Genomic DNA, 56438 nt, shown 5'->3' with positions numbered 1-56438 from the left:
ACCGTGTTCGACACGGGCGCCACGCTCGGCTCGTTCGAGACCGGCACGTCGGGCGAGCAGCGCGGGGAAGTCACCCCGGGCTCCGCCGTCACCATCACCGTTCCCGGCGTGATGTCCTTCACCAATGTCGCCGGCACCAGGCTGAACGAGAACGTCTATGTCTATGATCCCGCCCATGGCGGCACCCCGGGCTACAATTCCGGCGCCGGCGTGTTCCGCTATTATGTCGTCGCCTATGACGCGGTAAGCGGACGCATCGGCTTCGCGCCGCTGCAGAACGTGCTGCTCGGAACGATCTATGCCGACAGCGACGCCGCTCTCGGCGTACCGGGCGGCGGCGTGCTGCTGGCCGGCGAACTCGTCACCGCCCCCGGCTTCACCACCGACCGCAGCATCGCCTTTGGCACCAATGCCGGACTGTCCGTGTCCGGCGACGCAACCTTTGCCGGCACCCTGTCCGGCAGCGTCGCCATGGACGTCGCCATTGCGCCGGGCGGCATGCTCGCGCTATCGGGCACCAATCTCTATTCCGGCATCATGACTGTGTCCGGCGGCGGCCTCATCGTGAACGGCGTGCTGCCGGCAACGCTGCTGCTGGACGGCACACATCTGTCCGGCGCGGGCACCATCGGCGCCGTGGCGGCGGCCAGCGGCAGTACCGTGGCGCCGGGTAATTCCATCGGCACGCTCACCGTGCTGGGCAACGCCGTCTTCGCGCCGGGTGCGACCTATGCCGCCGAAATCGGCGCTTCCGGCAGCAGCGACCTCCTCGCCGTCGGCGGCACCGCCTCCCTCGCCGGCACGCTCGCGATCATGCCCTATGGGCCAGGCACGCCGGTGCTCGGTAGCCGTTACACGCTTCTGAGCGCGGCGGGCGGGCTCATTGGCCAGTTCCAGTCGGTTCAGGCGGCGGATTTCGGCGCGACCGGCACCGCCTTCCCTTTCCTCAGGCCGCAGCTGAGCTATTCCGCCACCACGGCGGAGCTGACAATGGGCCGCAGCGCGGTGAGCTTCACAAACGCCGCGCATACGCCGAACCAGTTCGCCATGGCGCGCGCCGCCGACAGCGCCAGCGCGGCGAGCGATGCCGTGGTCGCCCTCGCCGGGCTGAACACGATCACCGCGACGCCGGCGCTTCAGGCGCTGTCGGGTGAGATCTACGCGTCGACACAGAGCGTGATCCAGCAGCAATCCGCTTATCTGCGCGACGCCGTCGGTGCGCGCCTGCGCCAGGCCGCGGGCGAGCCCGCCGCCGTCGGCCCGACCACCGCCACGACCGCCGGGCTACCGCTGTCCTTCTGGGTGCAGGGCTTCGGCGGCTGGGGCGATACCTCCTCGAACGGCAATGCCGCCTCGGTGTCGAACTCCATCGGCGGCGCGGTGTTCGGCCTCGACACGGCGATCGGCGAGGACTGGCGCGCCGGCCTCGTCGGCGGCTACAGCCGCTCCTCCTTCTCGCAAGCCAACGGCTCGGGGAACAGCGACAATTACGATGTCGGCCTCTATGCCGGCGGCAGCCTCGGCGCCGCCCGCCTCGCCCTCGGCGCCGCCTATGGCTGGCACGATGTCGCGGTCAGCCGCAGCGTCGCCTTTTCCGGCTACGCCTCAGGCGCGGCGGGCGACTATGACGCCGACAGCTTCCAGGCGTTTGCCGAACTTAGCTCCGACCTCGTAATCGACCGGCTGACCCTGACGCCCTTCGCCGGCCTCGCCTATGTCGGTGTCGATGGCGCCGATCTCGCGGAGAGCGGCACCGGCGCGGCGCTCGATGTCGCCACCGCGGACATGGATACGCTCTACTCCGCGCTCGGCCTGCGCTTCAGCCTGCCCCTTGCCGTCAATGGCCACGACGTGTGGCTCGGCGGGACGCTGGGCTGGCAGCACGCCTTCGGCGACGTGACGCCGTCCACCACGGTCGCTTTCGCCACCGGCTCCAGTGCGGTCGCGCTGGGCGGCGTGCCCATTGCCGAGGATGCCGCGCTGCTCGGGCTGGAGCTGACCTATGCGCCGTCCGACACCACGCGGATGGCGCTGAAATATGCCGGCCAGATTGCCGGCAGCGCCAACCAGAACACCATCCTCGCCGAGCTGGTGGTGAAGTTCTGACGCCGCCCTCTCCCTGATCCCGCTCCGGCGACCCATCGGGAACCCCGACGCGCGACAAGCGGGCCGTGGGACCGCTCTTGAAAGGCGGCGGCGTCCGGCCAATAAGAGTGCAGGTCGTCTGAAGCCGGTGCCGCCATCTCATGAGCATGTCCCCATCTCCCGTCCCGCGACATGAAGAGCCGCCGGGCGACAAGAAGAGCCGGCGGCAGAACGAGGTGATGATGCTGCTCGAACAGGTCGGCTATGCCTCGGTGGAGCAGCTCGCCGAGCGCTTCGACATCACCACCCAGACCGTGCGGCGCGACATCGCGGAGCTTTCCGCCGCCGGAAAGCTGCGCCGCTATCATGGCGGCGCCGCCATCTCCATGGCCGCCATCGACGCCGTGACCTATCGCCAGCGCCGCGTCGAGCGCGTGGAGGCCAAGCGCCGCATCGCCGCGCGTGTCGCCGAGCTCATTCCCGACGGCGCCTCGGTCTTCCTCGACACCGGCACCACCTGCGAGACCGTGGCCGAGGCGCTGGTGGCGCGCTCCAACCTCAAGATCGTCACTTACGGCCTGCGCGGCGCGACGCTGCTGGCCGATCGCACCGACTTCACCATCGCCGTGCCCGGCGGCTTCGTCCGCAATGTCGACGGGTCGGTGTTCGGCGAGAGCTCGGTGGATTTCATCAGCCGCTTCCGCTTCGACGTTGCGATCATCGCCGTGTCCGGCGTCGAGGCGGACGGGCGGCTGTCCGATGACGACCACAACGAGGTCGCCGTGGTGCGCCGGGCGATGGACCGGGCGCGCTCGATCATTCTCGCGGCTGACAGCAGCAAGTTCGACCGGGCCGCGCTGGTGGAGCTGGGCAATCTGGCGGATGTCTCGGCCTTCGTAACAGATGCCGAGCCCGGCGCCGCGCTGCAGGCGCTCATCGACCGCAGCGGCGTGCAGTTGCACATCTCCTGAGCGTGGCCCGCCTCGAAGTTGGACTTTACAGTTCTGCCAAACAATTCTAGCCTCCAAAAATGTTGCAAAAGCGACATTTTGGTACGCGTTTGATCGAAATGGGACTTTTAGTGCTGAGCCAATAAAAACCGGAGCGGGACCATGCTGACGATGAAGGCCGTGCGTACGCTGCTGACGGCAGCCACTCTCACCCTGCTCGGAGGCGCCGCCTCCGCAGAGACCATCACGGTGTACACCTCCTATGAGGAGGACGAGGCCGCCGCCTTCCTCGCCGAAGCCAAGAAGGCGCTGCCCGACATCGACGTGAAGATGCTGCGCCTCTCCACCGGCGATCTCGCCGCGCGCATCATCGCTGAATCCGGAAATCCGCAGCACGACGTGCTCTGGGGCTTCGCAGTAACATCGATGGTCGATCCCCGCATCAGTTCGACGCTGGAGCCCTACCAGCCGAAGGGCGTCGAGGCCATCGCCGAGCGCTTCCGCGACAAGGACGGCAAATGGTTCGCCGTCACCGGCTACATGGCCGCCTTCTGCGTGAACAAGGACCGGCTCGCCGCCAAGGGCCTGCCCATGCCGACCTCATGGGCCGACCTCACCGACCCGAAGTTCAAGGGCGAGGTGGTGATGCCGAACCCCGCCAGCTCTGGCACCGGCTACATTCAGGTCGACGCGCTGCTCCAGATGATGGGCGAGGAGAAGGGCTGGGCCTTTCTCGAAAAGCTCGACAAGAACGTCGCGCAGTACATCAAGTCGGGTTCGAAGCCCTGCAACGCCGCCTCCGCCGGCGAGTATGCGGTGGGCGCCTCCTTCGAGCTGCGCGCGATCAAGAACATCGAGGAAGGCTACCCGATCGCCATGGTGATCGCCTCGGAAGGCGCCGGCAACGAGCTGGAAGCCAATGCGCTGGTCGCCACCTCCAAGCACAAGGACGCCGCCAAGCGCTTTCTCGACTGGACGGTGAGCAAGGACGCCGCGAACTCCTACTACAACTGGAAGGCCATCGTGACCGTGCCGGGCGGCACCATGCCGGAACGCTTCGTCAAGGCGGGCCTGCCGGCAGACGTCTCCAAGGTGCTGTTCCCGGTCGATTTCGCGGCTGCCGCGAGCGAGCGGCCGCGCATCATCGAGACCTGGCAGAAGAAGTTCGAACGCTGAGAACGGGTTTCGAGGAGACACGGCCATGAGCCTGGCGATCCGGGAGGTGTCGAAACGGTTCGCGGGCATCACAGCCCTCGACCGTGTCTCCCTCGACGTGCCGAACGGCACCTTCGTCTGCTTCCTCGGCCCCTCCGGCTGCGGCAAGACCACGCTTCTGCGGGTCATTGCCGGGCTGGAGACCGCCGATGAAGGCCAGATCCGGCTCAACGGGACGGATCTGATCCGCACCCCCGCCAAGGACAGGAACTTCGGCATCGTGTTCCAGTCCTACTCGCTGTTCCCGAACATGAGCGCGGCGCGCAACGTCGCCTATGGGCTCGAATGCCGCCGCTGGCCCAAGGCCGATATCGGCCCGCGCGTCGATGCCATGCTCAGGCTGGTGCATCTGGCCGAGCATGCGCAGAAATTCCCGGCACAGCTGTCCGGCGGCCAGCAGCAGCGCGTCGCGCTCGCCCGCGCCATGGCGCCCGATCCGGGGCTGCTGCTGCTCGACGAGCCGCTCTCGGCTCTCGACGCCAAGGTGCGCGAAGAGCTGCGGGTGGAAATCCGCGCCGTGCAGCGCCGCCTCGGCATCACCACCATCATGGTCACCCACGACCAGGAGGAGGCGCTCGCCATGGGCGACCTTGTGGTGGTGATGAGCCGCGGCGTGATCGAGCAGGCCGGCGCGCCGCGCGAACTCTACGACAACCCCGCCACCCCGTTCGTCGCCAGCTTCATCGGCGGCATGAATATTCTCGACGTGACACCCGGACCGGACGGCCGGCCGCTCTTCGCCGAGGTGCCGCTCGCGCTCGCCGGCGGCCCCTCCCCGAGCGCCGTCAGCCTCGGCCTGCGGCCCGAGCAGGTGGTGCTCGGCGGTCCGGACGAGCGCGGCGAGAACATCGTGCCGGGGCGGATCGCCGATGTGGCCTTCCTCGGCAATCTCACCCGCGTTTCCATCGTCACCGCCGCCGGCGGCGCGCCGCTGGTCGCCGAACTTCACGGCCGCTCGCGCGTGCCCGCCGCCGGCGAGGCGGTATCGCTGCATTTGCCCGCCGATGCATTGCGGGTGCTGGCATGACGGTGACCTCCGGCACCCACGCGGTCCCGGCCGCCCGTGCGCGGCTGTTGAGCGATGCACTGATCTCTCGCCTGCTCACCGCGCTGGTGGCGATCCCCCTCGTCCTGTTCTTCCTGCTGCCGCTGCTGGCGATCCTCGCCCGTAGCTTCGATACGGCGAGCGGCTTCGGCCTCGGCAATTTCACCGCGACCCTGTCGACGGCCCGGTTCTGGGAGCTGGTGCGCAACAGCGTCGCCATGTCGGCTCTGGCGACCGTGCTCTCGGTGTCGCTGGCCTATCTCTATGCCTATGGGCTGCAGCGCACCAATGTGTACGGCAAGAGCGTTTTGCGCCTCGTGGCGCTGATGCCGCTGTTCGCGCCCTCGCTGGTGCAGGCGCAGGGGATGATCCTGCTGCTCGGCCGCAACGGCGCGCTCAATCGCTTCTTCGATGCGGGAATCGAGATTTACGGCTTCTGGGGCACGGCGATCGCCAATCTGCTCTACGCCTTTCCCTATGCCTTCCTGATCCTCTCCGCCGCCCTCGCCATCGCCGATGGCCGGCTCTACGAGAGCGCGACGGTGATGGGGGCCGGGCCACTGCGCATCTTCCGCACCGTGACGCTGCCCTCGACACGCTTCGGCCTCGCCGCAGCAGGCTTCGTCGTATTCACGCTGGTGATGACCGACTTCGGCAACCCGATGGTGATCGGCGGCGATTTCAACGTGCTGGCCACCGAGATCTACAACCAGGTCATCGGGCAGGCGCAGTTCGGATTGGGCGCGGTGATCGGCGTGGTGCTGCTGGTGCCGGCGGTGATTGCCAAGGTGCTGGAAAAGCGCCTCACCCGCCGCCAGCACGCGCTGCTCACGGCTCAATCTGTCCCGCTGGTCATCCGTCCCAGCTGGCGGCGCGATGTCGGCTTCGGCGTCTACCTCTACATCGTCGCGGCGTTGATGATGTCGGTGGTTGGGGTGGTGATCTTCGCCAGCTTCGTGCGGCTGTGGCCCTACAACATGCAGCTCACGCTGAAGCACTACCAGTTCGACGTGCAGAACGGCATCGCGCCGCTGTGGAACAGCATCGGCGTGGCGCTGGCGACGGCCCTGCTCGGCGTCGTGCTGGCCGGCATGGCCGCCATCGTCGTCAACAAGTTCCGCAACTCCTTCACCGGCGCGCTGTCGCTGCTCGCCGTGCTGCCGTCGGCGGTGCCGGGCATGGTACTGGGGCTCGGCTATGTCCTCACCTTCAACCACCCGATGAACCCGCTCCATGTGCTCTATGGCGGCTTCTTCCTGATCATCGTCCTGAACGTCTATTACAATCACAGCCAGGCGTTTCTCATCAGCTCCACCAGCCTCTCGCAGATCGGCAGCAGCTTCGATGAAGCCTCGACCATGCTCGGCGCCGGGGTGCTGCGCACGCTGTGGAAGGTGACGCTGCCGCTGATCTGGCCGACGCTGCTCGGCATCGCGGTGTTCTATTTCATGCGCGCCATGGTCTCGCTCTCGGCGGTGATCTTCCTCATCACCCCGTCGACGCAGGTGGCGGCGGTGTCGGTGCTGCAACTCACCGATCGCGGCGCGGTGAACCAGGCGGCGGCCTTCTCGGTGTGCATCATGGCGACGGTGGTGGGCTGCCTGCTTCTGGTGCGGCTGGTGCTGGTGCTGGCGGGCGCGCGACACGTGACGCTGATCCGATGAACGAGGCGCGAGCCCTGCGGGCCATCCTGTTCGACAAGGACGGCACGCTGCTGGACTATGAGAAGACCTGGGGCGCGATCAACCGCGCCGCGGCCACCCTCGCCGGGGCGGGCGACGACGCGCTCGCCGCGCGGCTGCTCGAACTCGGCGGGGTGGACCCGGTAAGCGGGCGCACGCGGGCGGACAGCCTGCTCGCCGCCGGCAACACCCGCGAGATCGCGCGGGCCTGGGCCGACGCCGGCAGTCCCCTCGATGTGGAGAGCCTCACCCGGCAGCTCGACGAACTGTTCACGCAGTCCGCCGCCCATGCCGTGCCGGTCACCGACCTCGCGGCGCTGTTCGGCCGTCTCACCGCCCGCGGACTGGTGCTCGGTATCGCCAGCAGCGACAGCGAAGCCGCCATCCGCGTCACGCTGCGCACCTTCGGGCTGGCCGCGCATGTCCGCACGGTGATCGGCTATGACAGCGGCTTCGGCAGCAAGCCGGAGCCCGGCATGGTGCTGGCCTTCGCCGCCAGCACCGGCCTCTCGCCGGCGGAAATCGCGGTGGTGGGCGACAATCGCCACGATCTGGAAATGGCCCGCGCCGCTGGCGCCGGCTGGAAGATCGGTGTGCTCACCGGAACCGGCAGCCGCGAGACGCTGGCACCGCTGGCCGATCTCTGCCTGTCGAGCATCAGCGAGATGGAAGACGCCCTCTCGATGTCCCTCGGCCCGCCCGCCGGAAGCGCCGACTGAACACGCCGAGGCGGCCGGCAGCGTCGATTGTCGCCTCACGTCCCAACCGGCCGATCACGCACGATTCCTCTGCCGATAATCACCTGCAGGCGCGGTATACAATTTTACCGAAGACGATGGCGCGATGAGCCGCGGGAAAGCCAGGCACGACCTAAATTGGTCGGCGTCCTGGAGGAGCGGCCTGCGACCGCCTCTCGACACGCGACGGCCGATGCCGCGCTCATCCTTTTGCCGGGCATGATAGACGTCGAAGAAGAGCGAGGAGTGATTCCGAATGGACATTCGCGAGGACGATCTGAAAAGCGCTCAGACGCTTGACCTTCTGCGCATTCACTTGGCCGGGATGCACAGCAATTCCCCGCCGGGCCAGGTCTTCGCGCTGGACATCAGCGGCTTGAAGCGCCCTGACATCACCGTGTGGAGCGCCTGGGACGGTGACGCGATTTGCGGGATCGGCGCGCTCAGGCAGCTCGATGCGTCTCTGGGGGAAGTGAAGTCCATGCGGACCCATCCCGATCATCTGCGCAAGGGCGTGGGGCGCCTGCTGCTGGATCACATCATCGATGTCGCGCGGCACCGGGGCCTTCGCCGCTTGAGTTTGGAGACCGGGAGCGGCGAGGCCTTCGAGCCGGCGCTGCGGCTCTATCGCCAACGCGGCTTCGTCAACGGGGCGGCGTTCGGCGACTATGTCGGCAGCGACTTCAATCAGTTCCTGCATCTGGACATCGCTTAAGCGACTTCTCCGACGAAACGAAAGCCGGCCTCGCGGGGTTAGCGCTGCGAGGCGGCCGTAGGCGCCGCCGCTTAGGGAGCGCACGGCGATGGCACGCAAGACCAAGGGATCGGCCGGTTCGGCCGTACGAATTCACGACCAGACCCTGCTTCGGGGCGATGGCGGCGAACTCCACCAGATTGCCGATGGCGATACGCCGGTGTTGACCACCGCACAGGGTGGCCCGGTCGCGGACGACCAGAACACGCTGAAGGCCGGCGCTCGCGGCCCGAGCCTGATCGAGGATTTCCACTTCCGCGAGAAGATGTTCCACTTCGACCACGAGCGCATTCCCGAACGCGTGGTGCATGCGCGCGGCTATGGCGCGCACGGCTATTTCGAGACCTATGAATCGCTCGCCAAATATACCCGCGCCGACCTGTTCCAGCGCGCCGGCGAGAAGACCCCCGCCTTCGTGCGCTTCTCCACCGTCGCCGGGGCGAAAGGCTCCTTCGACCTCGCCCGCGACGTGCGCGGCTTTGCGGTGAAGATCTACACCAAGGAAGGCAACTGGGACCTCGTCGGCAACAACATTCCGGTGTTCTTCATCCAGGACGCCATCAAGTTTCCGGATGTCATCCACTCGGTGAAGCCGGAACCCGACCGCGCCTTCCCGCAGGCCCAGTCGGCCCATGACAATTTCTGGGACTTCATCTCGCTCACCCCGGAATCCATGCACATGATCATGTGGGTCATGTCCGACCGGGCGATCCCGCGCTCCTACCGCTTCATGGAGGGGTTCGGCGTCCACACCTTCCGCTTCCTGAACGCCAAGGATGAATCCACCTTCGTCAAGTTCATCTGGAAGCCGAAGCTCGGCCTGCAATCGGTGGTGTGGAACGAGGCGGTGAAGATCAACGGCGCCGACCCGGACTTCCACCGCCGCGACCTGTGGGACGCCATCCAGTCCGGCGACTTCCCGGAATGGGAATTGTGCGTGCAGCTATTCGATCAGGATTTCGCCGACAGCTTCGATTTCGACGTGCTCGACCCGACCAAGCTGATCCCCGAGGAAATCCTCAAGCCGATCCCGGTTGGCCGGCTGGTTCTCGATCGCATGCCGGACAATTTCTTCGCGGAGACCGAGCAGGTCGCCTTCATGACGCAGAACGTGCCGCCCGGCATCGATTTCTCGAACGATCCGCTGCTTCAGGGGCGCAACTTTTCCTATCTCGACACCCAGCTGAAGCGGCTCGGCAGCCCGAACTTCACCCATATCCCGATCAACGCACCGAAATGTCCGTTCGCGCATTTCCAGCAGGACGGCCACATGGCGATGCGCAACCCCGTGGGGCGCACCAATTACCAGCCCAACTCGCGCGGCGAAGGTCCGCGTGAGGATCCCGTCCGCGGCTTTCGTTCGTATCGCGAGGAGATCGACGCGCCCAAGGTGCGGTTGCGGCCGGAGAGCTTCGCCGATCACTACAGCCAGGCCCGGCAGTTCTTCAACAGCCAGACGGTGACGGAGCAGAAGCACATCGCCATGGCGCTGACCTTCGAGCTCAGCAAGGTCGAGGAGCCGGTGATCCGCGAGCGGATGGTGGCGCATCTGCTCAACATCGACGAGGCGCTCGCCGCCGCCGTGGCGGACAAGCTCGGCATGGAGGAAGTACCCAAGCCCGCCGACGCCGCGGTGACGCCGCGCGACGACCTGCCGGCCTCCCCTGCCCTCAGTATCATCCAGAATGGCCCGGCGAGCTTCAAGGGCCGCAAGGTCGGCGTGCTGGTGAGCAATGGCTGCGACGGCAAGCTGCTGAAGGCACTCCAGGCCGCCATCGAGAAGGAAGGCGCGGTGATGGAACTCGTGGCGCCCAAGGTCGGCGGCGTGGAGACCGCCGACGGGACCAAGGTCGTTGCCAAGCACATGATCGACGGCGGTCCCTCGGTGCTGTTCGACGCCGTGGCGCTGCTGCTTTCGCCGGAAGGCGCCGAGCGGCTGGTCGGCGAGGCGGCGGCGCGGGACTTCATCGCGGATGCCTTCGCCCACTGCAAGTTCATCGGCTTTACACCCGCCGCCGTGCCTCTCCTTGCCAAGGCCGGCGTCGTTCCCGATGCCGATGAAGGGCTCATTGCGCTCGATGGCAACGCATCGGTGGCAGGCTTCATCGAGACATGCCGCAAGCTGCGCCTGTGGGCACGCGAAGAGAACGTCAAACTCTGAGGAGGCTGGTAATGGCCGCCCGAGGGCTCGTCCACGGACCGCTCGGCGACAGCTGTCTGCATCTGTGTGTGGACATGCAGCGCCTGTTCGGTCCGGGATACCCTTGGGCGGTCCCGTGGCTGGAAAGGGTCGTGCCGGCGATCGACGCGCTCTGCCTCCATCGCCCGGCCCGCACCGTCTTTACCAGGTTCATCCCGGCGGCGCGGGCGGGCGAAGGTCACGGCGCCTGGGCGCGCTATTACCGCCGCTGGGCCTCTACCACGCTGGAGGAAGTTGGGATGGACGCCATCCGGCTGATACCAGCGCTGGAACGTTTCGTTCCACCGGCAGCCGTGGTCGACAAGCGCGTCTATTCACCCTGGATGGAGGGCCGGCTCGACGAACTGCTGGCGCCCACCGGTGTCGATACGATCGTCATCACTGGCGGGGAGACCGATGTCTGCGTCCTCGCCACCGCGCTCGGCGCCATTGACCGGGGCTTCCGGGTTATTCTCGTGGCGGATGCGCTCTGCAGTTCGTCCGATGAAACACACGACGCGCTGATGGAACTCTACCTCAGCCGCTTCAGCGAGCAGATCGAGGTGGCGCGCACGGAGCACGTGCTCGAATGCTGGCGCTAGCTTTGCAATCCTTGGCTTGATCAGCGGGGTCCGGACCACCGGTGCCATCAGGGCCCGGCCATTCACCGCGCGCCGATCACGTAGGAAGGGGCACCGGCCATCGCCGATGCCCCGTCGCCTCACGCGGCCTTCAGCGCCTTCTGGTTGGCCACCTGATCGGCGAGCTTCGACAACGTCTCGTCGGTCATCGATTCTTCCTTCAGCGTGGTGTCGAACAGCTTCACGGCGTCCTTCATGCCGAGCACCTGGGCCCAGCGCTTCAGCGTGCCGTAGCGGCTGATCTCGTAATGCTCCACCGCCTGCGCCGCCGCGGCGAGGCCGGCGTCGAGCGCCGGCTGCCCCTTGAACTCCTCCAGGATCTCTTCGCCTTCCTCAAGGATGCCGTCGATCGCCGGGCACGTCTTGCCCTGCGCACGCTTGCCGATCATCTCGAACACCTGCTGCAGGCGCTCGACATGAACTTCGGTCTCGTCGCGGTGCTTCTCGAAAGCGGCCTTGACCTCCGGCGACTGCGCGCCGCGCGCCATTTTCGGCAAGGCTTTCAGTATCTTGCGCTCAGCGTAATAGATGTCCTTGAGCGTCTCGTGGAACAAGGTATCGAGCGTCTTCTCAGCCATGTCCGTCTCCATGGGAATGTCCTCCCAAGCCCAAGCGAAGAACGTAAGCGGCGCCGCTTCGTTCCGTAGCGCGGCGTGCGCGCCGGTCGCTCGACGGCGCGGGCAAGACCGATCGCCGCTGCCGGCTCTCCACACCCAAGAGGTTCGATCCGACTTGACATCGACCGCTTTCTCCACCAGCGTGCCCTCGCGATAAAAAAATCAGCGTGTGAAAAATTTCTCACGCTCCTTTCGGGATCCCCGAAAGGCGACTTGGGGAGGAAGCGTGTCGCGTGGCGCCTGCGGGCTCCAGCTCCGCTTCCATGGAAAAAATGCGCCTGACGCGGCCTTGAGCTGCCACGGGTCTGCTTGCTCATGGAGATGCCTGATGAAGATGAAATGCGCCGTTCTTGCCGCGTCGCTCGTGCTGCCTTTGGCCGGCGGCTCGGCCTCTGCCGCCGACAAGCCGCAGTTCCGCTGCGAGCCGGGCGAGACCTACTACATGAACGTGATGGTCAGCGGCATCGAATACTGGCAGCCGGTGTTCGAGATGTTCAAGCAGGCAGCCGAGCAGCTTGGCTGCAAGGCCGAGTACTCGGGCACGCCGGAATATGACGTGACCAAGCAGCTCATGTCGTTCGAGCAGATCCTGCCGCGCCAGCCCAAGGGCATCCTGCTGCACCCGATGAACGCCGATCCGTTCATCGAGCCGATCCAGCGCGCCCATGAGGCCGGCATCCCGGTCGTTACCTTTGCCGCCGATAGCCCGAACTCCGCGCGCGTCGCCTACGTGACCTCCGACAATCACCGCGAAGGCGCGGCAGCGGCCGATGCCATCGCCAAGGCGATGGGCGGCAAGGGCGAATATGCGGTGCTGGAAAATCCCGGCCAGGACAACCACGACCGCCGCGTGACTGCCTTCGTCGAACGCATGAAGGCCGCCTATCCCGACATGAAGCTGGTGGGCCGCGCCGTGACCAACCAGGACGCCAACAAGGCCTATCAGTCGGTCCTCAGCCTCGCCCAGGCCAACCCGAACCTTGGCGCGGTGTTCATGCCGGAGGCCACTTCGGCGATCGGCGCGGCGCAGGCCGCCGTCGAGCTGAACAAGGGCATCAAGGTGATGACCGTCGACGTCAACGAGAAGGTGCTCGACCTGATCAAGGCCGGCGACATGTTCGGCGCCATCAACCCGAACCAGGGCGTGCAGGGCTATATGGGCTTCATGGCGCTGTTCCTCGCCGCGCATCCCGATCTCATCGATCCGATGAACGACTACAAGCGCACCGGCGCCAACCCGTTCACCATGCCGGTGATCGATAACGGCTTCGCCATCGTCACCAAGGAGAACGCCGACGACTTCCGCTGGCCGGCCTATCAGGCCCGTCGCAAGACCGCGCAGAACTGAGCCATGGCCGCGAGCATCCCGCATCGGTCCCACCCTTTCGGGATGCTCCCCCGCCATAGGCCATCCGCCGGCGCCAGGAGGACGCTCACATGGATATAGACGTACCGTCCGTGCCGCGGCTGCGGCTTGAGAACATCGTCAAGTCGTTCCGCCCGGTCCGGGCTCTCAAGAACGCCCAGTTCGACCTGCGCGCGGGTGAAATCCATGCGCTCGCGGGCGAGAACGGCGCCGGCAAGTCGACACTGATGAACATTGTCGACGGCATCCTCCAGCCGGATTCCGGCCGCATCATCGTCGACGGGCAGGAGGTGTCGATCCCCAGCCCGTCAGCGGCGCAATCGCTGGGCATCGGGTTGGTGCATCAGGAAATCGCACTCTGCCCCGACCTCTCCATCGCCGAGAACCTGTTCATGAGCGTGACCGCCACCCGCGGCAAGCTGTTCATGAACTTCAAGGATCTGCGCCGCCGCGCGCAGGAGGTGATGAACCGGCTTCAGCCGATCCCGGTCGATACGCGGGTCGGCGACCTCTCCATTTCCCAGCAGCAGCTGGTCGAGATCGCCAAGGCGCTCACGCTCGACTGCCGCGTGCTGATCTTCGACGAACCCACCGCCGCGCTCACCGAGCCGGAAGCGCAGCGCCTGTTCGGCATTCTGCGCGATCTGCGCGCCAAGGGCATGTCGCTGGTCTATATCAGCCACCGCATGGCGGAAATCTTCGCGCTATGCGACCGCATCACCGTGATGCGCGACGGCAATCATGTCAGCACCGACGCCATCGCCGACCTGACGCCGGAAGTGGTCGTCAACCGGCTGGTCGGGCGCGAACTGTCGCGGCTGTTCCCGCCCAAGGCGGAAGACCTGTCGGGCAAGCCCCCCGTGCTCACCGTCGGAGCACTGTCCGACGGCCACCGTTTCAACGACGTCGCCTTCGAGCTGCGCCATGGCGAGATTCTTGGCTTCGCCGGGCTGATCGGCGCCGGACGCACCGAAATCGCCGAGGCGGTGTGCGGCCTGCGCGCCCGCTCCAGCGGTGAGATCGCGCTCAATGGCGTGACGGTGCCCCAGCGCAGCTACGACCAGAGCATCCGCAACGGCATCGTCTATCTCTCGGAGGACCGCAAGGGCTCCGGCGTGTTCGTCGATCTGCCGATTTCGCAGAATGTGACGGCGCTGCGCCCCTCGCTCGTCTCGCGCCTCGGTCTGATCGACCAGTCGCGCGAGCGCGATTTCGCCGATGCACTCGGCCGCAAGGTGGGATTGAAGCGCGGCCGGATCACCGATCCGGTCTCCTCGCTCTCGGGCGGCAACCAGCAGAAGGTGGCGATCGCCAGGATGCTGTCGGTCAACCCGTCGGTGATCTTCCTCGACGAACCGACACGCGGCGTCGATGTCGGCGCCAAGGCCGAGATCTACGAAATCCTGCGCGGGCTCGCCTCCTCCGGCACCGGCATCGCCGTCATTTCCTCGGAACTGCCCGAGCTGATCGGCCTCTGCGACCGCATCCTCGTCGTCCACGAGGGGCGTATCGTCGGCGAGGTCACCGACGGCCCGCTGATGACCGAGGAGCACATCATAACCCTTGCCTCCGGCCTGCAACCCCAAGCCTGCGCAGCCGCCTGACGCCCTGAAGGATCGAGAGAACACCCATGGCCATCGGACATCACACCAGCGGCAGCGCCACCGAAACCGCCGGCGTCCCGGCGCGCTCGTTTCTCGTCTCGCTGACCGGACATCGCGAAGCCGGGCTGCTCGCCATCATCGTGATCCTGTTCACGGTGATGAGCTTTGCTTCGCCCTATTTCCTCACCGTCTCCAACATCAAGACCATGCTGCTCTCCTTCTCCATCGAGGGCATCGTCGTGGTCGGCATGACCATCCTGCTGATCGTCGGGGGGCTCGACCTGTCGGTAGGCGCAGTGGTCTGCCTGTCGATGGTGGTGGCCGGCCAGCTTTTCCTCGGCGGCATGGACCCGTGGATCGCCAGCCTCGGCGGCATCGCAGCGGCGGCGGCGGTGGGCGTCGGCATGGGCCTGTGCGTTACCCGCATCGGGCTCAGCCACTTCATCGCCTCGCTGGCGGCAATGGTGATCGTGCGCGGCCTGTGCATGGTCATCACCAATGGCTCGCCGCTGTCGCTGTTTTCCCTGCCGAAGGAATTCAAGTTCATCGGCCAGGGCAGCGTCTACGACATTCCCTTCGTGATCATCCTGTTCGTGGTGATCGCGCTGGTATTCGACTTCCTGCTGCGCAACGCCACTGCCTTCCGGCAGGTGTTCTATACCGGCAGCAACGAAAAGGCGGCGGCCTATTCCGGTGTGAAGGTCGACAAGGTCAAGTTCCTCGTCACCGTGCTGTGCTCGGTGCTGGCCGGTATCGCGGGCATCGTCTACATGGCCCGCCTCGGCTCGGCGACGCCCAATTTCGGCATCGGCATGGAGCTGAACGTCATCGCCGCGGCGGTGATCGGCGGCGCCAGCCTCAAGGGCGGCACCGGCTCGATCTTCGGCGCCGTGCTCGGAATCGCGCTGCTCTCCATCGTCAGCAGCTCGCTGATCCTGCTCAACGTTTCCGCATATTGGCAGGAGATGATCAAGGGCATCATCCTGCTGGGTGCCGTATCCTTCGATCATCTCCTCAACCGCTATCGCGCGAAATAAGGGATGAACGAGTGAGTACCCCCGACCGCGAAAGTTTCGATGCCGTGCGACGGATGCATCGTATTCTCACGATGCACTTCATCGAGGGCATGAAGCAGATCGACATCGCCACGAAGACCAACCTCTCCGTGGCGAGCGTCAATCGCATCATCAAGCAGGGCCGGGATCTCGGCATGGTCGAGATCTCGATCCGCAGCCCGTTTCAATCCGCCTTCGACGCGGCGGGCAGTCTGGTCCAGCGCACCGGGCTGAGCGAAGTCGTCGCCGCGCCCAGCGCGACGCTCGACGATCCCTCCCGGCTCAAGGCAGCGGGCAAGGCGGCTGCGTCTTTCCTGCTGGAGAATCTGCGCGACGGCCAGACCATCTGCGTCACCGGCGGCAAGGGCGTGAGTGCGCTGGTCGACGCGATGGAGACTGACCAGAAGTTCGACGTCAGCGTGGTGCCCGCGACCGGCGGCGTGCAGGGCAAGCACTATACCGACGTCAACCATCTCGCCTCGGAACTGGCGATGAAGCTGGGCGGCCGGGCCTACCAGATCCATGTGCCGATGTTCGCGGCCTCGCCGGCGGAACGCGACGCGCTGATGCAGATCCGTTCCTGCATCGAGGCGCTGGACCGCGCCCGCAATGCCGATATCGCCGTGGTCGGCGTCGGGTCGATCCATGCCGACGGGTCGAGCTATTTCGACCTGACGCCGGAGGCGTCGGGCGACATCGACGCCATTCGACAATCCCGCGCCGAAGCCGAGCTTCTGGCGCATCTGCTCGACGGTTCCGGCCAGCTCGCACCCTATGCACTGAACCGCCAGCTGGTCTGCATGACGCCGGACGAACTGACCCGCATCCCGCTGACGCTCGGCGTCGCGGCGGGCAGCGCCAAGGTGTCTCCCATCATCAGTGTCCTGCGCGGCAATTACCTCAAGGCGCTGGCCACGGACGAACACACAGCCGTCGAGATTCTGGATCGTCTCGACGAGAAGGACGGGCAATGACCGCATCGCAGGCCGCAAAGCCGGACAATCGCGCTTCCCGACTGGAGGCCCTCGCCCAGCGTGAGCGAACCCGCGTTCTCGTGGTCGGCGGCGGCATCAACGGCATCTCGGCGTTTCGCGAGCTCGCGCTCCAGGGGATCGACGTGGTGCTGGTCGAGCGGGGCGACTGGTGCGAGGCCGCGAGCGGCGCGCTGTCGCGGATGATCCATGGCGGCCTGCGCTACATGGAGACCGGCGAATTCAAGCTGGTCAGGGAATCCCTGCTGGAGCGCAACCGGCTGCTGGCGAATGCCCCGCATTTCGTCTCGCCACTGCCGACCACCGTTCCGTTGTTCGACTACACCTCGGGCATTACCAGCGCGCTTCAACGCTTCCTCGGGCTGACCGAGAAGAAGGCGCGGCGCGGCGGCGTGATCGTGAAGATCGGCCTGACGCTCTATGACATCTTCGCCGCGCCCTCCCCCATGCCGAAGCATCGCTTCAGCGCGCGCGCCGCCACCTTCCGGCGCTGGCCGGATTTCAATCCGAAGATCGCCTGCAGCGCGACCTATTACGACGGACAGATCAGCCAGCCCGAGCGCCTCGGTGTCGAGATGGTCCGCGATGCCCTGGCGGCCAATCCCAAGGCGCTGGCGCTGAACCATGTCCGCATGGCCGGGGTGAAGGATGGGCGCGTGCGGCTGGTGGACGCGATGACCGGCCGCTCGTTCACGCTGCGCCCCGATGTGGTGGTGAACGCGACCGGCGCCTGGATCGATTTCTCGAACGAGGCGCTGAGCCCGCCCACCAAGGCGCCGGAGCGCATGATCGGCGGCACCAAGGGCTCGCATCTGATCGTCGACAACCGCCGGCTCTACGACGCGCTCGGCGACGAGATGGTCTATTACGAGAACCAGGAAGGCCGTGTCTGCATCCTGTTCCGCTATTTCGACCGCGTGCTGATCGGCTCCACCGATATCCCGATCACCGACCCCGACGGCCTGCGCTGCGAGGATGACGAGGTCGACTATATCCTCCAGTCGGTGAAGCTGGTCTTCCCGGCTCTGTCGATCCGCCGCGACGAGATCGTCTACACCTTCGCCGGCACCCGCCCCCTGCCGGTCAGCGATGCCAGCGTCGCGGGCCGCATCTCGCGGGACCATTCCACCCCCGTCGTGCCAGCGACCGAGGAGCGTCCGTTCCCGATCTACTGCATGGTCGGCGGCAAATGGACCACGTTCCGGGCCTTTGGCGAACAGGTCGCCGACAAGGTGCTCGCCGCGCTGAAGCTTCCGCGCACCGCCTCGACCACCGATCTCGCCATCGGCGGCGGCAAGGACTATCCCGCGCCTGGCGAGGCTCGGGCCGCGTGGGTCGCCCGATGCGCCCGCGACAGCGCCCTGCCGGCGACGCGCATCGAGGCGCTGCTGACCCGTTACGGCACGCAGGCGCGAACCATCGCTCTGGAACTCGCACGCTCGGGCGATACGCCCCTGGCCGGGCTTCCCGACTACAGCCGTCAGGAACTCGCCGCTCTCGCCGTCTCCGAGGATGTCGAGACGCTGGCCGACCTGCTGCTGCGCCGGACCTCGATCGGTATCACCGGGCGTCTCAACATTACGGTCGCGGAGGAAGCGGCGGACATTCTGGCCGGTCTCAAGGGCTGGTCCGTGCCCGAGCGCGATCAGCACCTCGACAATTTCATCGCGCGGCTTGCCCGCGACCATGCCGTCTCGTTGCGACGGACGGCGCGCGACTTTCAAGATCAAAGGAGAGTGTCATGAGTGGTAGCTACAAGGTCCGTATGAACCGGCTGTTTCGCAACGGCGGCTGTCTCGACGTAGCGATCGACCACGGCATCGCCAATGAGCCGACCTTCTATCCCGGTCTCGAAAACATCGAGAAGGTGATGGCGGACCTCGTCAAGGCCGGTCCCGACGCGATCCAGGTCAATTACGGCCAGGCCGACCTGCTGCAGAACGTCGACGGCAAGGAGAAGCCGGCGCTGGTGATGCGCACCGACGTCGCCAACGGCTACAACACCGTCCGCCATCGCTACATGTGGGCGACGCTGCAGAACTCCGAGGAGCCGATCCTCGCCGCGCTGCAGATGGATGCGGCGGCCGTGGTGGTGAACATCTACATGTTCCCGGACGAGCCGGAGATGTTCAAGCAGTGCATCGAGAACGTCGCCCGCCTGCGGCGCGAGTGCGAGAAGTTCGCCATGCCGCTGATGATCGAGCCCCTGGCGCTGAAGGCGCCGAGCGCGGGCGGCGGCTATCTCGTTGACGGTGACACCACCAAGATCGTCAACCTCGTGCGTCTCGCGCAGGAAATCGGCGCCGACATCATCAAGGCCGATCCCACCGACGACCCGGAAGACTTCCACAAGGTCGTCGAGGCGGCGCGCGTGCCGGTGCTGGTGCGTGGCGGCGGCAAGGGCGAGATCAAGGCGGTGTTCGAGAAGTCGGCCGTGCTGATGAAGCAGGGCGCGGCGGGCATGGTCTATGGCCGCAACGTTTATCAGCACGCCAATCCGAGCCGCGTGGTCGCGGCGCTGATGGCGATGATTCATGACGGTGCCGATGCGGAGCGCGCCAACGCGATCTACGAAGCGGCCTGATCGGCAGACCAGCGACGAACAAGACGGACCGGCACGCATCGGTCCGTCACCTATGCTCTGGGAGGACGCATGAGCGACTATCTGCTCGGAATCGACGCCGGAAACACCATGGTCAAGGCCGTGCTGTTCGATAGCGACGGCAAGGAATTTGCGGTCGAGGAGCGCACGGGCACAACCTCCTATCCCGAACCGGGACAGGCCGAGCGCAGCATCGACGAAGTTCGCCGCTTCACCGTGGAAGCGATCCGGGGCTGTATCGCGAAATCCGGTATCGATCCCGCCCGCATCCGGGCGGTGGGGGCCGCCGGGCACGGCAATGGTGCCTATCTGCTCGACCGCGAGGGCAATGGACTGCTCGGAATCCAGTCCATCGACCGCCGCGCCGAAGCCATCGCGGCTCGGCTTGGCGAGAGGACCGAGACCATTCATCGCTGGTCACGCCAGCAGCCCTGGGCGGGGCAGACCCCGCTGCTGATGCGCTGGCTTGCAGAGCGCCGTCCCGAAATCATGTCGCGCACCCATGCGGTACTGCTGTGCAAGGACGTGATCTCGCATTTTCTTACCGGCCAACTGTCTGGCGACTATTCGGACGCCGCCGTCGCCGGCCTCGTCCGCTTTCCCCAGCGCCGCTATGATGGCGAGATGCTGGAAGCCTATGGCGTCGGCGATCTCGAACATCTGCTGCCGCCGCTGCGCGAAAGCTGCGACATCGTCGGCGGCGTGCGCGAGGACGTCGCGCGGGCGACCGGGCTTGCCGTCGGCACGCCGGTCGTGGCCGGCATGATCGACATCGTGGCGAGCGCGGTCGGCTCCGGAGTCTCCGCCACCGGGCAGGCGTCCATCGTCGCCGGCACCTGGAGCATCAATCAGGAAGTGGTCGACGATCCCGTCCTCGACGAACTGGTCTTCATGACCTCGATCATCGAGAAGAACCGCTATATGGCCGTGGAAGCGAGCGCGACCTCGGCGGCCAATCTGGAATGGTTCATCCGCGAATTCGGCAGCGGCATCGAGGTGGGCACCGGCACGGTCGCCTCGGCCTGCAGCGAGCTTGTGGCGAAGGTCTCGCCCTCCATGGACCTGCCGCTGTTTCACCCCTTCATTTATGGCAACTCCAGCAATGCCCGCGCGCGCGGCGGCTTTTACGGCATCGCCGGCTGGCACAATAAGGAGCATCTGCTCTACGCCTTGTTCGAAGGCGTGGTGTTCGGCCATCGCCAGCATGTCGAAAAGCTGAGGGCGGCCGGAGCGCGGTTCGAGAATGTGGTGCTGTCCGGTGGGGCGGCGCGCAGCCGGATCTGGCCGCAGATGTTCTCCGACATTCTCGGCATCCCGATCCGCACCAGCCTGTGCACCCAGACCGGCGCGCTCGGCGCAGCGATCGCGGCAGGCGTCGGCGTCGGCCTGTTTTCCGATCTCGGCCAGGGCGTCGACCGGATGGTGAAGACCGCGCAGAGCTTCACACCGTCCACCCACTACAAGGCCGTCCATGACAAGCGCTACCGGCTGTTCCAGCGATTGGCGCTGACGATGGCGCCCGTCTGGGACGAGATGCATCCCGACGCCGGGTAATCCGAAAACATGAGGGAGCGCTCGTCGCGTTTCCCTGTGCGCATCTGTGAAGCGGCGCGCGCCGCCATGGAGTGGCACCGGCGCGCCGATCTGGCGCGCCGGTGCGGGCTCTTTGACTACTTCGGCAGTGAACGGTCCATGTCCCAGAGGTTGTAGGCGTCCTCGCCGTACATCGGCTCGTCGAGACCTTCCATCTGGATCTCGTCGGCGACGCGCAGCACGCCGAGAGTATCCAGCACCTTGAGAAGGATGAGGGTTATCACCGAGGCATAGGCCGCGACGATGACGACGGCGAGAATCTGCACGCCCAGCTGGTGGACGCTCGCGGCGACCTCGTTGATGTGCGAGCTCGCCATGAAGCCGATCAGGATGGCGCCGGTCATGCCGCCGACACCATGTGCCCGCCAGACCTCAAGCGTGTCGTCGACCTTAAGCCAGCGCTGCACGTATTTGGCGTAATAGCAGGCGGTCGCGCCGATCGCGCCGATCGCCAGCGCGGCCATCGGCTCGACATAGCCCGCCGCCGGGGTGACGGTCGCAAGACCCGTCACCGCGCCGACCAGAACGCCGGAGAAAGAGGCGCGCCCGTTCTCCCGCCACTCCCAGAACATCCAAACCAGCATGGCGATGGAGCCGGCCAACATGGTGTTGGTGAAGGCATAGACGGCGAGCGCATCGGCGGCATAGGCCCCGCCGGCGTTAAAGCCGAACCAGCCGAACCACAGAAGGCCGGCGCCCAGAGCCACCAGCGGCAGGCTGGCCGGCTCGGATTCGCGCACACCGGCCGGGAGCTTGCGCTTGCCGAGATATTTCGCTGTCGCCAGAGCCGAGAAACCGGCCGCCGTGTGAATGACGATGCCGCCGGCAAAGTCCACCACGCCGAGCTTGGCGAGGAAGCCGCCGCCCCAGATCCAGTGTGCCGCCGGCAGGTAGACGATGATGGTCCACAGGGCGATGAAGCAGAGATAGGCGCCGAAGCGGAAGCGGCCGACGAAGGCGCCGGTCATGAGTGCCGGCGTGATGATGGCGAACATCATCTGGTAGGCAAACACCATGATGAAGGGCACGCTCGGGGCATATTCCGGGTTGGGATCTATGCCGACATGGTACATGCCGAAATAGGGGACGATGTTGCCGATCACGCCGCCAATGTCCGGGCCAAAGGCGAGGCTGAAGCCGCCGAACACCCAGATCAGACCGACCACCCCGATGCAGACGAAGTTCTGAATCATGATCGACAGCATGTCGCGCTGCTTGACGAGGCCGCCATAAAACAGCGCCAGCGCCGGGGTCATCATGCACACCAAAGCGGTGCACAGGAGAATGAAGGCGGTATCGCCCGCGTTGATAGCTTGCATCGCATCACCCTTTCAAAAATGCGCGCCGGGATAGTCCCATCCCGCTGCGCGCGGCGGCAACGTGAGACGGCGGCAAGCCGGCCGACGTCTCGATTCCAGCGGTCTTCACGACCTTCGCCTCAAGCTCACGCCGCCTTGGACGCGGGTGAGGCCGACTTGCGATGCTCGTGGCCGACGATATGGCCCGCGACCGGCTTGTGCGGATGCGGCACCAAGAGCTTCTTGGGGGCGATGAAGAGGTACATCGTCAGCACATAGGGCGCCGTGAACGAGGGAATGCCCGCAGGGGCCACCATCACGTCGAGCGCGCCCTGCACGAAAACCGTGGCGACGGTCGCGAGCACCGCATAGGCGATAACCTTCGGCGACGTTTCCAGGAAGATCACGCCGACGGCGAGCGCGGTCAGCACCGGGCTGAAGCCATAGAGCCCCTGGCTGACCACGGCCGGATCGGCGCCCATGCCGATCGATACCACCATGGCAATCACCGAGCCGGCGACGACGGCGATGCCGGCTCGGATCGAGGCGATGAAGATGCCAAGGAGAATGATCGCGCCGGAAACCTCGGCGCCCAGCAGATAGACCTGCCCGATGTTGCGGAAAAAGATCTGCACCAGCTCGATCGGCTGCGGAATCGACGAAAGCCCCTGCACATAGTCGGTCGCGAGCCTGGGAGCGTCGCCGGTGACGTGCAGGCCGCCGAAGGAATAGGCCCCCGCGACCATCAGCCAGCCGGTGAGCACGAACGGGCCCGTGGAGCCGGGAATGCCCCATTTGGCGGTAAGCGTCGCGCTGAAGGCGGCGGTCACCACAGTGCTCACCGCGGAACCGACTACCACATACACCCAGAGTTGCGGCGATGCGGCGATGAAGGTCGGCAGGGCGGCGCCGACAAGAACACCGTTGAACCCGAACAGACCCGAGGCGACCGACGCCTCGTCGCAGTCGAGCAGCCTTGCGGTGAGCGTCGCGACGACGACGCCGACCGCCGCGCCGATCGTGGTCGCCCAGACGCCGGAAACGTAGGAGGCATAAGCCATGGCCACGAAAAACAGGATGCCCGTGACAGAGTTTTCCATGAAGAAAACCTGACTGGTTCCCTTCAGGACGTCGGTGACGACATTGCTGTTCTGCTTGGCCATGGCTGCGGTCCTTCGGTCAGCGCCAGAGAAATTCCTGAGGAAGTGTCCGGCCGCGCGCCTCCTCGCGGACGATGCGCCAGAACCGGCGCACCTCGTTGCGCACGTCATAGGTTTCCACGCCCACCGCGCGCAGCATGAGGCCCGCATCATTGGGCAGGCGGCTGACCCCGGAAATCGCCCGCGGCGCCTCGCTCGGGAAGTGGGTCTCGAACCGTTCCTTGATGCGGGCGGCGACCGGCGGGGGCGTCAAGCACATGATGTTGGCGAAGGCGTCATAGCCCTGCATCACAGCGGGGTAATCGATCGACGTGTCGTCCTTCTCGATCAGGATCTTCTCGGCAAACAGCTTGCGGCCGCCCGGCCGGCGGACCGCCACCGCGACGGAGAGGAGATCGAGCCCAAACCGCTCGTCGGCATGATGATGCTTGCGGCCGGCCAGCATCATCTCGCCATAGAGCAGCGTGGCGTCCTCCGCGATCACGATGTCGGTCTGGTTGATGAAGCGGGAGTCGCGGTAGGGAATGGTGAAATCGGGCAGATACTCCAGATAGGAACCGGCTTCCAACGTCACCGTCTGGTGCTGGGACGCGTAGTTCGCGTCCATCCGGTGGACGCGGTTGGCGCTCTGCGTCGTGACGTGGGCGCAGGCCCCCTCGCCCACCGAGATGTCGATCTTGTACCGGTCGCCCTGCAGGATGCCGCCGCCGATCGAGATGATCGAGCAGATCGGCAGTTCCGGCATCGCCTCGTCCCAGTACAGCGCCTGCTGCACGAGCAGCGGCGCCACGCGATAGAGGTCGTGCAGGATCGAGCGCCCGTGGCGCAGCGAAAAGCCCAGACGCAACTCGCCGACCTTTCCCGGTCCCGCCGCCCGCATCTGGGCAGGCTCGGACTTGAAATCGCGGAGCTCGCGCGCCGCGTCGAGGCGGCCGAGTTGCTCGTGGAGCGTCATGTTCTAGGCATCCACCGTCGCGGGCGGCGTGACCTTCACGTCGAACAGCGCCATATCGAGGATGAGGCGGATGAGGTCGTCGATCCCCTCGCCCGTCTTGCAGTTGGTGAAGATGAACGGCTTCTTGCCGCGCATCAGCTTGGAATCCCGGTCCATCACCTCAAGGCTCGCGCCGACATAGGGGGCGAGGTCCTTCTTGTTGATCACAAGGATATCGGACTGGCAGACGCCAGCGCCGTTCTTGCGCGGGATCTTGTCGCCGGCGGCGACATCGATCACGTAGATGTAGAAATCCGCCAGCGCCGGGCTGAAGGTCAGGGTCAGGTTGTCGCCGCCGGATTCGATCAGGATCACGTCGCTGTCGGGGTACTTCTCTTCCAGTTCCTCGACCGCCGCGATGTTCATCGACGGGTCCTCGCGCACGGCGGTGTGCGGGCACGCCCCGGTTTCGACGCCGACGATCTTCTCCTCGACCAGAATGCCGTTCAGCGTGCGGCGCACCTGCTTGGCGTCCTCGGTCGTCACCACATCATTGGTGATGATCAGCGGCTTGATGCCGAGGTCGATCAGTCGCGGGGTGATGGTCTCGATGACGGCCGTCTTGCCCGAGCCGACCGGCCCGCCGATGCCGATGCGTGTGATCTTCTTCATGGACCGCTTCCTTTGCCGATACCGCGTTCAGTTCATGAACAGGCGGAGATGGGTGGTCGTATGGTGCGCGACGAGGACGTCGAACACGGGTGCGAACGAGGCCATCTCGTCGAGCGAAAAGTCGCGCACGGCGAGATAGTCGCCTTCGACGCGCCCCTGCGCGGTGAACAGGATGCGCTGCGTAACGAGATGGTCGATGCGCATGAGCCGCAGCGCAGCGCTCAGGATCATCGAAGCGATGCCGTATTGGTGCATGACGAAGGCCTCGACCTCGTCGACCCCCATATGGGCGAGCGCAAGCGCCTGGCCGATGGGAAGACAGCCCGGCGTCGCGTTCGCCTTGATGTCGCCGAGCCAGCGTTCGAGCGTCGGCGACGGCATGATCTTCAGCACCAGCTCGGCGAACTTCTTGCCGGTGCGGGTGAGCATAAGCTGCTGCTCCTCGCCGACGCGTCGGCAGAACAGCTCGCTGTCGGCCTCAAGGACGGCATCGTAATCCCCCGCCAGCGCCGCGCGATGGGCGTGTAGAAGGGCGATGCCGTCCATGCGCGCGGTCTGGCTGAGGATGAGGTCGACATATTTCAGCAGGCTTTCGGGATCGGAGACGACGCCGGTCTGCAACGCGGATTCGAGCCCGTTCGAGAACGCGAACGACCCGATCGGAAGCGTGGAATCCGAGAATTGCAGCAGGCGCGCCAGATGCACCATTCCGGCGGAACCGCCACGCTTGCCCACGCCGTCATCGGTCATCACTTCACCGGCGCGTGAGCGTGGCTGTGGGAATGCGAATGATCGTGGCCATGCGAATGCCCGTGCTCATGAGCGTGAGCGTGATCATGACGGTGGTCGCCGTGATCGTGGTCATGTGAATGGTCATGCGCGCCATGATGGTGGTGCGGCGTTGCGTCGGCCCCGGCGAAAAGCAGGCGCACCTCCCGGGCCTCCAGCTTCGCCGCGATTTCCGCGCCCGGCGCGAAATGCGTCTTCACATGCTCGAAAGCATGGGTGCGCATGACAGACGCCATGACCTTCTGATCGACGGAAAGCGGCACATAGACGGTGGTGTCCTTGATCACCGCCGGCCAGTGCTGGTTGCCAAGACCATGGCCCAGTTCGAAACAGGTGCGCAGGATCTCGGCCGGCGACAGCTTCTCGATGCCGTCGAGCTCGATGACCAGCACGTCCTTGAGCGCGATGCGGGCGGCGACGATGATGTTCGCCGCCTCATCGTAATGCAGCACATCGCCATCATGCAGGTGCTCGGAGCGCGGCAGCGAGATGGCGAGCTCGATCCCGCCTCCGCTCGCCTTGCGCAGCCGGCTCTTCGGCGCCTCCCATTGCTCCAGCACCAGCAGGTCGACCGTGCCGGACGCGGCCCGCTGCTGCCAGAGCGGATCGCTGAGATTGCCGAGCGTGCTCTCGACGAGAATCATATGTGCCTCCAAACAGACGTGGCCTCAGGCGCGACGCAGTTGCATCGCGGCCCGAAGGCCGAGCCAGGTCGCGCAGTAGCCGATGACGAGACTGGCAAGGATGTAGACGAGCGAAAGGCCCAGTTGGCCGGTCGTCATCTCCGAATAGGCTCCGAAGATGAAGGTCGAGAAGGTGGACATGCCGCCGCAAAAGCCGGTCGAGACCAGCAGTGTCACATTGTCCGAGGCGCGGCGTGCCTGATGAAGGCCGAAGACGAGCCCCAGCAGGAACGAGGCGAGGATATTCGCCGCGAAGATGTCGACCGGAAACGCCGCGCTGTAGCGGTCGAGCGTCAGCATGGACAGTTCGCGGGTGATCGCCCCGAGGCCTCCGCCCACGAAGACGATGATCGGTGGCAGCCACATCTTCCCTCTCCTATGCCCGTGCCAGCATCACGCCGGCCGCCGCGGCGAGAAGGCCCAGCCCGACCGACGTGACGAGATAGAGCATCGCCCGCACATGGCGCCGGGCCTCGGCCATCTCGACAGCGTCGAGCTGCATGGTGCTGAAGGTCGTGTAACCGCCCAGCACGCCGGTCAGCACCAACGACGCGATGACGCTGCCGAAGCGATCCTCCCAACCCATGGCCAGCAATGAGGAGATGTAGGCGATGACGAAGGCGCCGGAGACATTGATGAACAAGGTGCTGACCTTGAACGCGGCACCGGCCCACCGCTCGATGAGACGTCCCACCTGCCAGCGCAGCAGGGAGCCGACACCGCCTCCCAGACCCACCCACAGAATATCGATTACGTCCATCGGCTTCGTGCCATCGAGTTTATGTGGAGGGGGGCGCCCCTCCACAGGACGATGCGAGGCTCAGCTGAAGAAATGGAGCTGGCTGAGTGGGAGACGGGTCGCCGGCTCGATCGTGGCATGGGTGCCATCGACCGTCACGGCAAAGGTCTCCGGATTGACCTCGATCACCGGCAGCGTGTTGTTCCGCACCATCGAGCCCTTGGTGATGGTCCGCGTCCCATAAACCGGCACGACCTGTGATTTCAGCTCGTAGCGGTCCACGATCCCGTCTTCGATGGCGGCGTGCGACGTGAACGTGATGCGGGTCCGGGGCAGCGCCGAGCCCATCGCGCCGAACATCGGCCGGTAGATCACCGGCTGGGGTGTCGGCAGCGAAGCATTGGGATCGCCCATCAGCGCCCAGGAGATCATGCCGCCCTTGATGACCATCTTCGGCTTGGCGCCGAAGAAGGCCGGCTCCCAGAGCACCAGATCGGCCATCTTGCCGACCTCGACCGACCCGATCACATGGGCCACGCCCTGCGCGATGGCGGGGTTGATCGTGACCTTGGCGACGAAGCGCAGGACGCGCTCATTGTCGTTGCCCGAGGTGTCGCCCTTGTAGGCGCCCAGACGCTGCTTCATCAGATCGGCGGTCTGGATGGTGCGCGTCCAGTTCTCGCCGATCCGTCCCATCGCCTGGCTATCGCTGGAGAGGATCGAGATCGCCCCGAGATCGTGCAGCACGTTTTCAGCCGCGATGGTTTCGGCGCGCACCCGGCTCTCGGCGAACGCGACGTCGGTGGGGATCTTCGGGCTGAGATTGTGACAGATCATCGTCATGTCGAACAATTCGGCCTGGGAATTGATCCCGTAGGGCAGCGTCGGGTTGGTGGAACTGGGGATCACGTTCGAGAGCCCCGCCACCCGGATGATGTCCGGTGCGTGGCCGCCGCCGGCGCCTTCCGTGTGGTAGGTGTGGATCGTGCGTCCCTCGAAGGCGGCGATCGTGTTTTCCACGAAGCCGGCTTCGTTGAGCGTGTCGGTGTGGATGCAGACCTGAACGTCGTAATTATCGGCGACGGTCAGCGCGTTGCGGATCGCGGCGGGGGTCGAACCCCAGTCCTCGTGGATCTTGAAGCCCGCCGCGCCGGCGCGAAGCTGCTCTTCCAGCGGAACCGGCGCCGAACCATTGCCCTTGCCGAGCACGCCGGCATTTACCGGCCAGCCGTCGAACGAGCGGAGCATCATCTCGATGTTCCAGGTGCCGGGCGTGATCGTGGTGCCGTTGGTGCCGTCGGTCGGGCCGACGCCGCCGCCGAACACGGTGGTGACGCCGTTGGACAGCGCGGCCAGGGCCTGCTGGGGCGAGATGTAGTGGACGTGCGCGTCGATGCCGCCGGCCGTCAGAATGAGATGCTCGCCGGAAATCGCGTCCGTGCCCGGCCCAAGCGCCAGACCCGGCGTGACGCCGGACATGGTGGATGGGTTGCCGGCTTTGCCGATGGCGCAGACCAGCCCGTTCTTGATGCCCACATCCGCCTTGATGACGCCTTGCACGGCGTCGACGATGGTGACGTTGGTAATGACAAGATCGGGGGCGCCGGCAGCGCTGGTCAGTTCATTGTCGTAACCCATGCCGTCGCGCAGCGTCTTGCCGCCGCCATAGACGGCCTCCTCACCGTAGACGCGCAGATCTTTCTCGATCTCGATATAGAGATCGGTGTCGGCGAGCCGGATCTTGTCGCCGGTCGTGGGGCCGTAAAGGTCCGAATATTGCTGTCTCGAGATCTTTGCCATCTCAGAGCTCCATTACCTGAAGGTTGCGGCTCGCTACGACTTGCTCTTGAATCCATAGCGCTTCGCGCGCTCCAGAGCGTCGGTCAGGCGCGGTCGGTAATCGTCATAGTTCTCGTCGCCCACCCAGCCGTTGACGAGCCCATTGAAGCCCAGCACACGCTGCTTGCCCTGATAGGGAACCAGCACGACCTCCTTCTCGTCGCCCGGCTCGAAACGCAGCGCCGTGGTGGCGGGGATGTTCAGCCGCTTGCCGAAGGCCTGTTCACGGTCGAATTCCAGCGAGGCGTTCACCTCAAAGAAATGGAAATGCGACCCGACCTGAATGGGACGATCGCCGGTGTTGCGCACCTTCAGCGTCGTGGTCGGATAGCCGGCGTTGATCTCGATGTCGCCCTCCGCGAGGACGAGCCCGCCGACCGGCGCCTTCTTCTGGTCTTTGCTCATGATGACATCCCTCGCGCGGCTACTTGATGGGATTGTGCACGGTGACGAGGCGGCTGCCGTCGGTGAACACGGCCTCGACCTGCACATAAGGGATCATCTCCACGACGCCTTCCATGACGTCATCGCGGGTGATCGCCTTGCCGGCGAGCTCCATGACCTCCTCGACGGTCTTGCCGGCGCGCGCGCCATCCAGCGCGGCGACGGAGATCAGCGACACCGTCTCCGGGTGGTTGAGCTTCAGTCCCTGATCCTTCCGCTTCTGCGCCACCTGCGCGAGCGTGTAGATCAGGAGCTTGTCGATTTCCCTTGGCGTGAAGTGCATGAGCGTATCCCTCGACAAACGCGGTCCTCCGGCCGTGCCCCAAGGGCAGGCCGGGTCGATCTGCGTGATCGCGCCCCTTAGATAACAGAGAGCCTTACGCCAGCACCAGTGTCAAATAGTTGTGCCGTCCATTTATCGCGAACTTAAATAAGTGACCGTCCGCCGGAAAAATATCGAGCTGCAGATAGCAAAAATTCCCAGCTAAATTCATTATACTCGTTCTAGTCGTGCTCCAGATGTATGTGGCGGTGCTGGTGAATATGAGCGTGGTCATGGATTTCTGCCGGCATCAGCCGGCCGTGTTGAACGACCATCGCGCCCGTCGCCAGCTCCGCCACGAAATGCGAATCGTGCGAGACCAGCAGCAGCGCCCCGGCATAGTCGAGAAGCGCCTGCCGCAACCGGCGGCCATTCTCCGCGTCTACGCCATTGGTGGGTTCATCAAGCATCAGCACGTCGGGCTTCATGGCGAGCAGACCCGCGAGACACACGAGCCGCTTTTCTCCGCCGGAGAGCCGGTGATTGATGCGCGGCGCGAGATGGCCGATCCCGAGCCCGTCGAGTGCCGCCATCGCCTGCCGGTGCGCCTCCGCCTCGCCGAGCCCGAGATTGAGCGGCCCGAAGGCCACATCTTCGAGCACGGTGGGGCAGAACAACTGGTCGTCGCTGTCCTGGAACAGGAAGCCGATTCGCGGGCGGAATTTCCGGAATGCGCGCTCCGTCGTGCAGTCCTCGCCGAAAAGCCGGATACGGCCGCCGCCGATCGGTTCCAGACCGATGATGCTGCGCAGCAGCGTCGTCTTGCCAGCGCCGTTCGGCCCGATCAAGGCGAGGCGTTCGCCGCGCGACAGCGTGAGGTCCACGCCGGTTAGCACAGTCGTGCCGCCGCGCATGACGGTGAGGTCGGTGAGTTCGAGAAACGGGCTCATAGGCGATCGACCGTCAGTGCGAGAATGGCGGCGCCGGAAACCAACACGAAGGCGGCCCAGTCGCGATGGCGTGGCGCGGGCAGCGGCGAATAGGGATAGTGCCCGGCATAGCCCCGGCACAGCATGGCTTCCTCCACCCGCTCGGCGCGTTCAAGCGCGCGCACCAATATCATGCCGAGCAGGTGGCCGTAGCTGCGCCAGGTATGGCGGTTCGAGCGCGGGCGGAAACCGCGCGCGCGCATGGTCTCGGTCAGCCGGCGGGCCTCGTCGCGGATCAGCGCGACATAGCGCGCCGTCATGACGAACAGCCGGCTGAGCCGCTCCGGCACGTGCAGCGCCCGAAGGGTCGAGCCCAGTCGTTCCGGCTCCATCCCGCCGAGAAAAACCAGCAGAATCAGCACGGAGGTCGATACCTTGAACGCGATGAGCGTGGCGCGCCATAGCCCGGTGCTGCTGACATGAAGCGGCCCGAAGGTGGCGACGGTGGGGCCCGCCATGGTGAAGGGCAGCGTGACGAACAGCAGCAGAATAAACGCCTCGACATGCAGAAGCCGGCGCCAGAGCCGGCGGTCGGGCCGGTGCAGCACCGCGATGATGGCGGTGAGCGAGAACACGGCCATGGCGACCGGCAGCGTGTGCAGCAGAGAGATCGCCGCGACGGCGATGAGCGCCGCGACCAGGCGCAACCGCGGATCGCCGGGGGTGATCAGCGCCGCCTCCCCCGAGCCCAGAGACCAATGCCGGCGAGGCCGATGATCAGGAATACGCCGGAAATCATGTCGGTGTAGCGCAGCCGTGCGTCCATCGCCTCCAGCCGTTCCAGCAGCGGCTCGATCTCCTTTTGCACCGTGCCGGCGATCAGCGCGGCAAGCCGGGCGTCCTCCGCGGCCACATCGGCCGCGCCGGCGGCGGGCGCGGCGGCGGGTGGAACGAGCGAGGGAGCGCCGGCCAGCCGATTCGCCGCCAGCGTCGCCGAGGCGATATGGGCCTCCTGCGTGTCGACCGTCACGGTCACATCGCTCGCGATCGCGGCAGGCAGCGTGAAGGCGAAGCGTCCCTCGGCGTCCGTGGTGCCGGAGGCGATGACGGTGCCGGCGGCCTCCTTCGCCACCCAGGGGCTGCCTTCCGGGCGACCGCCGCCGATGAAGAAGGCGTAGCCCCGGACCATCTGCCCCTCGACAGTGGCGAATACCTTCAGCTTGTGGGCGCTCGCCGGCGAGGCGGTGGCGAGCGCGAGCAGCAGCGCGAGGGCGACGCGTTTCATGGGGTTGCCGGCCGCAGCGCGTCCGGCTGCACGCGCGCGAGAAAGGTCACGATCGTCGCGGTGACGAACGCCTCGCCGATCATCAGCGGCACATAGGTGGCCATGAGTACCTTCGCGACCGGCGTGTAGTCCGAGGATGAGAGAGCGAGCGACAGCGCTACCAGACCGCCGGTGCCCGCTACCGACAGCGCGCCCACGAGGCCGGCCAGCGCGGCCCGCGTCGCGGCATGGCCGGTGCGCCGTATCGCCGGGCCGAGCAACAGGGCGAACAGCACCCCCGGCAGCGCGATATTGACCGTGTTGACGCCCAGCGTCGTCAGCCCGCCGAAGCCGAACAGCAGCGTCTGCAGCAGCAGGATGACCAGCACGGCCGGAAAGGTGGCGGTGCCGAGCATGAGACCCATCAGCCCGCTCAGCAGCACATGGACGCTGGACGGGCCGACGGGAATCGAGACCAGCGAGCCGACGAACACCGCGGCGGCGAGGATGCCGGCCCGCGGAATCAGACGGTCGTCGAGCCGCCTCAGCCCGAGCCCCACACCCGCAGCCGCCACGCCGGCACCGCCGAGCAGCACCGGCATGGAGAGCAGTCCGTCAGGGATGTGGGCCATGGGACGTCCTTACTTCGCGCCGGGCATATCGGTCGTCTTGACCCAGATGAGGCCGCCCTCCTCGATCGCGACATCCTTGCCATCCGGCGACTTGCCCGGCTGGTCGCCCTCGACCAGCGCCGCAAAGCCCCACCAGCCGCCGCGCGGCATGGTATAGGAGAAGGTGCCGTTGGCATCGGCCTTGATCACCTGGGTGATGAAGGCATCGTTCGGCGCCTTCACCGTACCGTCATTGATGAACTCGACCTCGATCTCGGCGAACGGCACCGGCTCGCCCTTCTTCAGCACGACGCCGGAGAACTGGTTTCCCGTCCACAGCCCGGTCGGCCGGGTCAGCGGACGGATCTCGACCGGCAGGCCCACCAGGTCATCCCATCCCTCGCCGGACGCGAAGCCGTCCACGATCACCTTGGCATAGTGGATGATCTGCTTGTTCTCGGCCGGCTCGAAATAGGGCTGGGGCTCGACATAGAAGATCGCGGCGCCCGGCTCGCTTACGTCATGGCTCAGCGTCCACCCTGTCGTTCCCCCGACGGGCTTCTCCGTGATCGCGCCCGAGAGGTCGGTCTTCTTGCCGCCCTTGAGCACGCCGACCTGCACGGGGCGCTTCATTTCCATCACCGGACCACCCTCGAACGGATGGGTGAAGACCATCTCGACCGTCACGCTGCCGCCCTCCGGCACAACATCGGCGGACGGGATGATCTCCTGAAAATGGGCGAGTGCCGGCGTCGAACCGAGCATCAGACAGGCGGCGTAGCGCCCGAGAGTGGCGGGAAGACTGGTCACGGCAAACTCCACGTATGAAATTCCTAGAGATATATCATACTACCCGTTTCGCGTGATCGGGCAAGGGCTTCCCGGATGGATTCATTGTGCGGCACTCTTCATCGGCCTATCCTTCGGGCGAGATGGGAGAGCTATTCGCCATGCAACGGACCACCATTGCGATCGACGACGATCTCGCTGCCGCGCTCGACGCCTATATGGAGAGCGTCGGCGCCGCCAATCGGTCGGAGGCGATACGCGATCTGGTGCGCCGCGGGCTGTCCGCGCGCCGCGAGGCGCCGGCCGAGGCACACTGTTTCGGCGTCGTCAGCTGCACCATCGACCAGTCGGTCCGCAACCTCGCGACCCGTGTCCCCCAGGGGCGGCTCGACCGGCATGACGAGACGATTGCGGTACTGTCGACCCCGCTCGATCACACCACCTCGATCGATGTCATGCTGATGCGAGGGCGGGTCGGCGAAGTATCGGCCTATGCCGAGGCGCTGTTCACCGAACGCGGCGTGCTCCATGGCGCGCTCAGCCTGATCCCGATCGCCGAGGAGCGGCATTCGCATGCCCACCCGACCGGCCACAGCCATGAGCACCGCCATTTGCGGGTCCTGAGCGGATTCTGAAGCGATCGAGCCAAAGGGCGAAGCAATCGCCGGGCATCTATCCATCCTCGCGATAAGTGCCGGGTTGCCGCCGGTAACGCTGGCCACCCGCATGATCCGTCATGCATAAGGATCGGCAACACGCGAAACGCACAGGCTGGCATCCCATGCAGGAACACGGCAGTCTCATCGAGACAGATGAGTTGCGGGCATTCGACGTCGTCGCGACCAGGCGCAGCTTCAGTCTCGCCGCCAAAGACATCGGGACGTCGCAATCCACCATCAGCCAGCGGATCGCCCGGCTTGAGAAGCGCCTCAATCGCAAGCTGATTCACCGCACCACCCGGCAGGTGAATCTCACCGCCGACGGCGAGGCGATGCTGATCTACGCCCGCTCGATGCTGGCCATATCCGAGGAGGCGCGCCTGCGCCTCGCGCAGCCCGGACTGAAGGGTGTGCTGAAGGTCGGGATCGAGGACGAGTTTGCACGAACCCGACTGCCGGAAGTGCTCGGCATCTTCCGCGCGCAGTTCCCGGATTTCGGCCTGAAGTTCATCACCGGCCGCAATGAGCATCTGCAAGACGTGCTGCGCTCGCATGAGGTCGACGTCATTCTGGGCAAGAGCCACGGCGCTTCGAGCGGAAGCGCGCTCTGGCAGGAGCAATTGGTGTGGATCGGGCACCGATCCCTCGAATTGAAACCTTCCGATCCGGTGCCGCTCATAACCTACCTGAAGCCGAGCCTGACACGGTCGCTCGCCGAGAGCGCGCTGCTCGCCCGAGGCCGCGCCTGGATCGACGTCGCCGAGTGCAGCAACCTGCTCGGCGTCATCGCCGCCGCACGCTCCGGCCTTGGCGTCATAGCGATCGGACAGAGCTTCAAAAAGATGGTTCTGGAAGAGGTTCCCGAAGCGGCGGATTTGCCGCCGCTTGGCAAACTCACCTATGTCATCGAAGGCAATCTCGGTGCGATCGATCCCGCCGTCGACGCGTTCCGCGCCGTTCTGAGCGAAGTGGCCAAGCGGTCGACGGGCGCGGAAAGTGAAGGAAGACAGAGCCTTGGGCGAGAAGGCGACTAGGTTGACGGCCCTCGCATGGCCCGCCTTCACGGCAAATCCGGACTGGCGCCATCTGGTCGTCTCGGTGCGCCTCGCCATTGCGGCGATTGCCGCGCTCGCCATTGCGTACTGGCTGGAACTCCCGGAACCGCAATGGGCGATCCTGACGGTCTATCTGCTTCCCCAGACCTCCGCCGGAGCGGCGCTGGCCAAAGGCGCGTTTCGCCTGCTTGGAACCATCCTCGCCGCGATCTGCGCGCTGGCGATCGTCAAGGCGTTCTCCCAGATTCCGGTGCTGCTGGTGGCGGCGGCCACGGCGTGGATCTTCGTCTGCTATTACGGCGCCACGCTGATGAAGAACTTTGCGTCCTATGGCTTCATGCTGGCGGGATATACCGGCCTGCTCGTCATCTTCGAAGGCGCGGCGGCCCCTTATGGCGCATGGGCCGTGGCCGTGAACCGCGCCACGGAAATCTCGATCGGCATCGCATGCGCCACGGCGGCAACGAGCATGGTGATGCCGATCTATGCCGGCGGCCAGTTGCGCGGGCTTCTGGCTAAAAGCCTGAAGGAGCTTGCCGCCCATGCGGCGGCGGCCTTGAAGACGGAACTGCCGCTCCCCGCCTTCATGGCCCAGCGGCGCGATCTCCTGGCGAAGATCGTCAAGTTCGACGCCCTGCGCTCCTATGCGGTGTTCGAACGCCGGGAAACCAGGGCGGACGACGTCGCCTTGCGCGACGCGGTGGAAGAGACGCTTTCGGTTCTCGCCGTTGCTCGCAGCCTCTATCTCCGTCTCGCCGACTTCCGCACCGGAGACGAGGCCGGCAAGGTCGACTTTGCCCGCCTTGACGCGGCGCTGGAGGCGACGATAGCCACGCTGGAGGCCCTCGCAGGCGGCGGGGTGGAGGCGGCCAAGCCCGGCTTTTCACGGTCGCAGCTGTGTCTTGCCCGGCGCCGCATGGCGTCGCTGGAAAGCGAAGTCGAGGCGATGGCGGGCAGCCTCCCTCTGGAGCCCCTTGCCGACATGCTGCTGATCATCCGGCGCACGAACAAGTTGCTGCGCGGGCTTTCCACGCTCTCGATCATCGCCGATGCGACCTTCGACACGGGACGATCGCGCGGCAGGGGCTCCCGGCGGCAGGCCGTGCGCCGGCCCCGCCCCGCACGAGTGGAGCGGCACGAGGCGCTGCTGCAGGGCATCCGGGTCGCGCTGGCGGTGTTGGTCCTGTGCGCGTTCTGGTACGCGACCGAATGGGATCAGGGCATCGCCGGCATCACCGGGCTGGCTCTGATGAGCTATCAATGCGTCAACACCGACGATCCCGGAAAGCTCGGCTGGCCCTATTTCCGCGCCGTGGTGGCGGCGTGTTTCTGCGCCTATGCGGTCATGGCGTATGTCTACCCGTGGCTGGAAGGGTTCGCCATGCTCGCGGCGTTCCTGTTCGCCGTGCTCGTGCCCCTCGGGCTGCTGATCAGTTCGCCGCGCTATGGCAAATCGGCGGGAACCTTCACCATCTATTTCGTGGCCGCAGCCGCGACGGCCAACGTCTATGACCCGGACCCGCTCGATTTCGCCAATTTCTGCTCCGGGCTCGTCTTCGGCATGTTCGTCTGCCTCATGGCGGCACGGTTCATTCCGGTCACGTCCGCGGTCTCGCGCCGGTACGTCTTCCGGCGCACGATCGCGGAACTCCTGCCGGAAGCGGCCACCGGCACGATGAGGCCGCGCCGCGTGGCGCGCGCGATCATCGGCCTGTTGTCGGCCGTCCTGCCGCGGCTGAAGCTCGGCGCCGGCACTGACGACATCTTCCTGCGCGGCATGCTGGCAAGCGCGTCCAGTGCCCTCGAACTCGGCCTGCTGCGCCGTGCCGCAACCGATCCGGATATGCCCGAGGCCGGCCGGGAGGCGATTAAAGCGGGCCTCTCCCGTCTTGCCGCTTTCTTTGCAAAGCTGCCGACGATGGGCGCCGGCCGGGAAGCGGCCTTCGACGAAGCCGAGGCGGAGATATCACGCATGTCGGCCGCCCTTGAGCGGCTGGCGCCCGTTGCGGGTTCGCCCCCGGCACGCTGCGTCTTGCGGGCGGCTTCCAGCCTGCGCTTTCTGTCCGACCGCCTTCATCTCGACCAGGGCTTCTTAAAACTCGCACTGACGGACTGAGATTCGCATGGTTTCCGATCCACTGTTCCGCACGGTCGATCTGTTCGGCTTCTATCTTCCACCCGTCGTCCTGTGGGCGGGGGCCGCTCTTGTTCCGTATCTGGTGGTCAGCCGGCTCGCGGACTGGGCGGGCCTCTACCGTTTCGTCTGGCATCGGCCGCTGGTCGACGCCGCCCTGTATGTGATCATCGTCGGCGCGATGATCTTCGCGCTGCCGCTGGTGACAGGAGCGACACAACGATGATCTCGGGCATGCTGCGTTTCGCCGTAACCTCTGTCCTCGTAGCCGTCGCCGCCGTCATCGGCTGGCAGCTCTGGACGTACTACACCCTCAGTCCCTGGACGCGCGATGCGCGCGTGCTTGCCAATGTCGTCCAGGTGGCGCCGGACGTATCCGGACTGATCAGCGCGATCCATGTGAAAGACAACCAGCTGGTCGCGAAGGGCGACCTGCTGTTCGAGATCGATCAGGAGCGCTTCCGGGCGGCGCTCGACCATGCGCAGGGCGATGTCGCCATGAAGAAGGCGGCCCTTGAGCTGGCGCGAGCGGATGCGAAGCGCTACGCGACGCTTGAGCGCGAGAACAGCCCGGGATTTTCAAGGGAGGCGGGCGAGCGCATGAACACGATTGCCGCCGAGGCGGAAGGCGCGTTTCTGGTGGCTCAGGCCAACCTCGTCGTGGCCGAAATCAACATGAGGCGCAGCAAGGTCTACGCTCCTGTGAACGGCCATGTGACCAACCTGACGGCGGTTCAGGGCGACTTCGCCAGCACCGGCAATGGCGTGCTCGCGCTGGTCGATTCCGACACCTTCTACGTCTACGGCTACTTCATGGAGACCAAACTGCCGCTGATCCAGGACGGAGCCCGGGCACAGGTCGAGCTGATGGCCGGCAATGTCGTGCTGGACGGCGTCGTGGAAGGCATGGCGCGCGCGATCGCGAATCCCGACGACGCACGCGGGCTGCTGGCGAGCGTCGACCCGCAATTCTCCTGGATACGGCTTGCCCAGCGCATTCCCATACGCGTGCGCCTTGACGATCTGCCGCCCAATGTGCGCCTGGCGTCGGGAATGTCGGCCACGGTCATCATCACGCCGGAACCGGCACCCTGAGCTGTATCTTTGTCGCCAGCGTCACCGCCGTCCCCGCGGAATCTGCGTCGGGGACGTCGACACATACTGGATCGCCCGCCGCACCAGTTCCGGCAGGGTGCCGGCGTCGAGCTTCACCTTCAGCTGCGAACAGCTATTGGCGACGGTCTTGTAGCTCACCCCCAGTTCCTCGGCGATCTGGGTGTAGTCGCGGCCCTCGGCCAGCAGCGACAAGGTCTGCAATTCGCGGGGCGTGACATCGCCCAGAGGCGTGTCCCGCCGCGCGCCCAGCATCGCGACCTGAACCGCGAGGTCCGGGCTGATATAGGGCTGGCCGCGCCGGATCCGGTCGAAAGCCTCCAGCAGCGCGCCGGGAGAGGTGTCCTTCAGCACATAGCCATTGGCCCCCGCTTCCAGCGCGCGGCTGGCGATGACCGGATCGCCGTGCATCGAAAACACCAGGATCGGCATCCGCGCGCTCTGCGCGCGCAGGCGGCGCACCAGAAGCAGCCCGCTCAGGCCATTGCCGTGCAGGGAAAGATCGACGATCACCACGTCCGGCTTCTCGCGGCGGAACAGGCGATATCCCGCGAGGATGGTTCCCGCCTCCATCACCCGATCGACGCCGGCGTCTTCCAGCAGGCGGCGGCATCCCTGCAGCACGATGGGATGGTCGTCGATGACAAGGACGCTGGTCATCAGGCTGAAGCCCTTTCCTGGGTGCGGGCGCCGGTCTCGCCGGCGGATATGGGAATGGTGATCGACACACGGGTGCCGCGCGGCGGACTGGGCTGGATGCGCCACGCACCGCCGAGCACGCTTATGCGCTCCTCGATGCCGATGAGCCCGAAACCCCGCGCGGCGTTGGGATCAAAGCCCGAACCGTCGTCGAGGATGACGAGCACGATCTCCGTGTCCCCGCCCCGCGCCTCGATCGCGATGTTCCGCGCGCCGCCATGGCGCAGGGCATTGGTGACGGTTTCCTGGATGCAGCGATAGACCGTGAGGTCGATACAGTCGCCATAACGCTCCGCCAGCCCTTCGAGCGTCAGCCGGAACAGCCGGTCCGGGGCGTGGTTCTCGAAATCCGCGACGAGATCGGCGATGACCGCCGCCAGCGGCACATGGCCCAGCGCCATCGGCCGGATACGGCGCAGCAGGCGGCGATTGAGCCCCTGAATCCGGTCGACGATCTCGACCATGGTGGCGCTGCGTTCGCCGATGCGGCGGGCGAGCGCGGGTTCGGCCTGAGCCGAAATCCGGCCGAGCGACTCCAGATTGGCGCGCAGGCCGAACACGCAGGGGCCGAGCTCGTCGTGAAGTTCCGAGGCGATCTCGCGGCGTTCGTCGTCCTGCACCCGGATCAGCCGCTCATTGAGCCGCAGATTGTCGTCCCGCGCCAGCTTCAAGGCGGCTCCCAGCGCGTTGAAGCGGTCGATGATCACCGCGAATTCGCGCACATTGGGCATGGGCAGGCGATGCTCGAAGCGCCCGGCCTCCAGCTCGGAGAGCCCGGCGGACAGCGTCCTGAGCGGCATGAGCAGCCGCCCGAGCACGACATAGAGCGCGCAGAGGATGGCGAGGTTGACGCCAAGCGCCAGCAGGGCGAGCGCGGACATGTCTTCCCAGACTTCCTCGATCTCGTCGGAGGCCTCGCCCGCCACCACGATCTGCCCGAGCGTGCGCCCGTCCACCACCACCGGGAAGGCGCGCTCGGTATGCGCCACGGTGACGAGGGCGGCGAACCAGCCCGGCACCTCGTCTCGGTCGTCGGCCACGGGATCGTGCCCGTCCGGATTGGCCGGCACGTCGACCACACGGCCATCGGCGGATTCGATACGCAGGCGCACATGGCGGAAGGTGCCGAGATGCTGGGGCAGCCGCGCGAGCGTATCGGCGTCCGCGCCCTGAGCAACCGCGCGTTCGATACTGTCCTGCACCAGCCGTTCCGTGACGGCGAGCGAGGACAGCATCTCGGCCTGCGTCGCGCGCCGGGCATTGGCGACCACCACCACAAGAGCGATGAGCGCGGCACAGAGATTGATGGCGATCACCGCGGCCATCACCTGCCAGCGCAGCGAGCGGTGATGGCGGAAGCGGGCGGCGGGTTCCGGCGCGAAAGCCATCACGGCGTGCTCCCCGGTGTCGTGTCGGCCTTCAGCGCGGCGAAGCTCGCCTCACGGGACAGGCCCTGGACGCGGAGGTTGTAATAGTGCTGGCACAGATCGCTGAAGCCCGCGCGCGCACCCTCTCCCGTCAGGCCGGAAAAGCCGGCGATGATCTCCTGCGGGCTCTCCGCGATTCCGATCTCCCCGAGCATGGCCTGCAACTGGACGGCGCGATTGGCGATCATCCGGTCCGTTTCGCCGAAGCGGCCATCGGCATCAGCGAGACGGCGGCGCCAGTCACCGACGGCGGGAGCGTCGGGCGGCAGATCTCGGCCGGCCTCCCGGCTCGCCAGCCACAGATCGGGCGGGGTTCCGTCGGTCGGCTGCAGCCAGGTCTTGCGGGACACCTCGTCGCTGGCCGGCGCGGTCACACGTTCGCGCGCATCCTCGCGCGCGCCCTGCGGCGCCTCGTCGGAGCAGCCGACGAGGGCAAAGGCGGCGATCGCGCCGAGGATGGCGCCGGTGAAGCACAGCGGTTTGGCGTTCATTTAATACTTATGATGTTCTTATAAATATTACTTGGGCGATCCTCGTCTCTTCCCTCAAATGCCAGCGATCTGCGCCACCCTGACGCGCCCACGGAATCGGGGCGGCGGCGGCCAATAAGGTTCAAGACACTGGAATGGAAACATTTTTACGGGGAAGCGGCAAGCGTTTCCGGACCGCTTGTGTGAAAGCTCCCTCCACCCATGGAAAAGTTCCCGACCAGAATTTCCAACTTGCCTAAAGACACCGATCAGCTTCGACGCGAACAATAACCACAGGATCGAACGAAATAATTAGAAAAACATAAGAAATTCACTTCCCCCTTAGAATAACGTCCAGCGGAAACGCCATACCCGCAGGACCGGATGAAGTGGATCGAAAAGATCCGTCCTCGCCTGCGGCAGCGCGCCGGAGACAGAGGCGGAACGGCTTGGGAAATGGAAACGCGAGGGAAATCCAATGAGTCGACTGCACTCTTCAGTGTCAGCACTCACCGTTGCCACCGCTCTGGCGGCCGCGGTCAGCTTCGGCGCCGTGGCGCCTGCGGCTGCGAACGACAAGCTGGTCGAACTGTCGAAGAACACCGACAACTGGCCGATGACCGGCAAGAACTACAGCGCCAACAATTTCAGCGAGGCCAATCAGGTCACCAAGGAGAACGTCAAGAACCTCAAGGCGGCGTGGTCGTTCTCCACCGGCGTCCTGAGCGGCCATGAGGGCACGCCTCTGGTGGTCGACGGCGTGATGTACATTCACTCGCCGTTCCCCAACACCACCTTCGCGGTCGGCCTGGACGATCCCGGCAAGATCCTTTGGCAGCACAAGCCCAAGCAGAACCCGACCGCCCGCGCGGTGGCGTGCTGCGACGTGGTCAATCGCGGCCTCGCCTACTGGCCCGGCAACGACAAGGTCGGCCCGCTGATCCTCAAGACCCAGCTCGACGGCCACGTCGTGGCGCTCAACGCCAAGACCGGCGAGGAGTACTGGAAGCTGGAGAACTCCGACATCAAGGTCGGCTCCACCCTGACCATCGCCCCTTACGTGGTGAAGGACACGGTGCTGATCGGCTCCTCGGGCGCCGAACTCGGCGTGCGCGGCTACGTCACCGCCTACGACATCCCGACCGGCGCCCAGAAGTGGCGCGCCTATGCCACCGGCCCGGATGAGGAAGTGCGGCTCGGCGACGACTTCAACAGCGCCAACCCGCATTACGGCCAGAAGGGCCTCGGCCAGGCGACCTGGGAAGGCGAGGCGTGGAAGATCGGCGGCGGCACCAACTGGGGCTGGTACGCCTTCGATCCCGACACCAACCTGTTCTACTACGGCTCGGGCAATCCGGCGCCGTGGAACGAGACCATGCGTCCGGGCGACAACAAGTGGACCATGACCATCTGGGGTCGCGACATCGACACCGGCATGGCGAAGTTCGGCTACCAGAAGACCCCGCATGACGAGTGGGACTATGCCGGCGTCAACGTCATGATGCTCTCCGAGCAGCAGGACAAGGAAGGGAAGATGCGCAAGCTTCTCACCCATCCCGACCGCAACGGCATCGTCTACACGCTCGATCGCGAGAACGGCGACCTGATCTCCGCCGACAAGATCGACGACACGGTCAACTGGGTGAAGCAGGTCGACCTCAAGACCGGCCTGCCGCAGCGCGACCCGGAATATGCCACCCGCATGGACCACAAGGCCCGCGACATCTGCCCCTCGGCGATGGGCTACCACAACCAGGGCCACGACTCCTACGATCCGGAGCGCAAGTCCTTCTTCATGGGCATCAACCACATCTGCATGGATTGGGAGCCCTTCATGCTTCCCTACCGTGCCGGCCAGTTCTTCGTCGGCGCGACCCTGTGGATGTATCCCGGCCCCAAGGGCGACCGCCAGACCTATGAGGGTCTCGGCCAGGTGAAGGCCTACGACTCCATCAACAACAAGTACAAGTGGGAAGTGATGGAGCGCTTCGCGGCCTGGGGCGGCACGCTCGCCACCGCCGGCGGCCTGGTGTTCTACGGAACGCTCGATGGCTTCATCAAGGCGCGCGACAGCGACACCGGCGAACTGCTCTGGAAGTTCAAGCTGCCCTCCGGCGTCATCGGTCATCCCATGACCTACACCCATAACGGCACGCAATACGTCGCCATCTATTACGGCGTCGGCGGCTGGCCGGGGGTTGGCCTGGTGTTCGACCTCAACGACCCGACCGCCGGCCTCGGCTCGGTGGGCGCGTTCAAGCAGCTCCAGCACTACACCCAGATGGGTGGCGGCGTGATGGTGTTCTCGCTCGACGGCAAGGGTCCCTATGACGATCCGAAGGTCGGGGAATACTCCACCGAGATCATCCGCTCCGGCGGCTGACCGTCCTCCCCGGAACGCCGCCCGGTGCAGTTGAACCGCGCCGGGCGGCTCTTTCTCCCGAGATTTTCCGATGCTGCGCCGGCCTCGCCCGCGCGTCCGTCCCGGAGGAACACCATGTCCAAGACACGACAGTCAAAGGCGCGGGCCGTCAGCCGGTTCGCCATTCTTGTCGCCAGCTTCGCCTTCGCGAGCGCCGCCGGCGCGGCCGAGGAGACGGCCGGCGCCACGGCCAAGGAACTGCGCATCTGCGCGTCGAATGTAGAGGCGCCGTTCTCCACCGCGGATTCGTCCGGCTTCGAGGATCGCATCGCCAAGGAACTCGCCGAGGCCATGGGCCGCAAGGCGGTGTTCGTGCGTACGGACCAGCCGGGCATCTATCTGGTGCGCGACCAGCTCGACAAGAACAACTGCGATGTCGTGATGGGCATGGATGTCGGCGACGAGCGCGTGCTCACGTCGAACCCCTATTACCGCACCGGCTATGTGCTGGTCACCAAGGCCGACCGCAACATCACGGCCAGCGACTGGCAGGATCAGCAGATCAAGGACCAGACCCGTTTCGCCGTGCGGTTCTACTCGCCGGCCGAGACGATGCTGAAGCGCATCGGCCGCTTTGAAGACAACGCCGCCTACATGTACTCGCTGGTCAACTTCAAATCCCGCCGCAACCAGTGGGTCCAGGTGCCGGGCGACCGGCTGGTCACCGAGGTCTCGAAGGGCGAGGCGGATGTCGCCATCGCCTTTGCCCCGGAGGTCGCGCGCTACGTGACGTCGTCTTCCACGCCGCTGCGGATGACGGTCATCTCCACCGACATCGACCGGCCGAACGATAAGCCGATCCCCATGCATTACGACCAGGCCATCGGCATTCGCAAGAACGACGCGGCGCTGCTCGCCGAGATCAATGCCGGGCTGGAGAAGGCGCGCGGGGCGATCGACAGGATCCTGACCGAAGAAGGCATCCCGCTGCTCAAGCCGAACACCTGATCCGCCACGGAGCCGGCGGTGGGAGCGCCGACGGCTTCGCCTGCCCGATCGCACGAAGTGAAAAGGTTCGATGAAAAAAACAACGCTCGTAAAGACGGCCGTCGTGCTTTTGACCGTGGGTGCTCTCGCCGTTGGGGCGCGCGCCGCGATCATGCTGACCAATACGGTGACCGGTCAGCCGCTCGACCTCTCGGAAGCACCCGAGGAAGGTCGCGACACCAAGGCCGTGAAGACGTTCCTTGAGACCGGGGTGAACATCTACAACGAGGATCCGGTCTGCCTGCCCAAGGCGCACGAGATCTTCCTGTCCATGTGCTCGGGCTGCCACGGCCATTACGGCGAGGGCAAGATCGGGCCGGGCCTCAACGATTCCTACTGGACCTATCCCAAGAACGAGACCGACCAGGGTCTGTTCGAGACGATCTTCGGCGGCGCGAACGGCCAGATGGGTCCGATGTACGGCGCGCTCAACATGAACGAGATGCTGCTCGCCATGGCCTGGGTCCGGCACCTCTACAAGGACGATCCGAAGGGCGCGACGTGGCTGACCAGCGAGCAGCGCGCCGCCTTCAAGCCCTTCGAAGCCAACGCCAAGCATATCGAGCCATCCGACGTGATGCCCCCGACATGCGGCGGACAGGCGGGCTGAGCCAACAAGCCCGTCGCAACAAGGTGGAAACGAGGAGACGCAGCATGAGGATGATCGACCGTACCGTGAAGTTCACCTGCCTTCTGACCGGCACCGGGGCATTCGCCCTCGGTCTCGTCGTCAGCGCGGCTGCCTATGACGGCACCAACTGCAAGGCGCCCGGCAATTGCTGGGAAGCCAAGCCCGGCTATCCCGACAAGGTCGCGGGCTCGAAATACGATCCCAAGCATGACCCCAAGGAGCTGAACAAGCAGTCGCAATCCATCAAGGAAATGGAGGAGCGCAACGCCCAGCGCATCGCCCATTTCGAGAAAACCGGCCAGTTCATCTATGACGTGAAGAAGATTCCGGCGAACTGACGGCCTCTTCAGACTTCAATTCACGAACCCACTTGGGGCGGTTGCTCATCTCCTTCTGCCCCGCGATCCTCCGGGCCTTCAGTCCGGAATGTGGGTAACTGGCGCGGCCGACGGCAAACGGGTGTTCCCTGTTTGCGTGGGCCGCGCCCTTTTCGGGCCGGCGACGCCGTGCGCCCGCGTGTTGGAAGGGCCCCCGAATGCGCGTCGTTCGCGACACCGACTCCGTCCTGTCGGACTGGCAGCAGCAGGCGCTCCGTTTCGAGCGCGAGATCGGCACGGTCGTCCTCGGCCAGGAACGGGTGATCCGCCTGCTCACCATCGCCACCTTCGCCCGCGGCCATGTGCTCCTGGAAGGCGATGTCGGCGTCGGCAAGACTACGCTGTTGCGGGCGCTCGCCAACGCCATCGGCGGCAGCTTCGAGCGCATCGAGGGCACGATCGACCTGATGCCCGCCGACCTGATCTATCACGCCCATCTCGGCGAGGACGGCAGGCCGCGCATCGATCCCGGTCCGCTGCTGCGCCAGGGCGAGGACCTGTCCGTCTTCTTCTTCAACGAGATCAACCGCGCCCGTCCGCAGGTGCATTCGCTGCTGCTGCGGCTGATGGCCGAGCGCTCGGTCTCCGCCTTCAACCGCGATTATCACTTTCCCCATGTGCAGGTCTTCGCCGACCGCAACCGCGTGGAGCGGGAAGAGACCTTCGAGCTGCCCGCCGCCGCGCGCGACCGCTTCCTCATGGAGGTGCAGGTCGCCATGCCGGCGGATGAGGAGGCACGGCGCGCGCTGGTGTTCGACACCCGTTTCCATAATGTCGACGCCCTGCTCACCGAGGTGAGGCCCGGCGGGCTCGATCCGGCGGCGCTGGAGACGGTGGCGCGGGCGATCCAGTCCGGCATCCGCACCAGCGACACGCTGGAGAGCTATACGCTGGCGCTCTGGGAGGCGATCCGCGCGCCAAGCCGCTTCGGCATCACGATCGACGGCGTCGACATGAACCGGCTGGTGCAGGGCGGCGCCAGCCCGCGCGGCATGAGCTATCTCATCCGCGCGGCGCGCGTGCGTGCCTTCCTCGAAGGGCGCGACATGGTGGTGCCGGAAGACCTGCGCGCCGTGTTCCCGGAGGTGATGGCGCACCGCATCTTCATCGATCCGGTCTATGAGCTGCGCCGCGAGGGGCTGGTCGGCGAACTCATCACCCGCGTGTTCGAGCGGGTGCCGGCGCCATGAGCGAACCTGTCGTCCCACATCCCATGACCCCGCTGCCTTATCGCCTGCGCTGGCGGCCGGAGGGCATCCTTCCCGGCGCGCATCCCGGCCATGGCGAAGGGGCGGAAGGCGAATTCCGGCGCCACGTCTCGCTGCTGCGCCAGCCCGATCCACGCCGCATCGATCTGCGAGCCTCGCTGCGCGATCCTTATGGCGAGCTTCATGTCCGGCAGTTCGCGCCGCGGCGGGCGGTGCCGGTGTCCGCTCTGGTGGACCTCTCCGGCTCGATGCGCTTCGGCGGAGCGATCTCCGGGCGGGTGGCGGAGCTGTGCGCGGTGATGGCGCTGTCCGCCGTGCGCTCCGGCGACAGCTTCGCGCTGTTTGGCTGCGATGACCGGCTGCGGGAGGATGTGTCCATACCGCTGGCGCGGCGGCGCGGGCTGGAGGAGGAAGTCCGCGAGAAGCTCGCCGCCGCCGAGCCTGCCGGCCGCGGCGCCGCCGGCCTGTTGGAGGCGGCCGAACGCCTGCCGCACCGCCGCGCGCTGGTCCTGCTGATCTCAGACTTCCTGTCGCCGCTCGACGAGACCGAGCGCCTCTTCGATGCACTCTGGCGCCACGATGTGGTGCCGGTGGTGGTGCGCGACGGCGCGGTCGAGGAGGACTTGCCGAACTGGGGCCTCATCGAGCTCGGCGATCTGGAGACCGGTGCCTCGCGGCTGGTGTTCATGCGCCCCGCCCTGCGCCGGCGCTGGATCGAACAGGCGCGCGCGCGCCGGCAGGCGCTGAACGACCTGTTCGCCCGGCGCGGGCTGCGCCCCTTCGATCTGAAGGACAGCTTCGATCCCGACGCGCTGGCGCGCCGGCTGATGGAGGGTTGAGATGGCCGGGCGCGTCGGGCTCGCCATGCTGCTGCTCGCCGTCTCGGGCGCCCTGCCCGCGAGCGCGCAGGTGCGCAGTGTCGAGCTCTACGCGCCGCGATCCTTCGGCTATGTCATCGGCGACGCGCTGACGCTGCGCGCCGAGATCGCGCTCGACGCGCCTTTCGCGCTCGACCCCGCCACGCTGCCGACGCCGCGCGCGCTGAATTACTGGCTCGACCTGCGCAATGTCCGGCTTGAGGATCGGGGCAACCATGGCGGGATTCACCGCTACACGCTCGATCTGACCTACCAGACCTTCTATGCCCCGCTGGAGCCGCGCCGGCTCGACATCCCCGCGCTCGCGCTTTCGGCGGTCGCCGGCGACCGGCGGGTGGCGGTGAACGTGCCGGGCTGGTCGTTCCTCTCGTCCCCGCTGCGCGAGGTGATGACCAGCACGCCCGGTCAGGCCATGGCGCTGCGGCCCGACATTCCGCCCCGCCCGATTCCGACGGCGGCAAGCCGCAACGGCCTGCTGGCGTCGATCGTGGTCACGCTGCTCGCCCTCGCCGCGCTTGCCTGGCAGATGGCGTGGTGGCCGTTCCACCGGCGACCCGCGCGGCCCTTCGCGCAGGCCGCGCGGGCGATGGCGGCGACGCTCCGGCCTTCGGCGTCGGAGACGGCCTATCGCGGCTCGCTCCTCGCCTTGCACCGCGCATTCGACAATACCGCTGGACGCGGCGTCCTCGCGGAGGACCTGCCCGCCTTCTTCGCCGCGCATCCCGCCTTCCGCGCCGTCGAGGGCGAGGTTCGCCGGCTTTTCGCCGTCTCGCGCGCCGTTTTCTTCGGCGGGGATGGCCCGCGCGCCCAAAGTGACCTCCCGCCGGCCGAACTGCTCGCCCTCGCCCGGCGCCTGCGCGCCGTCGAACGGGAGGCGGCATGAACGGGGTGAACACGGGATGGATCGCGACGGCCTGGGAGAGCGCCTCCAGCCATTGGGGCGTCGATCACCCCGCCGCGCTGGCGCTGATGCTGCTGGCGGTCCTGCCGTGGATCGCGACGCCGTTCCGCCGCGGCGGCGTGCCGGCGGTCACCCTCATTCCGCCGGACCGGCTCTCGCGCGCGATCGGCGCGCTGCTGCGCCTCTCCGGCATGGTCGCGATCCTCGCGCTGGTGCTCGGCAGTGCCGGCCTGCACCGCCGCGAGCAGAGCTATGAGCGGGAGGGAACCGGCGCGCATCTCGTGCTGCTGCTCGACCGCTCCTCCAGCATGGACAACAGCTTCGCCGACCGGGCGCCCACCGGAGATCAGGAATCGAAATCCGCCGCCGCCAAGCGGCTGCTCTCCGACTTCGTCGCCCGCCGCCCGCATGACCGCATCGCGGTGGCGGCGTTCTCCACCTCGCCCATGCCGGTGCTGCCGCTGACCGACCATCACGCGGTGGTCGACGCCGCCATCGCCGCCATCGATCAGCCGGGGCTGGCCTTCACCGATGTCGGGCGCGGGCTGGCGCTGGCCTTCTCCTATTTCGACGAGGACACCGACGAGAGTTCGCGCGCGGTGCTGCTGGTCTCGGACGGCGCGGCGCTGATTGATCGCCGCGTGCAGGAAGCGCTGCGCGACGCCGTGGTCCGCACGCCGGTGCATCTCTATTGGCTGTTCCTGCGCTCGCGCGGTTCCAAGGGCATTTTCGAGGTGCCCCCGCCGGGCGAGGACACGCCGCAGGCCAACCCGGAGCGGCATCTGCACCTGTTCCTGCAAAGCCTCGGCATCCCCTACCGCGCCTTCGAGGCGACGAGCCCCGAAGCGGTGGGGCAGGCGATTGCGGAGATCGACCGCCAGGAAACCCGGCCGATCCGCTATGTCGAGCGCGTGCCGCGCCGCGATCTGGCGCGTCCGGCTTTCGCCGTGGCGACCTTGAGCATCGGATTGCTGATCCTCGCGAAGCTGGCCGAGCGCCACCTCGTGACGGTCCGCGCGCCTCGCCTCCGCTCCCCCGAGCGCAGCGAAGAACTCAGGAGGGCGGCATGAGAGCCGGCCGCCTCATCCTCGTCCTGTGCGCGGCCGCGCTGGTCGCAGGCCTCGCCGGCATGGCGTGGTTCGCCGCCCGGCTTTACGTCGAGCACAGGGACAACACGACCATCGCCGCCCTCGCGGCGGGGCAGGACCGGGAGGTCGCCCCCGAGGATGCCCCGCCTGTGCTGTTCGCCCGGCTTGGCTTCCTCACCTTCCGCGATCGGCTGGACGAGGCGCAGCCCCTGCTCAACCGGCTCGCGGCGGGCGAGGATCGGCCGCTGGCGGTGGCCGCGCTGTACGACATGGCGAATGCCCGGCTGCGGCTCGCCATCGATCATCTCGGCATCAATGACATCGATCCGGCCATCCCGCTGGTGCGGTTGGCCAAGGAGGGCTACCGCCGCGCGCTGACGCTCGATCCCGGCTTCTGGGACGCCAAGTACAATCTCGACATCGCGATGCGGCTGGTCCGCGATTTTCCGCAGATCGAGACCGACGGCGAGGAGATACCGCCCGAGGCCGCCAAGCGGCTGTGGACCGACCTGCCGGGCCTGCCGAAGGGGCTGCCATGAGCCTCGCCGGTCTCCGTCTCCTGCACGACGCGCGCTTCTGGCTGCTGGTGCTGGCGCTGCTGGCGACGCTTGCCGCCCTTGTCGCGCCGCGCCTCATCATGGCGCGCGAGGCGCGGGACCTGTTCGTCGTCATAGACGTCACCGGCAGCATGAACCTGCGTGACGGGCAGCTTGGCGGCGCGCCGGCCACCCGGCTGGCCGAGGCCAAGCGCGCGGCCAGGGCCCTGCTCGCCGGCCTGCCCTGCCAGTCGCGGTTCGGGCTCGGCATCTTCACCGAGCGGCGCAGCTTCGTCCTGTTCGAGCCGGCGGAGGTCTGCGAGAATTTCCCGGCCATCGATGGCGCGATCGACGATCTCGACTGGCGCATGGCATGGGAGGGCGACAGCTATGTCGCGCGCGGCGTGCATGCCGCCATCGCCCAGGCCGACAGGCTCGGCGCCGATGTCGTCTTCATGACCGACGGCCACGAGGCCCCACCCCTCGCCGGCGGCGAATTGCCGGCCTTTGGCGGCGAAGTGGGCAAGGTGGGCGGCGTCCTCGTCGGGGTCGGCAGCACCATTCCCTCCCCGATCCCGAAATTCGACGCCGACGGCCGCGAGATCGGCTTTTATGGCGAAAGCGACGTTCCGCAGGAGAACCGCTCCGGGCCGCCGCCGGCCGATGCGCCCTCGCGCGCGGGCTACAACCCGCGCAACGCGCCGTGGGGCGGCGAGGCGGCGTCGGGAACCGAGCATCTGAGCGCGATGCGCGAGGAGCATCTGCGCGCGCTCGCCGCCCAGACCGGCCTCGGCTTCGTCGCGCTGACCTCGGCATCCTCACTCGCGGGCGCGGTAGAGGCCGACACCCACGCCCGTCCGGTGGCGGTGCCGGTTGATACCGCCAGCCTTCCCGCGGCGCTCGCTTTGCTGTGCCTCACCCTGCTTTTCGGTCTCGCGGCCATCGCATCGCGCCGCGCTCCCATTCACCTCGATTGAAGGATTAGCAAGACGATGTTCCGTCCCCTCGCATTCGCTCTCGGTCTGGTTCTGCTGTGCGCCCCGCCCTTGCTGGCCCATGGCCCCACGCCGCAGCGCGCCGACGAGACCATCACCATCAACGCGCCGCCGGATGTGGTGTGGGGGCTGGTCTCCGCCTTCGACGACATCGGCAAGTGGCAGCCTCTGGTGAAGAATGTCGCGGCCACCGGCGGTAATGCCGCCGGCGCCGAGCGCACGCTGACGCTGGAAAAGGGCGAGATCACCGAAGGGCTGGACGAGGTGGACGCGGCCGGCAAGCGCCTCTCCTATCGGCTGTCGAAGGAGAATGTCGATGTTTTCCCGGTGAGCTTCTACACCGGCGTCATCGAGGTGAAGCCGGCGGCGGGCGGCAGCGAGGTGCTGTGGAGCGCGCGTTTCTATCGCGCGGACACCACCAATGAGCCGCCGGAAGACAAGAACGACCAGGCCGCCATCGACGCGATGACCGGCTTCATCACCGAGGGTCTCAAGGGGCTCAAAGCCAAGGCGGAAGCGCCGTGACACTGCGCGTCCTCGATCGCCGCCGGTTCTGCACGCAGCTTCTGGGTGCGTGCGCGGCGGCCGGATGGGCGGGGTTGCCGTCCGCTCCCGCCCTAGCCGCGACCGGGCCGCACGCGGCCGTGGTCTCGCAGCAGGCCGGCACGGTGAGCCTGATCGACGTCGACAAGGCCCGCGTGGCGCAGAGCTTTCAGGTGCCGCGCGTGCCCGCGGCTCTCGCCGCCGCGCCGGATGGAAGGCTGTTCGTCTCGCATCCCGATCTCGGCCGGGTGTCACTGCTGGATGTGACCAGCGGGACGGTGACGCTGGAGATTCCCGTCGGAAAAGAGCCGTTCGGCCTCGCTGTGGCGTCGGCGGGCGCGGATTCGGGCGCGAATGTGCTGGTCACCGACTGGTCCGCCGATGCGCTGCTGCGCCTCGATGCCGCGACCGGCAAGGAGACTGGCCGCGCGGCTGTCGGGCGCTCGCCGGCCCATGTCGTCGTCGATAAGCGCCGCCAACTCGCTTATGTCGCCGACCGCGAGAGTAACACTGTCAGCATCGTGGATACCGAGCGGATGGAGCGCCTCGGCGTGGTGCCGGTGGGAACGGCGCCGTTCGCGCTGGCGCTCTCGCCGGAGGGCGATGCGCTCTATGTCGGCAATGTCCGCAGCAACGATCTCTCAGTCGTCGACACCATCGCGCGCCGGGAAACCTCGCGCGTGCCGGCCGGGCTGATGCCCTATGGCGTGGCGGTGACGCCGGATGGCGCGCGCGTGCTGGTGACCAACCAGCAGAATGGCGGGCTTACCGTCATCGAACCGGGCGCGCCCGAAAAGATCCTGCGCGCCCGCATCGGCGTGTTTCCCGAAGGCATCGCCCTGGCGTCCCCGTCCCGCGCGCTGGTGGCAGACTGGGCGGAGGACGAGGTGCTGATCGTCGAACTGCCCACGCTTCAGGTGATCGAGCGGATACACGTCGGCGCCGGGCCGCGCGGCATCGTCATGCTCTCGGCGTAACAATCGCCGACCGCGCCGGCACGCCCTTTCAATAGCCGCACGAGGTCGCGCATCGCCGGACGATGCGACGGCGCACCGCCGGTCGCCCTCCTCGACAGCCGGGTCAAAGCGCGCAAGGCTGCGAGCGCCGTCGTCGGCTGAATCGGTGCATATGAACCGCAGAGAACGCGCATGAACGTCACTCGTATCAAGAAAGGCGTCTCGCGCCGGGGGCTTGTGGCATGAGCATGCACCGCGAGCCGGAAACCGATTCCGTCGCCTTCGATTTTCGCGAACTGGGCGAGCGCGAGCGCTACAAGCTGATGATCGGCACCATCGTGCCGCGCCCCATCGCGCTGGTCACGACCGTCGACCCGCAGGGCCGGGTGAACGCCGCGCCGTTCAGCTTCTTCAACTGCCTCTCGGCCGATCCGCCCATCGTGGCGCTCGGCGTCGAGAACCACGCCGACATGTCGTTCAAGGACACGGCGCTGAACATCCGTCTCACCGAGGTGTTCACGGTCAACATCGTCTCCCACGCCATCGCCGAGGGCATGCATCTGTGCGCCGCCGATTTCCCGCCGGGGGCGGACGAAGTGGCGGCCTCGGGCTTCACCGCCGTGCCGGGCGTGAAGGTCGCCTCGCCCTGGATCAAGGAGGCACCGGCGGCCTTTGAGTGCCGCCGTCACCTGACGCTCGAACTCGGCAAGTCGCGACAGATCATCCTCGGCGAGATCGTCTATGCGCATTACCGCTCGGATGTTGTGGACACCGAGCGCCTGCGCATCGATCCGGCACGGCTGGACGCCATCGCCCGGCTCGGCGGTAGCACCTGCGCCACCATTCGCGACCGCTTCGACATGCCGACGCCCAGCTTCGCCGAGTGGTCCAGCCGGCCGGGCCAAAGCGAGGACATCGGCTAGCGCCCGCATGGCCGGAGGTGCCGCCGAGCCTCGCCGCGCTTAGCCTCCGCGCCGTCGACCGTCATCGGCGGGCCGGTGTTCCGCCCATTCACGACATCGGGAGCGGTCCCAGCCCCGTGTCGCGCGCGACACGGCGCCCCAATTCAGCGATGCCAACGCAGCAGCACCTTTTCCGGTCTCCCGGCCGCAAGGTGAGATCTAATCGCACGGCGCTCTTCCTTAGAATGAATACAAACTTCATTCGTTGACTTTTAAGATGAAAATTCACAGAACTTCGCATCTGGCTCGATAGTTGTTTCAGATGAGCGGAGATTACGTGAAGACTCTTGGATCCGTACTTGCCGCAACGTCAATTATCGTTTCAGCAATTGTTGCGACGTCTTCCCTATCCCATGCGCAGTCGGCGGCGGAGGGAGGCCTCGTCGTCTATAATGCCCAGCATGAAAGCCTGACCCGGGAATGGGTCGAGGGCTTCACGAAGGAGACCGGCATCGAGGTCATCGTCCGCAACGGCGGCGATACCGAGCTCGGCAACCAGATCCTGCAGGAAGGCACGGCCTCGCCGGCCGATGTGTTCCTGACCGAGAATTCCCCGGCCATGGCGCTGGTGGAAAATGCCGGGCTTTTCGCGCCGCTCGATGCCGAGACGCTGGCGCAGGTGCCGGCGCATTTCCGCCCTGCCAGCGGCAACTGGACCGGCATCGCCGCGCGTTCCACCGTGTTTGCCTATGACACCCGCAAGCTGACGCCGGACCAGCTGCCCAAATCGCTGCTGGATCTTGCCACCCCGGCCTGGAAGGGCCGCTGGGCCGCCTCCCCCTCGGGCGCGGATTTCCAGGCCATCGTCGGCGCGCTGGTCCAGCTCAAGGGCCCCGAGGCCGCCGCCGACTGGCTCAAGGGGATGAAGGAGAACTTCACCGCCTACAAGGGCAACAGCACCGCGATGAAGGCGGTCAATGCCGGGCAGGTCGAAGGTGCCGTCATCTACCATTATTACTGGTTCGGCGATCAGGCGAAGACTGGCGAGAACAGCAACAACGTCAAGCTGCATTACTTCCGCCATCAGGACCCCGGCGCTTTCGTCAGCATCTCCGGCGGCGGCGTGCTCGCCTCCAGCACCCATCCCAAGCAGGCGCAGGCCTTTCTGAAATGGGTCACCGGCACGAGCGGCCAGGCGATCCTGAAGAACGGCACATCGTACGAATATGCCGTCGGCACTGGCGACGCGTCCAATCCCAAACTGGTGCCGCTCGCCGAGCTTCAGGCGCCGCAGGTGGAGCCGTCCAAGCTCAACAGCAAGCAGGTCACCGATCTGATGACGGCGGCCGGATTGCTCTGAGCCGGACGGCGCATGGTATCGCCGGCCCCTGCGGGCCGCCTCGCAGGGAACGGGTTCAGGACGGGTCGGTCGCGGAATGGATGACGGGCGTTCGACAATGCCGCTCGGGCAGGCCGGCAGTCAGCTCCTGCACGGCGCGGCGGAGCGCCGGCAGAACTGGGCTGCCTATCGCGTGGCACGGCGGCGCTGGCCGCTGTCGTGGATTTCCGTTGCCGCGGTCGCGGTGTCGCTGGCCGCGCTGCTGCCGCTCGGCTTCGTGGTGTGGATCGCCATCCTCACCGGCTGGGACACGGCTTCGGCGCTGATCTTCCGCCCGCGCGTCGGCGAACTCCTCGTCAACACCGTGCTGCTGGTGATGTTCACCGTGCCGATCTGCATCGTCCTGTCGGTGGCGCTGGCCTGGCTGACCGAGCGCAGCGATCTGCCCGGCGCGCGCGGGTGGGCCTGGCTCGCCGTGGCGCCGCTGGCGGTTCCGGCCTTCGTGCAGAGCTATGCCTGGGTCAGCCTCGCGCCGGGGCTGCACGGCCTGTTCGCCGGCGTGCTGGTGTCGACGCTGGCCTATTTCCCCTTCCTGTATCTCCCGGTGGCGGCCACGCTGCGGCGCCTCGACCCTGCACTGGAAGACGCCGCCGCCTCGGTCGGCCTGTCACCCGCGCGGGTGTTCTTCCACGTGGTGATGCCACAGCTCCGGCTGGCGCTGTGCGGCGGCTCGCTGCTGGTCGGGCTGCATTTGCTGGCCGAGTACGGGCTCTATGTGATGATCCGCTTCGACACCTTCACCACGGCGATCGTCGATCAGTTCCAATCCACCTTCAACGGCGCGGCAGCGCATATGCTGTCGGGCGTGCTGGTGCTGTGCTGCTTCGCGCTGCTCGGCCTTGAGGGCATGCTGCGCGGCGACGGGCGCTATGCCCGCATCGGCTCCGGCGCGCCCCGGGCGGTGCCGCGCGCGCGGCTCGGGCGGCATGTCTATCTGTGCCTGTTGCTGCCAGCCTCGCTCACCGCGCTCGCGCTCGGCGTGCCGTTCCTCACCATCGGCCGATGGCTGATCGCGGGCGGCGCGGAGATCTGGCGGGTCAGCGAGATTGTCGACGCGGTGGCGCAGACCTTCGTGCTCGCCCTCGTCGGCGGCGTGCTGGCGATGCTGGCGGCGCTGCCGATCGCCTGGCTGTCGGTACGGGTGCCCGGCGCCCTGTCGCGGCTGCTGGAGGGCGGCAATTACCTCGTCGGCGCGCTGCCCGGCGTGGTCATCGCGCTGGCGCTGGTCACCGTCACGGTGCGGGTGGCGCTGCCGCTCTACCAGACCTTCGTCACGCTCATCCTCGCCTATGTGCTGATGTTCCTGCCGCGCGCGCTGGTTAGCCTCCGGGCGAGCATCGCCCAGGTGCCGGTCGAGCTGGAGCAGGCCGCGGCAAGTCTTGGCCGCTCGCCGGCCCGCGTGCTGCGCGCCGTCACGCTGCGCCTGTCGGCGCCGGGCGCCGCGGCCGGCGTGGCGCTGGTGGCGCTCGGCATCGTCAACGAGCTGACCGCGACGCAGATGCTGGCGCCGAACGGCACCCGCACGCTC

56 protein-coding genes (2 of these 56 running past the window's edge) are annotated in these 56438 nt (G+C 66.4%); 36 read left to right on the top strand and 20 right to left on the bottom strand.

Annotated features, from left to right (window positions below; genetic code table 11):
* From VRZ77_RS02035 to VRZ77_RS01995, 9 genes are all read left to right on the top strand, one after another.
* On the top strand, positions 1-2106 hold the 3' portion of the coding sequence (locus tag VRZ77_RS02035) for an autotransporter domain-containing protein (RefSeq protein WP_414591042.1). The gene continues 792 nt to the left of window position 1, outside the view; 2106 of the gene's 2898 nt are visible here — the last part of the coding sequence; its start codon lies off the left edge, out of view; its stop codon occupies positions 2104-2106.
* Between the two features lie 140 nt (positions 2107-2246).
* Entirely contained in the window at positions 2247-3056 is an 810-nt protein-coding gene (locus tag VRZ77_RS02030) for a DeoR/GlpR family DNA-binding transcription regulator (protein WP_414591041.1), read from the top strand.
* 141 nt (positions 3057-3197) lie between these two features.
* Positions 3198-4211: an ABC transporter substrate-binding protein gene (locus VRZ77_RS02025; RefSeq protein ID WP_414591040.1), complete on the top strand. Its 1014-nt coding sequence runs from the start codon at positions 3198-3200 to the stop codon at positions 4209-4211.
* 25 nt (positions 4212-4236) lie between these two features.
* Entirely contained in the window at positions 4237-5277 is a 1041-nt protein-coding gene (locus tag VRZ77_RS02020) for an ABC transporter ATP-binding protein (protein ID WP_414591039.1), read from the top strand.
* A complete protein-coding gene (locus VRZ77_RS02015; protein ID WP_414591038.1) occupies positions 5274-6959 on the top strand; it encodes an ABC transporter permease subunit in 1686 nt (561 codons plus the stop codon). Before VRZ77_RS02020 ends, VRZ77_RS02015 begins: the two co-directional genes overlap by 4 nt.
* On the top strand, positions 6956-7696 hold the full coding sequence (locus VRZ77_RS02010; protein WP_414591037.1) for an HAD family hydrolase: 741 nt from the start codon (positions 6956-6958) through the stop codon (positions 7694-7696). The genes VRZ77_RS02015 and VRZ77_RS02010 overlap by 4 nt, the downstream gene beginning before the upstream one ends.
* Positions 7697-7970: 274 nt before the next feature.
* Positions 7971-8429: a GNAT family N-acetyltransferase gene (locus VRZ77_RS02005; RefSeq protein WP_414591036.1), complete on the top strand. Its 459-nt coding sequence runs from the start codon at positions 7971-7973 to the stop codon at positions 8427-8429.
* Positions 8430-8517: 88 nt separating this feature from the next.
* A complete protein-coding gene (locus tag VRZ77_RS02000; RefSeq protein ID WP_414591035.1) occupies positions 8518-10629 on the top strand; it encodes a catalase in 2112 nt (703 codons plus the stop codon).
* Positions 10581-11249: a cysteine hydrolase family protein gene (locus tag VRZ77_RS01995; RefSeq protein WP_414591034.1), complete on the top strand. Its 669-nt coding sequence runs from the start codon at positions 10581-10583 to the stop codon at positions 11247-11249. Before VRZ77_RS02000 ends, VRZ77_RS01995 begins: the two co-directional genes overlap by 49 nt.
* Positions 11250-11368: 119 nt before the next feature.
* On the opposite strand, the gene VRZ77_RS01990 is transcribed toward VRZ77_RS01995, so the two are convergent.
* Positions 11369-11866, bottom strand: coding sequence for a ferritin-like domain-containing protein (locus VRZ77_RS01990; protein ID WP_414591033.1), 498 nt, complete (start codon positions 11864-11866; stop codon positions 11369-11371).
* Between the two features lie 367 nt (positions 11867-12233).
* Between VRZ77_RS01990 and VRZ77_RS01985 the strand changes: the two genes are divergently transcribed.
* The 7 genes from VRZ77_RS01985 (at position 12234) to VRZ77_RS01955 (ending at position 21078) form a co-directional block, all read left to right on the top strand.
* On the top strand, positions 12234-13253 hold the full coding sequence (locus VRZ77_RS01985) for a substrate-binding domain-containing protein (RefSeq protein WP_414591032.1): 1020 nt from the start codon (positions 12234-12236) through the stop codon (positions 13251-13253).
* A gap of 89 nt (positions 13254-13342) precedes the next feature.
* The gene (locus tag VRZ77_RS01980) at positions 13343-14875 is read left to right on the top strand and encodes a sugar ABC transporter ATP-binding protein (RefSeq protein WP_414591031.1); all 1533 of its coding nucleotides are present in this window, start codon (positions 13343-13345) and stop codon (positions 14873-14875) included.
* 26 nt (positions 14876-14901) lie between these two features.
* On the top strand, positions 14902-15912 hold the full coding sequence (locus VRZ77_RS01975; RefSeq protein ID WP_414591030.1) for an ABC transporter permease: 1011 nt from the start codon (positions 14902-14904) through the stop codon (positions 15910-15912).
* Positions 15913-15923: 11 nt separating this feature from the next.
* Positions 15924-16904 carry a sugar-binding transcriptional regulator gene (locus tag VRZ77_RS01970; protein ID WP_414591029.1) on the top strand — a complete coding sequence of 327 codons (981 nt, stop codon included), beginning with the start codon at positions 15924-15926 and terminating at the stop codon, positions 16902-16904.
* Positions 16901-18667: an FAD-dependent oxidoreductase gene (locus VRZ77_RS01965; RefSeq protein WP_414591028.1), complete on the top strand. Its 1767-nt coding sequence runs from the start codon at positions 16901-16903 to the stop codon at positions 18665-18667. The genes VRZ77_RS01970 and VRZ77_RS01965 overlap by 4 nt, the downstream gene beginning before the upstream one ends.
* Positions 18664-19506, top strand: a complete 843-nt coding sequence (locus tag VRZ77_RS01960) for a class I fructose-bisphosphate aldolase (RefSeq protein WP_414591027.1) — start codon at positions 18664-18666, stop codon at positions 19504-19506. The genes VRZ77_RS01965 and VRZ77_RS01960 overlap by 4 nt, the downstream gene beginning before the upstream one ends.
* Before the next feature lie 69 nt (positions 19507-19575).
* Positions 19576-21078 carry an FGGY-family carbohydrate kinase gene (locus VRZ77_RS01955; protein ID WP_414591026.1) on the top strand — a complete coding sequence of 501 codons (1503 nt, stop codon included), beginning with the start codon at positions 19576-19578 and terminating at the stop codon, positions 21076-21078.
* Between the two features lie 116 nt (positions 21079-21194).
* On the opposite strand, the gene VRZ77_RS01950 is transcribed toward VRZ77_RS01955, so the two are convergent.
* From VRZ77_RS01950 to VRZ77_RS01875, 16 genes are all read right to left on the bottom strand, one after another.
* A complete protein-coding gene (locus tag VRZ77_RS01950; protein ID WP_414591025.1) occupies positions 21195-22436 on the bottom strand; it encodes an ammonium transporter in 1242 nt (413 codons plus the stop codon).
* 125 nt (positions 22437-22561) lie between these two features.
* Positions 22562-23578, bottom strand: coding sequence for an urea transporter (gene yut, locus VRZ77_RS01945; protein WP_414591024.1), 1017 nt, complete (start codon positions 23576-23578; stop codon positions 22562-22564).
* Positions 23579-23594: 16 nt separating this feature from the next.
* Entirely contained in the window at positions 23595-24530 is a 936-nt protein-coding gene (locus VRZ77_RS01940; RefSeq protein ID WP_414591023.1) for an urease accessory protein UreD, read from the bottom strand.
* A 3-nt stretch (positions 24531-24533) separates the two neighbouring features.
* On the bottom strand, positions 24534-25181 hold the full coding sequence (ureG, locus tag VRZ77_RS01935) for an urease accessory protein UreG (RefSeq protein WP_414591022.1): 648 nt from the start codon (positions 25179-25181) through the stop codon (positions 24534-24536).
* A gap of 27 nt (positions 25182-25208) precedes the next feature.
* Positions 25209-25889, bottom strand: coding sequence for an urease accessory protein UreF (locus tag VRZ77_RS01930; RefSeq protein WP_414591106.1), 681 nt, complete (start codon positions 25887-25889; stop codon positions 25209-25211).
* 41 nt (positions 25890-25930) lie between these two features.
* Complete coding sequence (gene ureE, locus VRZ77_RS01925) at positions 25931-26614, bottom strand: urease accessory protein UreE (protein ID WP_414591021.1); 684 nt, start codon at positions 26612-26614, stop codon at positions 25931-25933.
* A gap of 24 nt (positions 26615-26638) precedes the next feature.
* The gene (locus VRZ77_RS01920; RefSeq protein WP_414591020.1) at positions 26639-27019 is read right to left on the bottom strand and encodes a CrcB family protein; all 381 of its coding nucleotides are present in this window, start codon (positions 27017-27019) and stop codon (positions 26639-26641) included.
* Positions 27020-27029: 10 nt separating this feature from the next.
* On the bottom strand, positions 27030-27413 hold the full coding sequence (locus VRZ77_RS01915; protein WP_414591019.1) for a fluoride efflux transporter FluC: 384 nt from the start codon (positions 27411-27413) through the stop codon (positions 27030-27032).
* 60 nt (positions 27414-27473) lie between these two features.
* Positions 27474-29192, bottom strand: a complete 1719-nt coding sequence (locus tag VRZ77_RS01910) for an urease subunit alpha (protein WP_414591018.1) — start codon at positions 29190-29192, stop codon at positions 27474-27476.
* A 33-nt stretch (positions 29193-29225) separates the two neighbouring features.
* A complete protein-coding gene (locus VRZ77_RS01905) occupies positions 29226-29636 on the bottom strand; it encodes an urease subunit beta (protein ID WP_241616337.1) in 411 nt (136 codons plus the stop codon).
* 19 nt (positions 29637-29655) lie between these two features.
* A complete protein-coding gene (locus VRZ77_RS01900; RefSeq protein ID WP_414591017.1) occupies positions 29656-29958 on the bottom strand; it encodes an urease subunit gamma in 303 nt (100 codons plus the stop codon).
* 221 nt (positions 29959-30179) lie between these two features.
* Positions 30180-30887 (bottom strand): energy-coupling factor ABC transporter ATP-binding protein, encoded by a 708-nt coding sequence (locus tag VRZ77_RS01895; RefSeq protein ID WP_414591016.1) that lies wholly within the window; start codon positions 30885-30887, stop codon positions 30180-30182.
* Entirely contained in the window at positions 30884-31573 is a 690-nt protein-coding gene (gene cbiQ / locus VRZ77_RS01890; RefSeq protein WP_414591015.1) for a cobalt ECF transporter T component CbiQ, read from the bottom strand. Before cbiQ ends, VRZ77_RS01895 begins: the two co-directional genes overlap by 4 nt.
* A gap of 20 nt (positions 31574-31593) precedes the next feature.
* Positions 31594-32151, bottom strand: coding sequence for a cobalamin biosynthesis protein CbiL (locus VRZ77_RS01885; protein WP_414591014.1), 558 nt, complete (start codon positions 32149-32151; stop codon positions 31594-31596).
* The gene (gene cbiM, locus VRZ77_RS01880; protein ID WP_414591013.1) at positions 32148-32762 is read right to left on the bottom strand and encodes a cobalt transporter CbiM; all 615 of its coding nucleotides are present in this window, start codon (positions 32760-32762) and stop codon (positions 32148-32150) included. The genes VRZ77_RS01885 and cbiM overlap by 4 nt, the downstream gene beginning before the upstream one ends.
* Positions 32763-32771: 9 nt before the next feature.
* Positions 32772-33506 (bottom strand): DUF4198 domain-containing protein, encoded by a 735-nt coding sequence (locus VRZ77_RS01875; RefSeq protein ID WP_414591105.1) that lies wholly within the window; start codon positions 33504-33506, stop codon positions 32772-32774.
* 185 nt (positions 33507-33691) lie between these two features.
* Between VRZ77_RS01875 and nikR the strand changes: the two genes are divergently transcribed.
* The 5 genes from nikR to VRZ77_RS01850 all read left to right on the top strand — a co-directional run bounded on the left by nikR (position 33692) and on the right by VRZ77_RS01850 (position 38473).
* Positions 33692-34165 (top strand): nickel-responsive transcriptional regulator NikR, encoded by a 474-nt coding sequence (gene nikR, locus VRZ77_RS01870; RefSeq protein WP_241616331.1) that lies wholly within the window; start codon positions 33692-33694, stop codon positions 34163-34165.
* A gap of 146 nt (positions 34166-34311) precedes the next feature.
* The gene (locus VRZ77_RS01865) at positions 34312-35223 is read left to right on the top strand and encodes a LysR family transcriptional regulator (RefSeq protein WP_414591012.1); all 912 of its coding nucleotides are present in this window, start codon (positions 34312-34314) and stop codon (positions 35221-35223) included.
* A complete protein-coding gene (locus VRZ77_RS01860; RefSeq protein WP_414591011.1) occupies positions 35204-37360 on the top strand; it encodes an FUSC family protein in 2157 nt (718 codons plus the stop codon). Before VRZ77_RS01865 ends, VRZ77_RS01860 begins: the two co-directional genes overlap by 20 nt.
* A gap of 7 nt (positions 37361-37367) precedes the next feature.
* A complete protein-coding gene (locus tag VRZ77_RS01855; RefSeq protein ID WP_414591010.1) occupies positions 37368-37604 on the top strand; it encodes a DUF1656 domain-containing protein in 237 nt (78 codons plus the stop codon).
* Entirely contained in the window at positions 37601-38473 is an 873-nt protein-coding gene (locus VRZ77_RS01850; RefSeq protein WP_414591009.1) for an efflux RND transporter periplasmic adaptor subunit, read from the top strand. Before VRZ77_RS01855 ends, VRZ77_RS01850 begins: the two co-directional genes overlap by 4 nt.
* 21 nt (positions 38474-38494) lie before the next feature.
* Here the strand turns inward: VRZ77_RS01850 and VRZ77_RS01845 are convergent, their stop codons facing one another.
* From VRZ77_RS01845 to VRZ77_RS01835, 3 genes are read right to left on the bottom strand one after another with little or no spacing between them, the layout of a single operon-like run.
* Positions 38495-39151 (bottom strand): response regulator transcription factor, encoded by a 657-nt coding sequence (locus VRZ77_RS01845; protein ID WP_414591008.1) that lies wholly within the window; start codon positions 39149-39151, stop codon positions 38495-38497.
* The gene (locus VRZ77_RS01840; RefSeq protein WP_414591007.1) at positions 39151-40578 is read right to left on the bottom strand and encodes an ATP-binding protein; all 1428 of its coding nucleotides are present in this window, start codon (positions 40576-40578) and stop codon (positions 39151-39153) included. The genes VRZ77_RS01845 and VRZ77_RS01840 overlap by 1 nt, the downstream gene beginning before the upstream one ends.
* Positions 40578-41108 (bottom strand): hypothetical protein, encoded by a 531-nt coding sequence (locus tag VRZ77_RS01835; protein ID WP_414591006.1) that lies wholly within the window; start codon positions 41106-41108, stop codon positions 40578-40580. The genes VRZ77_RS01840 and VRZ77_RS01835 overlap by 1 nt, the downstream gene beginning before the upstream one ends.
* Positions 41109-41565: 457 nt before the next feature.
* On the opposite strand from VRZ77_RS01835, the gene VRZ77_RS01830 reads away from it, so the two are divergent.
* From VRZ77_RS01830 to VRZ77_RS01760, 15 genes are all read left to right on the top strand, one after another.
* Positions 41566-43470, top strand: coding sequence for a methanol/ethanol family PQQ-dependent dehydrogenase (locus tag VRZ77_RS01830; protein ID WP_414591005.1), 1905 nt, complete (start codon positions 41566-41568; stop codon positions 43468-43470).
* A 114-nt stretch (positions 43471-43584) separates the two neighbouring features.
* The gene (gene moxJ / locus VRZ77_RS01825) at positions 43585-44457 is read left to right on the top strand and encodes a methanol oxidation system protein MoxJ (RefSeq protein WP_414591004.1); all 873 of its coding nucleotides are present in this window, start codon (positions 43585-43587) and stop codon (positions 44455-44457) included.
* 70 nt (positions 44458-44527) lie between these two features.
* Complete coding sequence (gene moxG, locus VRZ77_RS01820; RefSeq protein WP_414591003.1) at positions 44528-45106, top strand: cytochrome c(L), periplasmic; 579 nt, start codon at positions 44528-44530, stop codon at positions 45104-45106.
* A 44-nt stretch (positions 45107-45150) separates the two neighbouring features.
* Complete coding sequence (locus VRZ77_RS01815) at positions 45151-45465, top strand: methanol dehydrogenase [cytochrome c] subunit (RefSeq protein WP_414591002.1); 315 nt, start codon at positions 45151-45153, stop codon at positions 45463-45465.
* Between the two features lie 197 nt (positions 45466-45662).
* Positions 45663-46694, top strand: coding sequence for an AAA family ATPase (locus tag VRZ77_RS01810; RefSeq protein WP_414591001.1), 1032 nt, complete (start codon positions 45663-45665; stop codon positions 46692-46694).
* Entirely contained in the window at positions 46691-47551 is an 861-nt protein-coding gene (locus VRZ77_RS01805) for a DUF58 domain-containing protein (protein WP_414591000.1), read from the top strand. Before VRZ77_RS01810 ends, VRZ77_RS01805 begins: the two co-directional genes overlap by 4 nt.
* Before the next feature lies 1 nt (position 47552).
* Entirely contained in the window at positions 47553-48473 is a 921-nt protein-coding gene (locus tag VRZ77_RS01800; RefSeq protein WP_414590999.1) for a nonribosomal peptide synthetase MxaA, read from the top strand.
* A complete protein-coding gene (locus VRZ77_RS01795) occupies positions 48470-49561 on the top strand; it encodes a vWA domain-containing protein (protein ID WP_414590998.1) in 1092 nt (363 codons plus the stop codon). The genes VRZ77_RS01800 and VRZ77_RS01795 overlap by 4 nt, the downstream gene beginning before the upstream one ends.
* The gene (locus VRZ77_RS01790) at positions 49558-50118 is read left to right on the top strand and encodes a hypothetical protein (protein WP_414590997.1); all 561 of its coding nucleotides are present in this window, start codon (positions 49558-49560) and stop codon (positions 50116-50118) included. Before VRZ77_RS01795 ends, VRZ77_RS01790 begins: the two co-directional genes overlap by 4 nt.
* Complete coding sequence (locus tag VRZ77_RS01785; protein ID WP_414590996.1) at positions 50115-51092, top strand: VWA domain-containing protein; 978 nt, start codon at positions 50115-50117, stop codon at positions 51090-51092. Before VRZ77_RS01790 ends, VRZ77_RS01785 begins: the two co-directional genes overlap by 4 nt.
* A gap of 15 nt (positions 51093-51107) precedes the next feature.
* Complete coding sequence (locus tag VRZ77_RS01780) at positions 51108-51635, top strand: SRPBCC family protein (protein WP_414590995.1); 528 nt, start codon at positions 51108-51110, stop codon at positions 51633-51635.
* Entirely contained in the window at positions 51632-52630 is a 999-nt protein-coding gene (locus tag VRZ77_RS01775; RefSeq protein ID WP_414590994.1) for a YncE family protein, read from the top strand. Before VRZ77_RS01780 ends, VRZ77_RS01775 begins: the two co-directional genes overlap by 4 nt.
* A gap of 227 nt (positions 52631-52857) precedes the next feature.
* Positions 52858-53532: a flavin reductase family protein gene (locus tag VRZ77_RS01770; RefSeq protein ID WP_414591104.1), complete on the top strand. Its 675-nt coding sequence runs from the start codon at positions 52858-52860 to the stop codon at positions 53530-53532.
* A gap of 352 nt (positions 53533-53884) precedes the next feature.
* A complete protein-coding gene (locus tag VRZ77_RS01765; RefSeq protein ID WP_414591103.1) occupies positions 53885-54871 on the top strand; it encodes an iron ABC transporter substrate-binding protein in 987 nt (328 codons plus the stop codon).
* A gap of 76 nt (positions 54872-54947) precedes the next feature.
* Positions 54948-56438: the 5' portion of an ABC transporter permease gene (locus tag VRZ77_RS01760; RefSeq protein WP_414590993.1), read on the top strand. The gene runs 135 nt beyond the window's last position; the window shows 1491 of its 1626 coding nt (coding positions 1-1491); it begins with the start codon at positions 54948-54950; the stop codon falls past the right edge of the window.

Source organism: Ancylobacter sp. G4_0304 (assembly GCF_047501495.1).
Lineage (GTDB): Bacteria > Pseudomonadota > Alphaproteobacteria > Rhizobiales > Xanthobacteraceae > Ancylobacter.
The sequence above is the reverse complement of the archived record's forward strand: the minus strand, read 5'-3'. Positions and strand labels throughout refer to the sequence as shown.

Bases quoted from the DNA above. Each gene is read 5' to 3' on its own strand.
- VRZ77_RS01985 (WP_414591032.1), top strand. From the start codon at position 12,234: ATGAAGATGAAATGCGCCGTTCTTGCCGCGTCGCTCGTGCTGCCTTTG.
- VRZ77_RS01790 (WP_414590997.1), top strand. From the start codon at position 49,558: ATGAGAGCCGGCCGCCTCATCCTCGTCCTGTGCGCGGCCGCGCTGGTC.
- VRZ77_RS01795 (WP_414590998.1), top strand. From the start codon at position 48,470: ATGAACGGGGTGAACACGGGATGGATCGCGACGGCCTGGGAGAGCGCC.
- VRZ77_RS01865 (WP_414591012.1), top strand. From the start codon at position 34,312: ATGCAGGAACACGGCAGTCTCATCGAGACAGATGAGTTGCGGGCATTC.
- VRZ77_RS02005 (WP_414591036.1), top strand. From the start codon at position 7,971: ATGGACATTCGCGAGGACGATCTGAAAAGCGCTCAGACGCTTGACCTT.
- VRZ77_RS02020 (WP_414591039.1), top strand. From the start codon at position 4,237: ATGAGCCTGGCGATCCGGGAGGTGTCGAAACGGTTCGCGGGCATCACA.
- VRZ77_RS01905 (WP_241616337.1), bottom strand. From the start codon at position 29,636: ATGAGCAAAGACCAGAAGAAGGCGCCGGTCGGCGGGCTCGTCCTCGCG.
- VRZ77_RS01920 (WP_414591020.1), bottom strand. From the start codon at position 27,019: ATGTGGCTGCCACCGATCATCGTCTTCGTGGGCGGAGGCCTCGGGGCG.
- VRZ77_RS01915 (WP_414591019.1), bottom strand. From the start codon at position 27,413: ATGGACGTAATCGATATTCTGTGGGTGGGTCTGGGAGGCGGTGTCGGC.
- VRZ77_RS01780 (WP_414590995.1), top strand. From the start codon at position 51,108: ATGTTCCGTCCCCTCGCATTCGCTCTCGGTCTGGTTCTGCTGTGCGCC.
- VRZ77_RS01930 (WP_414591106.1), bottom strand. From the start codon at position 25,889: ATGGTGCATCTGGCGCGCCTGCTGCAATTCTCGGATTCCACGCTTCCG.
- VRZ77_RS01785 (WP_414590996.1), top strand. From the start codon at position 50,115: ATGAGCCTCGCCGGTCTCCGTCTCCTGCACGACGCGCGCTTCTGGCTG.
- VRZ77_RS01955 (WP_414591026.1), top strand. From the start codon at position 19,576: ATGAGCGACTATCTGCTCGGAATCGACGCCGGAAACACCATGGTCAAG.
- moxJ (WP_414591004.1), top strand. From the start codon at position 43,585: ATGTCCAAGACACGACAGTCAAAGGCGCGGGCCGTCAGCCGGTTCGCC.
- VRZ77_RS01830 (WP_414591005.1), top strand. From the start codon at position 41,566: ATGAGTCGACTGCACTCTTCAGTGTCAGCACTCACCGTTGCCACCGCT.
- nikR (WP_241616331.1), top strand. From the start codon at position 33,692: ATGCAACGGACCACCATTGCGATCGACGACGATCTCGCTGCCGCGCTC.
- VRZ77_RS01940 (WP_414591023.1), bottom strand. From the start codon at position 24,530: ATGACGCTCCACGAGCAACTCGGCCGCCTCGACGCGGCGCGCGAGCTC.
- VRZ77_RS01875 (WP_414591105.1), bottom strand. From the start codon at position 33,506: ATGCTCGGTTCGACGCCGGCACTCGCCCATTTTCAGGAGATCATCCCG.
- VRZ77_RS02015 (WP_414591038.1), top strand. From the start codon at position 5,274: ATGACGGTGACCTCCGGCACCCACGCGGTCCCGGCCGCCCGTGCGCGG.
- VRZ77_RS01980 (WP_414591031.1), top strand. From the start codon at position 13,343: ATGGATATAGACGTACCGTCCGTGCCGCGGCTGCGGCTTGAGAACATC.
- VRZ77_RS01900 (WP_414591017.1), bottom strand. From the start codon at position 29,958: ATGCACTTCACGCCAAGGGAAATCGACAAGCTCCTGATCTACACGCTC.
- VRZ77_RS01805 (WP_414591000.1), top strand. From the start codon at position 46,691: ATGAGCGAACCTGTCGTCCCACATCCCATGACCCCGCTGCCTTATCGC.
- VRZ77_RS01845 (WP_414591008.1), bottom strand. From the start codon at position 39,151: ATGACCAGCGTCCTTGTCATCGACGACCATCCCATCGTGCTGCAGGGA.
- VRZ77_RS01895 (WP_414591016.1), bottom strand. From the start codon at position 30,887: ATGAGCCCGTTTCTCGAACTCACCGACCTCACCGTCATGCGCGGCGGC.
- VRZ77_RS01800 (WP_414590999.1), top strand. From the start codon at position 47,553: ATGGCCGGGCGCGTCGGGCTCGCCATGCTGCTGCTCGCCGTCTCGGGC.
- ureG (WP_414591022.1), bottom strand. From the start codon at position 25,181: ATGAAGAAGATCACACGCATCGGCATCGGCGGGCCGGTCGGCTCGGGC.
- cbiM (WP_414591013.1), bottom strand. From the start codon at position 32,762: ATGGCCCACATCCCTGACGGACTGCTCTCCATGCCGGTGCTGCTCGGC.
- VRZ77_RS01965 (WP_414591028.1), top strand. From the start codon at position 16,901: ATGACCGCATCGCAGGCCGCAAAGCCGGACAATCGCGCTTCCCGACTG.
- VRZ77_RS01990 (WP_414591033.1), bottom strand. From the start codon at position 11,866: ATGGCTGAGAAGACGCTCGATACCTTGTTCCACGAGACGCTCAAGGAC.
- VRZ77_RS01815 (WP_414591002.1), top strand. From the start codon at position 45,151: ATGAGGATGATCGACCGTACCGTGAAGTTCACCTGCCTTCTGACCGGC.
- ureE (WP_414591021.1), bottom strand. From the start codon at position 26,614: ATGATTCTCGTCGAGAGCACGCTCGGCAATCTCAGCGATCCGCTCTGG.
- VRZ77_RS02000 (WP_414591035.1), top strand. From the start codon at position 8,518: ATGGCACGCAAGACCAAGGGATCGGCCGGTTCGGCCGTACGAATTCAC.
- VRZ77_RS02025 (WP_414591040.1), top strand. From the start codon at position 3,198: ATGCTGACGATGAAGGCCGTGCGTACGCTGCTGACGGCAGCCACTCTC.
- yut (WP_414591024.1), bottom strand. From the start codon at position 23,578: ATGGCCAAGCAGAACAGCAATGTCGTCACCGACGTCCTGAAGGGAACC.
- VRZ77_RS01950 (WP_414591025.1), bottom strand. From the start codon at position 22,436: ATGCAAGCTATCAACGCGGGCGATACCGCCTTCATTCTCCTGTGCACC.
- VRZ77_RS01810 (WP_414591001.1), top strand. From the start codon at position 45,663: ATGCGCGTCGTTCGCGACACCGACTCCGTCCTGTCGGACTGGCAGCAG.
- VRZ77_RS01835 (WP_414591006.1), bottom strand. From the start codon at position 41,108: ATGAACGCCAAACCGCTGTGCTTCACCGGCGCCATCCTCGGCGCGATC.
- VRZ77_RS01770 (WP_414591104.1), top strand. From the start codon at position 52,858: ATGCACCGCGAGCCGGAAACCGATTCCGTCGCCTTCGATTTTCGCGAA.
- VRZ77_RS01995 (WP_414591034.1), top strand. From the start codon at position 10,581: ATGCCGCAAGCTGCGCCTGTGGGCACGCGAAGAGAACGTCAAACTCTG.
- VRZ77_RS01960 (WP_414591027.1), top strand. From the start codon at position 18,664: ATGAGTGGTAGCTACAAGGTCCGTATGAACCGGCTGTTTCGCAACGGC.
- moxG (WP_414591003.1), top strand. From the start codon at position 44,528: ATGAAAAAAACAACGCTCGTAAAGACGGCCGTCGTGCTTTTGACCGTG.
- VRZ77_RS01885 (WP_414591014.1), bottom strand. From the start codon at position 32,151: ATGAAACGCGTCGCCCTCGCGCTGCTGCTCGCGCTCGCCACCGCCTCG.
- VRZ77_RS02010 (WP_414591037.1), top strand. From the start codon at position 6,956: ATGAACGAGGCGCGAGCCCTGCGGGCCATCCTGTTCGACAAGGACGGC.
- VRZ77_RS01840 (WP_414591007.1), bottom strand. From the start codon at position 40,578: ATGGCTTTCGCGCCGGAACCCGCCGCCCGCTTCCGCCATCACCGCTCG.
- VRZ77_RS01975 (WP_414591030.1), top strand. From the start codon at position 14,902: ATGGCCATCGGACATCACACCAGCGGCAGCGCCACCGAAACCGCCGGC.
- VRZ77_RS01855 (WP_414591010.1), top strand. From the start codon at position 37,368: ATGGTTTCCGATCCACTGTTCCGCACGGTCGATCTGTTCGGCTTCTAT.
- VRZ77_RS02030 (WP_414591041.1), top strand. From the start codon at position 2,247: ATGAGCATGTCCCCATCTCCCGTCCCGCGACATGAAGAGCCGCCGGGC.
- VRZ77_RS01850 (WP_414591009.1), top strand. From the start codon at position 37,601: ATGATCTCGGGCATGCTGCGTTTCGCCGTAACCTCTGTCCTCGTAGCC.
- VRZ77_RS01910 (WP_414591018.1), bottom strand. From the start codon at position 29,192: ATGGCAAAGATCTCGAGACAGCAATATTCGGACCTTTACGGCCCCACG.